Here is a 53,280-nt window from a genome sequence, read left to right on the forward strand (position 1 = left end):
AAAGCGGATTACAGCTACCAAACTTACACCTACTTCCCCGATGGCAAGCTGAAAACTTCAATAGACAGTAAAGGGAACCCAACCAAAGTTGAATACGACAACTTAGGCTATCGCTCCAAACTGGACGACCCAGGCTTAGGTAAGTGGACATACCAATACAACGCCGCAGGTGAACTGCTTGAAAAGCAAGACGCCAACGGTGTCACCACAACTTATCGCTACGATTCGCTAGGGCGTAAGGTATACCAGAAAGACGGCAGCAGTGCCGCTTCAACATGGGTTTACGACGGGCGAGGCACAGCTTCACTGGGTGCGCTGACGGCTATGTCGGGTCACGGCAGCAACAGCGACTTCTACTACCATGCGAATGGGCTGTTGGCAGAAAAAGCCACGTTTGTGGATGGCGACAAATTCAGCACACTGTATTTCTACGACAATTTTGACCGCCTAACCCGTGAAGTTCGCCCGAACGGTGCAGACAACTCGGCGGCAAGCGCACCCATCAATTTAAGCAGCGCAACGAACGCCAGTAACCGATTGGCGTTAGATTACGTGTACAACCCACAAGGCTATCTGTCGCAAATTCAAAGCCCCTACACCTATGCGGATAACGCCTTTGCGAGTAAAAGCTATCGTGAGGAAATTGGTCAGCTTATAGAGCAAACTCTGGACGTGGCTAGGGAATACCTGAGTAAGGCACAGCGTTACGCACAGCAGAAAGATTTCTTCCAAGGCAAGGCGAATGAATACAACGCTCGAACCATTGGGCTGCACCATTTAGACTCTGCTTCCCTGCAAATTTTAGGCTCGGAGAATATCTTCAGGCTTAAGCGTTGGTGCGATGCCAATGGCAAATGCTACCTTCGCCCAGGTACTTGGGTGATCTTGCATGATGACATCTCTATCCCGCTAGACATCACCCTAGATGGTGCCATCTACGAGCTACAACAACGCGTTACCAGCACGCAAAATGGGGTGCGCCATTACCAATCCAGTGTGATTAACACAGGGTTAAGTGACAGCACCTTTAAACAGATGGGGCTGACACCCGCGGGCGATTTCCGTGTGGTCGACTACGACAAAAACGGCACGCTAAACTTGATTGCCGCGAACGATGCATACGGAGCCAGTGCCGATTCGGCCACCCAGCAAGAACTGGTGTTCAGCGCAGAAGATTTGCAACAAGCGGCGGACATTTCCAGCAGGCACTATCGCTATTACACCGACTTAGCCAGAGATTTGTTGACCTTAGTGGATAAGGTGCAAAAACTGAGCCGCGTGTATTGTAAAGCCACCAACCACCTTGTAGGAGACAGCTCAGAGGTCACAAGACCAACCACGTGCCAAGGCGAAGTAAAGGACGAGGAAAACCAGCTTGATCACCTCAAATCCATCAAAACCAATGCTGATTTAGCCGCGGCGAACAACTCCGGTGCATACCAAATTTACTGGCAACGCCGCGAAACTGATGCCTACGGCCATACGCTGTCGGAAACCTTAGGTAATGGGTTGGTCAACACCTACTACCACAGTGCATCAACGGGCAAGCCGATGATGATTACCACCCACAAAACGGGGCAGTTGCTCAGCCATCGTTACAAGGACATTACCGGTAAGCAAAATGCCTTTGTGGGTTCATCCGATTCGACTCGTTGGTTGGAATATAAGTACGACGATCACAACAACGTGACCCAACGTTACGACCAATCGTTAGGTATTCGCGACTACTACACCTACGATGGGCTAGATCGCGTTAAAACTAACAACATCGTTTTCGATAACGGCAGCAGCCATGCGAACGTTACCAAAAATAGCGCGTTCAGCTACGATTCTATTGGTAATATCCTAAGCAAAACAGGGGTATCGGGCACCTATGAATACAGCAACATTGGGGCAGGGCCACACGCCGTAACCCAAGCTAATGACCTAACGTACCAATACGATGCAGTCGGCAACATGGTGAGCGCCAAACGTAGCGACAACAGCACCGAGCGCACACTAAGCTGGACGGCATTCAACAAGCCAAGCGAAATCACTCGTAACGGCAAAACTGTCTCGTTCAGTTACGATGCCAACCACAACCGCTACAAGAAGGTATCGGGTACTCAAACCACGGTTTATATCGACAAAACCTACGAGCGGGTAACTGATGTCGCCACAGGTGAGGTTCAGCACCAGCACTTTGTGTACGCCGAAGGCAAGCTGATCGCCTTAAACAGCCAATCTGAAAACGCGGATGGCTCCATTACCAACAAGCAAGTGCGCTTCTTACACTACGACGCGCTGAACTCCGTGGATATGATCACCGACTTGTACGGTTACGTGGTCGAGCGCCGCAGTTACGATGCCTTTGGTAAGCAGCGTGATATCGCACCGCAGGGTGAAATAAATAAAAAGTATAATTACGTAGAGCAAATGGTGCTCACCAACCGAGGCTACACCGGACACGAGGAAATCGAAGAAGTCGGGCTGATCCACATGAACGGGCGGGTGTACGACCAAACCCTAGGGCGGTTTGTGAGTGCGGATCCGGTGATTCAAGCGCCGTTTGTGACGAACAGCTTTAATAGATATGCGTATGTGTGGAACAACCCGCTTAAGTATATAGATCCGACTGGGTTTGAGATTAATGAAGAATGGCAAGATGTCATCAACAATAAGCCTCACAAAGAAGATGGATACGGAAGTGATCGATATGATCATGGTAATGGAGGTACTACAGATAACGGCACTAAACATGATTATACGTCTGACGAATTGTATGGGCGTGAGAACAAAAACGAAACTTGGAGAGATGGTACCGCAGATTTGATCCGTGACAGAACTTACCTCGTTAACTCACCAAATGGAACGATGTTAGAGTTTTATCCAGATATCTACTATGATCCGTCGAGGGTAAACGGGGTACTCAATGAGGTACTCTCGGATTACAGTTCTGCAACTGCAGCGGGATATGTTGCTTATGGTACTGTAGTTTCTTCGTTAATACCTTTGCCCACTCCTTCTAAAGCAAGTATATTTGGTCGCTTTTTTAACTGGGTTGGTAATAAGCTTGGTGTTACAAATAGTGTCGCTAGGTTATCTGATGACCTTGCAGGTACCTTTGCAGGTGGAAGGTATACTTCTAGGGTGCTAGACAAAGACATGATTCTTTACCGCGCCGGTACAGCAGATAGACCACTGGGGCAATTCTTCTCAAAAGATATGCCTATTAGCGAGATTCAAACAAGAATTGATAAAGCTGTATTACCTGTTTGGCCTGGTGGTGCAAAATCTCCGATTGATACTGTTTTTAAAGTTCGAATACCCGCTGGGACGACAATTCACACTGGTCGTGTTGGCTCTCAAGGAGGGCATTTTGTTGGTGGCACTCAGCAGATTGTAGTCGAGAAACCTTGGTTGCTTGAAGGTGTAAAGGTTCTAGGTAGCTCGTCTTTAAAATAGGAATAAATATGAAGAATACAATTTTGCTAATTTCTGTAATTGAAAAAATTATTGAGCTGCTTGTTTCAGTTGACGAAAATAACTGGGCTGGCTCATTTACTAACTTTAGACAAAAGTGTGATAACGCTAATGCGGATAATTTAGAAATTCTTCGTGGCGAAATTCTAAGAGTATATGGTGGAATGGGCTCTTTTAATGATCTTGTTTTATATAAGCAAGGTCAACCTATGATAAAGGAAAATCAAAAGTTGGATGAGTTGAGAACAAAGCTATTTTTCATATTAAACGATTGAAGTAAATAAGTAGAACGGGAAAATTAGTGGGACAGATTTTTTTAGAAAAGTCTTGAAGTGTCTTCTTACCGCTTATGCCAAGCGCTACTCGTATCGTTGAAATTGAGTTCAATATTTGGGGTATTTGTCTTAAAAGTGGCAAACATCCCCTAAATCTTTGACTTTTGGGCACGCGAAATCGCCAAAGTGGATATTGGCTTAAGCGTTTATGGTATGTAAATAAGTGGGACAGGCACTTTTAGATAATCATAATCACGGAGGTAGCGGGTCTGAGAATCGGCAAACTGTAGCACCCACCAACTACATGGCACTACAAACTGGTCAGTTACCGCCAGAGGTGGAGTGCGATGCAAGCTGTAATGAATGGGCAAAAGAGCTTGGTAGTTGGACCGGATTAGGGACGGTTATTATTGGCGCGGTAGATGCTAAACCAGCAATCGAAGCCGTAATGCAGCTTCATGCCAATGGTGAACTATCAGCAGCGTCGGCGGGTGTAGAGATCGCCACATTAATTGCTGGGCGGATCGTTGACAGGAAGTTAAATAAGGCTAAGGTTGCTGGTGATATAGCTGAAAATCTTGTTACAAAGGGGGTAAGTAACGGTGCCGGAAATGTAAACGCTCAATCTGCTCTTAGAGCAAAGCTTTCTGGATTAGAGAAAGCCCAGCAAAATGCGGCTACGACGCGACAATTACCAGATGGGCGTGTACGTTATTACACCAAGGAAGTTAAAGCTAGAAGCGAAGGGCCTACACGAGGAGCTTCATTTGTAACTGAACATAATCCTAAAAATGGTAACGTAAGGCAGTGGATGGAAAGTTATGACCACTCAGGCCAGGTAAATAGGGTTCATCCGAAATCAATTAATGGCCAAACGGTCAATTCTCAACACTATCCACCAACTGCGAAGGAGTTAGGGTTATGACGCTAACAGCGAATGAGCTTAGTAGTGTATTGCAAGCAGAGCTTGATAAAGGCTACGACGTTGTCAGAATAGCTCGCGTAGCTTTCCAGCTATATCAAGATTATGGAGTTGAGTTGACTCCTGATATTGATGAGAAACTTCTTCAGTTGATGGCGATGGAGGAAGGTCCTGAATTCGAGTTTTTGGAAGAGGAGTTAAGGGGGCTTGTTCGCGAGTTGGCCGGATAGTTTTGCAGTCTGGAAATTAAGTGGGACAGACACTTTTAGAAAAGTCTTGAGGTGTCGTCTTGCCGCTTATAGCAAGTGAATTAAAAGGGACAGACACTTTTGAATTAAAAGGGACAGACACTTTTAGAAAAGTCTTGAAGTGTCGTCTTGCCGCTTGTACCAAGCACTACTCGTATCGTTGAAATTAAGTTCAATATTTTGGGTGTTTGCCTAAAAAGTGGTAAATATCCTCTATATCTTTGACTTTTGGGTACGCGAAATCGCTAAAGTGGATATTGGCTTAAGCGTTTATGGTGTGTAGTTAAAAAGAATAAGTGGGACAGACACTTTTAGATAAATCTTGAAGTATCTTCTTGCCGCTTGTACCAAGCACTACTCGTATCGTCGAAATTGAGTTCAATATTTGGGGTATTTGCCTAAAAAGTGGCAAATACCCCCTATATCTTTGACTTTTGGGCACGCGAAATCGCCAAAGTGGATATTGGCTTAAGCGTTTATGGTATGTGGTTTAGCTTGAAGGGAGCTTTAGCTATCAGGTAACCGAAAACCGGATATTCGCTTTCTGTTTAATTTCGGCATAGCGTGTTTGATGGTAGCTTCGCAACCAACGACCGTACCTTTTTCGAGTTGAGTACAAGCGCTCATCCAAGTGGCTTGGTCAATGCCCAATCGATTTAAAATGGAAGGAAGAGCTGAGCTGATGTAGCCACGTTGTCTTCACAAATTTTCCTGCCTGTTCGCTATATCTCACTACCCCAAATATCGCAATAATTTTATCATCCACTTCTATAAGTACTCTTGTTCGGTATAGCAAGATTCTATGTATAGAATAAATAATTCTAACACTTCCGGAAAGGACAGAGTATTTTATCTTTATTCAGAAAAATATATTTATTAATCGTCAATAGTAAAAAAATCAATGAAATTATATTAATTAAAGGTGAGGAATGAAAAAGATCTTAGTAATTTTATTAATGCTTTTCAGTACTTTTGCATATTCAAAGCAGTGTAGTGTATCAGGGAAGATAACTCAAATGCATCAATATACAGACGGGACAATCTTTATTAATGTAGATACTGCATCTAACTGTGATTGTGCGCATAAGAGTCGTATGGCATTTCATAGAAATGATAGCCAGAGTTTTTATGTCTCTGCTGCTCTAACCGCTTTAACTGCCAAAAAGACAGTGACTTTAACTGGAGAAGATCGTAACTCGTCAGGGAGATGTCCAATACATGGTAATACTGCATTACTGAAAGCGTTCTACATTAATGCAGATTAAGTAGAACTTTATGTTGGGGTTAAATTGAGCAGACAGTTGACGTTATATCCACTTACACTTCTAGTGATTGGTTGGGAAAGAATACTACTTCAAAAATCAAGCTAAATAGAGATGTGCATAGGAAAAATAGTTAAAAGTACTGATGATATATTTATATTGGGGAAAAATTTGATAGCTTAATCGAATTCTTCCAATAAATTGAAATTGTAAAAAGGAAAACCGGTGAAGAAGTTATTTGTTTTACTCGCTGTCATGTCGTCATTCAGCGCGTCAGCCTCCGACAATTTAGTTGGCAATGTTTTATATGCTGGAACCTACGGTAACGGGCGACTATTCGTTGCTTTAGATGTGACAATCAATGAACCCGGATGCCATAAAAGCCGATTTGATGTAGCGCCAGATCACCCCCAAATTGATCGCTGGCTGAGTATCGCATTGTCGGCAAACGCTTCAGGTAAGTCTGTTCAAGTAAAGACAAACGGCTGTTATAAAGGCTTTCCTACTTTAGATAGAACAGAAGCATCTTGGTTTCATAGTAAGTTCTAACATCTTCGTGATTAAATTATTCAGTTTTGAAGTTGGTTGAAGTTTTTATCTATTTTTTAGCTTTTGTGAAATAACTATATTCATTCTGTTGTATATTATTGAAAGGTAATGTTTAATACGAATAAATGGATTTTTAATTTTATTTCAAAGGGTTAATAAAGTGAAAAAGATTTTATTCCTAGTAACTTCGATATCATTGAGTGCTAACGCAGAGCTTAAAAACATAGACCCAAATATAGCAATTGAAGGGTCTTACATAGTGGTTTTGAAAGACAGTATACAGCAACGAGAATCCCGTCAGTTGTTCGAATACTCACCTGAATCTGTCGAGGATATAGCAAATAGCTTAATTTCTGGTGCTCAAAGTTCGACATCGCGAGCCTATTCAGTAAAAACACAGAATCAAAGTTCATTAAAAGAAACCTATGATGTGGTGCTTAGAGGCTTTCATGCTGATTTGAGTACTGCTGAGGCTAAATATATTTCAGAACAACCAAATGTAAAATATGTCGTTCCTGATATTTGGATGGAAGCAACAAACCGAACATATGGATTGGACAGAATCAATCAACGTAGCCTGCCTTTAGATGGCTATGCTGGAGAGAATACCTCGGGTAAAGGTGTATCTATTTACGTAATAGATTCAGGAGTTGATATTTCACACCCGGAGATTGCTGGTAGGGCTAATTACGGTTATGACTTTGTCGATAGGGATACCAATGCAGGCGACTGCAATGGTCATGGTACACACGTCGCTGGAACTGCAGCTGGCAGGACTGTAGGTGTAGCCCCTTCCGCAAACATAGTTTCTGTCCGTGTATTGAATTGTTCTGGATCGGGGAGAGGCTCAGACTCTATATCTGCCTTTGAGTGGGTTGCAAAAAATGCCAAAAAACCAGCGGTTATTAACTTTAGTGTTGGCTGGAAAAGCGGAAGATGGGCACCTATTGAAAATACAATAAATAAAGTCGTTAATTTTCATGGTATTCAAGCTTCAGTATCAGCGGGCAACAGCAATGCTAACGCGTGTGGCTTTTCTCCAGCAGCAGCGAGTTCACCAATCCGAGTGGGCTCGTCGGATAGGTACGATTACCGTAGTAACTTTTCCAATTTTGGGTCATGTGTTGACATCTTCGCTCCGGGTAGCAGTATTTACTCAGCTCAAAATGGTGGTGGTTATATTTACATGAGCGGTACTTCCATGGCAGCTCCTCATGTCGCTGGTACTGCTGCACTTTACCTAGGAAAATTCCCTCATGCTTCTTCAGAGCAAGTTAAAAATACACTCATTAAGTCAGCATCGGCAAATAAACTTAAAAACATAGGTAGTGGTTCACCTAATCGACTGCTTTACTCTGGGGTTGTTCCACCAGAGCCTTTCAAAGAGGTTTGGCTTATTCCTATTATCAATTATTTGATTTTATAAGTTTTTTAAGGACATTTAAGAGTTTTAAATGGCGAGTAGAACATTAGGGGGTATTTTTATCCCCAGTTCATTAATTAGCAATGTTTTGAAAAAAGTAAATCACTAAAATTCAGTTGTTTATGATTTTAAGTTTGTATTGTGGCTCCCGTTTTTAGCTTGAAAATAAATGCAGAAATTGATGAGTAAGACTTCCTTAGTTAGCATGCCTAAGAGCAATGGTTTTTATGGAAAACCCATGTAGATCACCCTAAGTAGGTGATGTGCACAAACAACGTTATGGAATTTGGTAATGAAAAAAATAGTAGCACTTGCGGCAATCTTTCTTGCATCTAATGCCTATTCGGCGGTAGGTCAGAGAGACAATTTGGTCATCAAAACTTGGCACCCCTCTGCTGGCAGCCGACCACATGTGGTTCAATATAATGGGCTAACCCGTGTCTATTTTTCTACAAAAGGCGCTTGGGGTAATGCTAATTGCAGAGACGATTCCGCAGATATTGTGAAAGAAGATACCCATTTAATCTCTTCTATGCTGGCGGCTTTTATGGCTGGGAAGCGAGTATCCGTAGAGGTTAACGATACCCTTCCTAGAGTCAATGGCGTCTGTAAAATTACAGCTGCTTTTATTAATAATTAACTTCTCTATACCCAAGTAACCTCAAGATGCTAGGTTCAGCGAGATTTATCTGGCTTTCAGGCAAGACATCGATTAGAAGATCTAGTGGTTCTAAATCAAGAATCGATAACGCAGTGTGAAAGCCAGTTAAACTCGCCCTTGGGAGCCCATATTCAGCTCCATTTCTTCGTCAAAGAACTTGAAAAGGACAAGTCATTCCACTGCGTTCTTTTCCTTGAATTGAAGCAGAATATGAGGCTCTGAATCCTTCGCCTTGAGGTCACTTGGGTATATAACTTAGATTATATAACTATTTTCTTAAGAACTTTAAATCTACATGGGTCAAGTATGAAAAAATTAATATTTCTATTATCTTTCTTAGCATTTATTACAGTAAGTAGCGTTGCCAATGCTGCCTGTAATAGGGATGAGTGTTACGGAAAAGGTGTTGAAGTGGTCACGTCAATGATGGTACATGAAGGTGGTGTTTATATTATCCCTCCAGAAAGTAGCCGCAATAACTTAGATTGTCGTCTTGATGGTACCAGTATGACTTTAAATAAAGACCATCCTTATTTTAAAGAAGTTTATTCTACAATTCTAACGGCTATGGCTTCAGGTAATAATTTAATGGTACGTATAAAGAATGGATCTCAAGGTTGCCAAGTCTCTTATGCTAGGATTTATTATTAAGAAGTTGTAAATTACGTTGTGGAAATAAAATTACCAATTTTATATTTACTTTTTACAACTGATTAAACTTAAATTAATACAGTAAAGCTGGCTAATTGGGCTGGCTTTTATTTTTAATAATATGCTTCTAATTTTATTGGAACCAATTTTTAATTTATTGATACTACATTCAATTACTTTTTACATCCTAAAATCGTCTATTCGCTCTCGTTTTTTAATCAAACCTCCAAACATGAATTGATGGGTAAACGTCAATTTATTAGCATCTCCGCGAACTTATATATCGTATAGCTGTAACTCGTTGAAATAGAGAAACTAAATATGAAAGTAAAAACATTGCTTACTGCAGCACTCACTACCTTCTCTGTGTTTGCACAAGCAGAACAAATACTGGGGTCTAAAACCGTTTTGCGAACCTTCTCGGAAGGTTCTGCTAAAGCGGGTTTTTATACTAAAGAAGGGCTGCAAGAATGTAAGTGGGGCATTATGTATATAGATTTGTCGACTGAAGCTGGAAAGGCGATGTTCTCTCAAGTGCTTACGGCAAAAACAGCGGGTTTTAAAATCGTACGTATCGATTATTCAAAGACAGGTGCACTCTGCACAGCCAATGGGTTGCACATTCAATAACAGGGCATATTTAATTTCAAGGAAGAAAAATGAAAGTAATAAAGTTTATTTTGTTAAGCGTGATCGTATTGATCCCAAGTTTAAGTTTTGCAGCCGGCGTAACTTCTGATAAAGGGCAAGTCAAGCTGATTAACGTTCAGAGAGAGGGCAACTTTGTACGTGTAGATTTCTCACAACCTATTAAAAATCCAGGGAATTGTGAAGGAGCGAGCTTTTACATCGCTGAACTTAGTGATTCATCAGGAAGTAACCGTTTCTATTCAGCGCTTCTCACGGCATATACATCAAAATCGACAGTGAGCTTCTGGGTTTCAGGATGTACCAAGCAAAAATATTGGGGACAGACTCGCCCTGCAATTTTTGACATCTACATGTATTAGTGAACGGTTAGATCTAATGATAAAGAACATCACTCTATTTTCTCTGGCTTCGCTTTTATTGTCGTTTCCATCATACGGTAAATGGTTAAGCACCAGCGGCACAATAACATCGTTAACAACGTATGGTCATACCAATACGGTGCTCGTGAGCTTAACGGATCAAGGGGCAAATATTACAGAATGCTCCAACAAAACCACTTTCGCTATTAGTAGTTCTTTAGATCCAGAGGCGCGTTCAAGGATGTATTCCATGCTTCTAGCTGCAAGAGCGTCGGGGAAGGCGGTTACCATTTCTTATAGCGATGTTGGCGGTTGTGAGCCGTGGGATCGCAATCTCAACGTTTACCGAAGAATCACCCGCCTCATTCACTAATTTTTTAAACTCAGTTGGTAAAACATAAATGAAAAAATACATAATTTTTCTAGTGCTTTTACTGGTATCTGCGTCCTCTTACGCAAGATACACCAGTAATTTCACAGGCGTTATTACAGATGTTCTTACATACCCAGGAAGCACGCTTGTATTGATTAAAGTGACGAATATGCCTAAGAGTCATCCAAAATGCACAACGCTGGATTATATGGCGATTGATCCGGCTATCTCGTCTGAATCTCGTCAGCTGGTTATGTCTCGGATTCTCACGGCATACAGCACTAAAGAAACGGTGAATATCGGGTACGACAAAGAAAGCTATTCAGACTCATGCACTGGTGGCGACCGCATGCGCGTACATAGGGTGGGATAAGAATGAAAACGTTAATTGCAGCTTTATTATTCTCGCTTCTGTCTTTTCAAACATTCGCTGGGTGCAGTGGGCACAGCTGTACAGGTGTTAAAGTTAGCCGTCTTTACGTCAATGTAGATGGTAATGCGGTGGTGAGTACATCTGGAAACGAAGCAAATCTAACCTGTGAAGCGGGAAAAAACGGGTATATCCATCTAGATCCAGCAAGTAAGAACTACGAAGCAGTGTATTCATTATTGCTTACTGCCCATATTCAAGCACACCCCATTTGGATTCGAACAAATTCGGATTCTAGTATGTGTAAAGTGGTTTATGTGGTTTCGGATAAATAGTAATTACAGTAACAATTCACACTAAAGGTTAAACATGTTATCGAACACATTAAAAGTAGTCACACTTATAGCTCTGCTTGTTTGTACGTTCTCTGCTTCAGCTAATACTGAAAAATATGTACCTACTCAAATTAGCGTCGAGTTAGGGAATGTATATATTTGGAATGCGAGTTATATCAATACGAAAGGTTGTGATTTATCTGGAGTTGTTAAGCTTAATAGAGACGCTTTAGGATTTCAGGAAATGTACAGCATGGTACTCACCGCTTACACCGCCAAGAAACCCATTGGATTTTGGATCAGAAGTTGTGAGTCCAGTCCTTGGGGGAAAACCATCCCAACCGCCTATATGAGTTACATGTAGGCGTTCCATAAAAAAACAAGACGAGAGTTAATATGAGAAACTGGATATTCGCGGTACTGCTAAGTGCTGTAAGCTGTATGTCTCATGCAGGAGTTGATATTGCTTCTACTGTTGAAAGGCTAAAAATTAATGGTGATGGCAAACTATGGATTAAAATGACAAGTCCTGCGTTTGATAAGTATTGCAAGAAAGGTTGGTATGAATTCAATATGTATATTCCTGAGTCTGATAAGTCTTACCCCTTTTATTATGCTCTATTAACGACAGCGCTATCGAGTGGGAAGAGTGTGTATATCGCTAATATCAGTAAATACGATGGCAGTACGTACTGTGATTTAACCAAAACAGGATATGGCATCGTTCTGCGTAGGTAGTCGAAAATCCAAAAATTGAAAAAGCCAGCGATTAGGTTTTCTCTATATCGCTGGCTTTTGTCGTTTCTAGGTTATGCCATTTAATCTAACCGAATTTTAGTGGAGTCTTTTTCTCCTTCGTTATCGGTGACTGTTAGCCTAACTGCCTTTTTATTGGCGGGGAGTCGGGTGAAGATAACAGTGCCGAAGCGTACTTTTTTCTTACCCAATTTCCAGCGAGTTTTCACGATATGCCCATCCGGATCGTAGCTTGTGGAATACAGCAAAGCGTAACGCCCGAATAGAGGGAAATAGCCACCCTGAGCGACAGGCGGTTCGTTAACTGCTGCGACAATCTCTATCGTTTCTGAATGACGAGCCGTTGCACCTTGGTCGTCAGTCACCGTAAGTACGACCGTATATTCACCTGCTTTGTCGTAGTTCCAACTTGGGTTGAACTCTGTACTGGTTTGACCATTTCCAAAGTCCCACAAATACCCAATAATATCGCCGTCGGGGTCACTACTCACGTTAGAGGAGGTGACGCTCATGCCTTCGACTTTTAAAGTGAAGTCGGCGGTTGGCGCTTCATTGGGTTTATCGTAAGAAACTTGAATGACGCCATAGCTGTTATCAGGCGCTTGATGGATCAGTTTTACCGATAACCCATACTCCATCACTTTGCGACCAGCGTGTGGAGCACCGGGGGAAGAGTAATCCTCTTTATCATCAAACACACCGTTTGGCGTTAGGCTGGTATCTTGCAGCAAGTTACCTTCTTTATCGACCAAAACGAGTGGCGAATTGTTTTCTAAAGAAAAGGCAGCATCGCGAACTTGGTAACGGGATCTCGCGACTTCGCCGCTAGACCAAACAAACGGAGTTTGGTCGGCATCAACCACACCTAGCCAACCTTCCCCAGGGTGCAATCCTACCCAATTATCGGTAAAGGAATTATCGACATACCACACAACCAAACCTGGATCATAAGAAATCAGCTGTCCAATTCTGCGAATACTCTCAAGCCCTTTATCGACGCCATCGTAACTGCGCCATTGGAGCAAGTAATAGTGATCCGCTAAGTGGAAGCCTGCATTCTTACTGAATCCGCTGAATGCAAAGGTGCTTGTTCTTTCAGCATCATCAATGCCACGAGTCGCTCCGTCGACTTCAAACGCAATGTCATCTACGTACAACCCTTCCATGGCTAAACCGCCATCAGTGACATAATCAAAAGTGAGGGTGATTTCGCTGCCTGCCCATTCCGACAGATCAAAACGAGCGTCTACCCATCCTTTAGAGTCTCCTGTTATCGCAGGTACCAGACCCGTGTTGTAAGGATCTTGAGTGGTCGTAATGTTCCCCGCGATTTGAGTGCCATTGACCAATACTCGAGCATAATCGTAGTCCACTTCTATCTCATACCACGCCTTAAAGGTGAGGTGTACTGAACCACCCGAAGGGACAGTGAGTTTACGGCTCATACTGTTATTGAGGTCGTCCCCTTTCTGGGAGTAAAACGAGTATTCGCCGCCAAACGGTTTAACACCGTCGACTTTTTTCGCAGGTAATTCGATTTTCACCATATTGGGGCGAAGGTTATCCGTGGTTTCAAATAACGTTAGGTTACGAGGCTTCTCGGCTAAATCGTCAAGCGAGAGTTGTGTGCTGTTCAACCAGCGTCCCCCTAACGATTCTTGCAAGAACTCTTTGGCATAAGAACTGAATGCTGTGGGTCTAATCCCCCCTAGTTCGCCTGCCCAGCTGCCAGAAGACATAATGGACCAATACGCGACAGGCTCACCTTTACCCGTTCCTCGAGTGTCGTATTCGTCTGGTAAGCCTAAGTCGTGCGCGTATTCATGCGCCGCGACTCCAACGGCAGCATCAAGAGGCTGAATGGTGTAATCAAACGCAGCGTATTGCCCATTGAAGCGATCAGGTAGCGTGCTGGACGTTCCCGGAAGTTGGTGAACAGAACCTAAGTTCCAGCGGTGAGACCAAATGGCGTCTTCACCCAAAACACCACCACCGGCTTCTTCGCCCACCGAGGAATGGAAGATCATAAGGTGGTCGATTAGCCCATCAGGTTCACGGTAATCGCCATCGCCATCATAGTCGTATCGGTCTTCAATGTCGTAGTCGTCTAAGTTGACACTGGGATCATTCGCCAGCTGGTTGAGAGCTTCTCGCACCAATTCACGAACATTACTGTCGTTGCCAGAACTGGCGTCGTTCCCTCCGTAGTACTTGGCGTTTTTAGCCGCTCTATACCACCCGAATCCTTCACCCGTAACCGAATAGGTTCCACCGGATTCTTGTTCGTAATATTGCTTCATAGAAACAATGTTTTCGCCATTGGGACCTTCATAGCCTGAGGGGGAAAACAACAAGTCAGCGTAATGCGAAATAGGGTAAGAGTCATACAACATATCGGTATGCTCATCGGTGATTCTGTTGTCATCCCACGGTAAGTCAGGGAAGTCGATCATCAACGCGATGACTCTGTCCGTTCTTTTTATGGTGACAGAACGGGACGAAAAAGAAATGGCATTGAGCTTCTGCCCTTTCTTATTTGCTAACGATTTAAATATCTTATTTCTCTGCTCAATGGCTTTTTTTCCAAATTGAGCATCGCCATGTGTATGAGGGTTCAGTTTTGTATTTAAGAATGTCTTTACGGCTTCTTCTTTTTCTATTTGTGTTGCATCTTTACTGAGTTTTCCAGAGCGAATTAGCATTTCCGCTATTCTCTCTTCATTAACAACACCCATATCGGCCGGAGTATTGGCGTAAGATATTCCACTGAATACTGCCAGCGATGTTGCCAGCAGCATGGTGTTTTTAAAAATTGCCATTTTTTATTCCTTAGTGGTTGTTTTTATTTATCATTCCTTCTGTTTCTTTATTGATACCTCCGTTGGTGAGATTGTGATTTCAAACCTGTTGGATTAAATTTTTATATTAGCGATCTGTGAAAAATATAATGTGACTATTTATTCCAAATAGACGAATATATTATCAATCTAATTTCTGGAATTAATGGCGATAGATTAGTTGAAATTATTTTTAAAAATTTTGGTAATGGTTCTAATTCTTAAATATGAATAAGGAAAGGAAGGCGGTTTATTACATGGGTGTGTTGGAAATGGGATTGTTTACATAATATTTAAAATTTGCTGAACGAATTCCTATTGATCAAAAAAGCCAGTGATTAGTTTTCGCTATATCGCTGGCTTTTGTCATTTCTAGACTCTGTTCTTAGTCTAATTGAATTTTAGTGGAACCATACAATCCTTGGTTATCTTTTACTGTTAGCCAAACCGTTTTGGTATTGATTGGCAGACGTGTGAGGATAACAGTACCAAAATATACGTGTGGTTTACCCAGTTTCCAGCGAGTTGTCACGATATGCCCGTTCGGATCGTAGCTTGTGGAGTAAAGTAAAGTGTAACCACCGAATATGGATAAATAGCCGCCTTGAGCGACAGGAGGTTCATAAGTCACAGCGATGATCTCTATCGTTTCCGAGTAGCTATCGGTTGCACCTTTGTTGTCGGTCACGGTTAAGACCACAGTGTATTCGCCAGCTTCCACGTATTGCCAGCTTGGGTTGGCTTCCGTGCTGGTTTGACCGTCGCCAAAATCCCATAAGTAGCCAACGATATTGCCGTCGGGATCGCTACTCTCGTTGAATGAAATAACGTTCTTACCTTCGACTTTTAAAGTGAAATTGGCAATGGGCGATTCATTGGGAAGTTCATGAGAGATTTGTAATACGCCGTAACTGTTATCGGGCGCTTGAAGGAGCAGTTCTACAGATAACCCATATTTCAGCAATTTAAGTCCAGTGCGCTGAGCGCTACGCGAAGAGTAGTCCGCTCCGTCATCAAATACCCCATTTGATGTTAAGTGGATGTCTTGCAGTGTATTGCCTTCTTTGTCGACGATAACGAGCGGTGAATTGTCTTCCAGAGAAAAAGCAGCATCACGAACTTGGTAGTGTGATCTCGCCACTTCGCCATTAGACCAAACAAGCGGAGTTTGGTCGGCATCGACCACACTCAACCAGCCTTCCTCTGGGAGTAACCCTATCCAGCGGTCGTTCGCCCAGTTGTCAGTAAAAGAATTATCGACATACCAAATGACCAAGCCAGGTTCATAAGAAATCAGTTGTCCAAATTGACGAATACTCTTGAGCCCTTTATCAATGCCATCATGATTGCGCCATTGGAGCAGATAATAGTGATCCGCCAAGCGGAATCCTTGATCTTTGCTGAACCCGTTTAAATTAAAGGTGCTCTCACCTTCAGCATCATCAATAATATGGGTTGTCCCATCGACCTCAAAGGCGATGTCATCGATGTACAACCCTTCCTGAACCAATTCACTATCGCTGACGAATTCGAAGGTGAGGTCTATCTCGTTACCAGCCCATTTCGATAAATCAAAACGGGCGTCCACCCACCCATTAGAATTTCCTGTTATATAAGGAACCACCCCTAAATCGTTAGGATCAAAAAGAGTGGTAATGTTGCCTGCAGCTGGGGTTCCGTTAATCATTACTCTAGCGTAATCGATACCCCATTCCATCATCTGATATCGCGCTTTAAAGGTCAGACTTACTGAAACACCTGAGGGGACAGTAATCTTGCGATTCATAGTGTTACGGGAATAATAATAGTCTGCATGAGTTGCGGAATGATAGGCATATTCACCACTAAAAGGTGCTACGTCGACGACTTTTTTCTCTGGTAACTCAATTTTCACTATATTTGGGCGAAGGTTGTCTGTGGTTTCATATAAGGTCAAGTAACGAGGTTTTCCTGTTAGCACGTCAAGCGAAAGTTGCGTGGGATTCAACCAGCGTCCCCCTAATGATTCTTGTAGAAATAGCTTTGCGAAAGGGCTAAATGCGGTTGGTCGAATCCCTTCCAATTCGCCAGCCCGACTACCAGAAGACATGACTGACCAGTACGCGGCAGGTTCACCCGCCCCTGTTCCTTGCATGTTATGCTCGTCTGGTAAACCTAAGTCGTGCGCGTATAGGTGTGCAGCAACCCCGACGGAAACATCGAGAGGCTGAATTGTGTAATCAAACGCAACATACTGCCCATTGAAACGATCAGGAAGCTTGCTAGACGTTCTCGGAATTTGGTGAACTCTGCCTAGATTCCAACTGTGAGACCAAATTGCATCCTCGCCTAAAACGCCGCCACCGGCTTCCTCCCCCACAGAGGAGTGGAAGATCATAAGATGGTCAATAATCCCATCCGGCTCGTAGTAATTGCCATCGTTATCGTAGTCGTATCGATCTTCTTTGTCGTAGTCGCTCAAATCTATATTCGAATCATTCGCGAGCTGGTTAAGTGCTTCACGCACTAGCTCGCGAACATTACTGTCGTTACCAGTACGGGGATCATTTACGCCATAATGGGCGGCATCTTTGGTGGCTCTATACCACCCAAATCCTTTCCCAAACACCGAATAAGTCCCACCGGATTCTTGTTCGTAGTATTGCCTCATTGAAATAATACTTTCCCCATTGGGCCCTTCGTAGCCTGAAGGAGAAAACAGCAATTCCGTATAATGTGAAATAGGGTAAGAGTCATACAGCATATCGGTATACTCGCTGGTGATTCTGTTGTTATCCCAAGGTAAGTCGGGAAAGTCGATCATTAACGCGATGACTCTGTCCACTCTTTTGGCTGCGAAGGAATGGGAGGAAACGTCATTAAGCTTCTGCACATTCTTACTTGTTAACGACTTAAGTACTTTATTTCTATGTTTAGCAACCTTTTCTAGAAATGTTGTGTCGGCATATTCTATGTGGGGTTGTTTTGTATCTAAGAAATTTTTTACTGCCTCTTCTCTTTCTATTTGTGTCGTATCTATTTTGAGTTTTCCAGAGCGAATCAGCATTTCCGCTATTCTCTCTTCATTTACAATACTCATATCGGCTGGAGTATTGGCAATGGATACCGAGCTGAATACTGCCAGTGACGTTGCCAGCAGTATGGTGCTTTTAAAAATAGCCATCTTATATTCCTTAATGATTGTTTTTATTACTATTCCCTTTGATTTTTATCGATACTCCGTCAATGAGACTGGTTACATTTAGTTTATTTAATTGATTTCTATATTAATGATCTGAAAATATTGGATGATAAGTAGTAAATATCTTTTGAAAAAATAATGGCGTTAGAATAATCGAAGTGGTTTTAAAAACTTTGGTGATGGCTCTAGTTCTTAAATATGTATAAGGTCAGAAGAGATATTTATAATGAAGGTGTATTGGAAGTAGGAATATTTGCATAATTTTTAAAATTTACTGAACGAATTCCAATTGATCAAAAAAGCCAGCAATATATACCCAAGTAACCTCGCCCTTGGAAGCCCATATTCTGTCCCATTTCATCGTCAAAGAACTTGGAAAACTGCGTCCTTCTCCTTGAACTGGAACAGACTATGAGGCTCTGAATCCTGCATCTTGAGGTCACTTGGGTGTAATGCTGGCTTAGGTTTTTATAGGGTTGAAACTAAAGAATACTGCGTAGTGCGCTAAAGAATCGGTCAATTTCAGCTTTGGTATTGTAGTGCATTAGCCCAACTCTCAAAATGCCGCCTTTGTCTGTCACACCCAGTGCATCTGTTAATCTATCGGCGTACAAATGACCGCTCCACGTATAGATTTGCTGCGTTCCAAGATGCGAGGCGATTTCTGTCGGGTCAAGATCACCAAACCTAAGAGCGAACGTAGCGGTTCTATTGTTTGCAGTAGGCTCCCCGAATAATTCAATCGAGGGAAACTCTGTTAGGCGGGCGAGAAAATACGTCGCTAGTGATTCTTCATACTGTCGAATATTTCCGTAGGCTGATTCCAGTTGAGCTCTTAGGCTTTCCCCTTGTCCTAATGTCGCCAAATAATCGACAGCGTATGAGAATGCAGAGAGCGCTTCAAAGTTCAATGTACCCGTTTCCCAGCAGTTTGGGGCATAGGTCGGAGCGGGCTCCACTTTAAAAGGTGTGTATTGTTCTAAACAGTCTTTACGACCATAAATCACCCCAAGGTGCGGGCCGAAAAATTTGTAGGCAGAACCCGCAACAAAGTCTGCACCTAGCGTTTTTACATCGAGAATTTTGTGAGGCAAAAGGTGCACGGCATCAATAAAAACAACACTACCGTTCGCTTTTGAGAGCTGGGTGATTTTTTCTATATCGACCATTGTGCCAGACAGATTACTGGCCGCTGTAACGGCAACCAAACGTGTTTTTTCACTCAGTAAGGACTGAAACACCTCTAAGTCCAGATTACAGCTATTGTCTATAAAGGGAATGTAGTGGACTTTAACGCCTTTCAGTTGTGCTGCCATTGCCCAAGACGAACGGTTGGCACCGTGATCGGCATCGCTTAGGATGATCTCATCTCCTGCTTGCCAGTCTTGACTAATTGCGCGGCTAAAATGAAATGTCATGGTCGTCATGTTGGCACCAAAGACGATTTCATCTTTGGATGCAGCACCAAAAAGCGACGCCGCTTTTTCTCTACACGTATCGACCAAATTCACCGTGTTGTGGCTCACCGAGAAACGACCACCTAAGTTAGAATTACCTTGCGCTAAATAAGCGCCATAGCCTTCAATAACAGAGAGTGGAAGCTGGGTACCACCGGGACCGTCAAAATAGATGGGCGCTATTCCATTCTGGTGCACATTAAGCGCTGGGAATTGCTCTCTAAGACCCTCAACATTTTCTTGATTAAGCGGTAAATACGAAGACATCGCGAACTCCTTTTTCGCCCGCTACGCTAGAAAGCGTTTCAGAAATGTGGTGAAAAAAGCGTGAGTCATTGAGCACCACAAACTGGTTTTCTTCTAGCACCGTGTTTAAGTGGGGGTGTTGATCAACCGGAGAAGCAAAAATTTGTGTAAACCCACCGGTGATGTTTTTCCGTTGCACACAGAAAATGCCAACATATCGGTAGCCATCTTGGTGAATTCCTTCTGGTGCAGGGGCACTGGTTGTATTGGAACCGCAAGTCACACGAATTTGGTGTACATCTACAACCGAATTATCTTTGTCTGTCCCTGTTCTTTCCATAAACGATTTGATGAGGTGCTGAAAGTACGGTGTTTTCACCATTTCCTCATCCATTTTGGCAAAATCCCGTTCAACATCGCCTACCACTCTATTGAATTCTGAGGATTGCGTAAAAGTAGAGTGGGGCAAACGGGTTAACTCATTATTTGTAGATTGGAATCTTGCATAGGTACGATAACGGTGATCACTGTCGACGTATTGGTCTGCGGGGAGCTGCTCAAAGTAGGATGAAAGTTGCTCTGCTATGCTTTTGGGGGTTTGAAAAGCTTCAATCAGAAACTTGTTTTCCATTTCCATGATATATCCTTATTGTTCGATTTTGTGTTTAACAAATGATTAACAATAAGTCTATTATCCCGCCATTTAAATTGCTTTCAATACATAAAGCTTAATACGAATATATATTCTAGAATTAAAAGCTGTTAAGTTGGATTTTTGGTGTTTTGTGTTGGTTTTGTTTCTCATACTAGTTTAAATGTCTTTATATTTCATGCGTAACAAAATTAACAATAGGTTTTTCGTGAACAGCATCCCCCATTTAGCCCCTCGCTTTGCTTTATCACGCTACCCTATTTAAGGGACGTTTTACGTGGGATCAAGACGCTAACAAAAGGTGCTTTAAGCTCATTGAATAAATGAGCGCATTTTTGTTATAGAAATTGTTAAAGAAAAATGATGTTCAGCCGATGCTTATTATTGAGACAAGAATCATTTGATAGACCTTGAGCCGATAAAGAAGGCAGCAACTGTGATAAGTTAAGGTCTATCGCGACAGCAACGAGCTATGTCTCTAATGAACGGTCTTTAATGAACGATAGCATCCAGTTGCTGAGTGAAAAACGGAGTATTCACCATCATGAGCCAGACATCTGTTGAACAAAAGCGTCGATACTATCGCCTGCGATACCCAAAGCAGGAAAGACCTGTATTAAGAATCAAGGATCAGTATTACCACATTTGTGAAGTGTCGGAGAAAGGCATACGTGTCCTTATGGCAAATGTCGCGTCACTTTATCGAGGTCTGAGCATCGCTGGTACTCTGCGTTTGCATGGTAATACTCATATCTCTGTCGAAGGGGCAGTGTTAAGGTTCGATAACGATGAGGTTATCTTCCAATTGTCCAAAGGACCGAGCTTAAAGAATATGGTGGAAGAGCAGCGTCATATTCGGAAGAAATACCCTACGTTTTTCTCTAAACATGGACCTGTCGCAGCCTAGTAAAAGCCACTTTAGGCTATACTTACATTCAAATTCTATAACCCTGATTGACGCTGTCAATTAGGGTTTTTGCTTTCCCGAAAGGTCAACAAACCTAGGTACAAGAGGCATTGCAATGAAGTTTTCTTATGTAAACCCAACTCAAATCCATTTCGGTCAAGGTCAAATAGAAGCGCTATCAAAAGCGATTCCAACCTCCTCAAGTGTATTGGTGGTCTACGGCGGTGGATCGATTAAGAAAAATGGCGTCTATGATCAAGTCGTTGACGCTTTGAAAGCACACTGCTGGCAGGAGTTTTCAGGCGTCGAGCCCAATCCAACCAAAGAAACACTGGATAAAGCGGTTGAGATTGTTAAGCAAGATGACATTGAGTTTGTGCTTGGGGTCGGCGGCGGCTCTGTGATTGATGGCGTGAAATACATTGCAGCGGCCGCAAAATATGACGGAGATGGATGGGACATCTTAGAAGGCAAACATCAGGTGAAAGAAGCCGTAGCGCTTGGTGCGGTGTTAACGTTGCCTGCTACTGGGTCGGAATCTAACCCAGCAGCGGTGATAACCAAAAGTGAAACGCAGGACAAATTGTCGTTTTACCACCCAGCGGTGCAGCCAAAGTTCGCTATTTTGGATCCTGATGTAATGAAAACCCTCCCTAAACGTCAGTTGATTAACGGCATTGTCGACGCATGGATACACGTTTGTGAGCAGTACCTTACCAAGCCAAATGGTGCGATGGTTCAAGATGCGTATGCGGAATCGTTGCTTCGAACATTGAAGAACTTAGGTGAGCGTTTTGAGCAACGCGATAGCGACGAATGGCGTGCCAATCTTATGTGGACAGCCAATCAAGCGCTCAATGGTTTGATTGGTTCTGGCGTACCGCAAGATTGGTCAACTCATGTGATTGGTCATGAGCTTACGGCTTTGTACGGGGTCGATCACGCTCATTCGTTGGCGATCATTCAACCTTCATTGCTTCGAAATCAGCTTGAGTATAAAAAAGCGAAGCTGGAGCAACTAGGGCGAAATGTCTTTGGGTTAAAAGACTCGGATGAATTGGCAGAGCAAACTATTGATGCCCTAGAAGCTTTTTATCAAAGCGTGGGTATGGACACAAAGCTTACCGAGCACACCACAGACAAAGAAACAGCCGTACAAGCAGTATTGGCTAAACTTGAAGAACATGGGTTGGTTAAGCTGAGCGAGAACGGCAGTATCACTCTGGTGGAATCTAAAGCGATTTTGGAAAATGCGATAGCCTAGCTAAAGTGATGTAAGTAAACGGAATCAGAGTCAGACAAACGTGACCGTGCTCCTTTATTTTTTTGTCACTTAAGGAAATAATTGCTTCAATTATTGCCAAATTTAACAGAATGCGATGCGTAGTGATGACCTAATATTGTTCTATCAAGTAGTGGCTTTAGGCACATTCAGTAAAGCTGCGGAACAAAATGACTTAACGAATTCTGTCGTGAGTAAAAGGATCGCGCGACTTGAAGAAGAGTTGGGCGTGCAACTGCTGTATCGCACCACCAGAAAGCTTACTTTAACCGAAGCGGGAAAAGCCCTGTACCAAGGAGCCAAAAACGTTAACCAAGCGGTAAATGAAGCGATGGATGTGATTTCCGGTTTTGGAGAGAAGATAAGTGGCCATGTAAAAATGTCGGTGCCCAGTATTTCTGGCGATCTTATCTTGGCGGACGCGGTCGCAGAATTCTGTAACATGCACCCTGGGCTAACGGTTGATATGTCTTTGGACAATCGCTTTGTCGATTTGGTAGAAGGGGGCTTTGACTTAGTTATTCGAACCGGATATTTGGAAGACTCCAGTTTGATTGCTCGTCATATTCTCGACTCGCAATGGCTAGTATGCGCTTCGCCATCTTACATCGCTAAAAATGGCAAACCGCTAAAGCCAGAAGACTTAAGCAGCCACAACTGCTTGCAATACGCTTACCAAACCACGGGTGCGTCAGACTGGGAATTTAAGTCTTCTAAAGGGAATTACATTGTGAAGGTATCAGGTTCGTTCTCGACGGATAATGCCACCGCCCTACGCAAGGCGGCACTGGGTGGGCATGGTATTGCTTATGTCCCTCGTTGTTTGGTGTATCACGATATTAGAAGCGGTGAACTTGTCGATATCTTCCCAGAACTTGTAGGTAAAAAGCTCGGAATCTACGCCGTTTACCCATTTACACGTCAACCGCCTAAAAAAGTGAGTTTGCTCATCGAGCACATTCGCACTCGCTACCTAGCAATCTCACATTACTTTTAGTTGTGAGATTATCGCCGCCAACCTCGAGCTAATAGTTTCGATTAATCACCTCAAGGCTTTTCATGAAGCCTTTGAAGTGCTCTTCCTTTTGATACTCGAATTGGTACTTGTTGTGGAAAAATATATACAAGGTGACTTGCGGTGTGGCTAGGTACACAGTGTATTCATCGTAACCTGTTCCTGCCTCTATGCCTTCGAGCACATAGCCTTTTTCTGATTTAATCCCACTTTTTCTAATTTTGTCCATTACCGTTAGAACAAAGAGGATATCCAGTTGATTTTTCATAGTCTTTACTCTTGTTGTAGCGCACCTAATATATACCCAAGTCACCTCAAGATGCAGGATTCAGAGCCTCATATTCTGTTTCAGTTCAAGCCTCTTTATTTCAAAAAATCAGGAACGCAGCGGAATGATGAATCCTTTCCAAGTTCTTTGACGAAGAAATGGAACAGAATATGGGCTCCCAAGGGCGAGTTTAACTGGCTTTCATACTGCGTTACCGATTTTTGATTTAGAACCACTAAATCATCAAATCGGTGCCTTGTCTTAAAGACAGTTAAATCTCGCTGAACCAAGCATCTTGAGGTCACTTGGGTATATATACGGATCCATTCGTTGATTAGGTTACAAAGTAAAGAAACGATAAGGGAAATAGTGTGATTCGATGTGCCAAGATGCGTCTAACTATGCGATAGAAGCGACATGACGATAGAAACGACATGCCTGATTCATCGGAGTCACATGTCTTAGAGCAAGCTGCTTATCTTAAAGCAAACTGGTTATCTTGAAGTGAAATGAGCAACTTACAGTTCTTTCAACGCCGAGCCATGTCTATTGAAGGGTTTCACATTACTGGCTTTTTTATTCCCGGATTGAATGTTGTGATAAAACTCATAGTTGTTTTTGCCATCGCATTTAGCGGCATACATGGCTTTATCGGCACAGCGAAGCAATTCTGGCAGCTCAAAAGCATCTTGCCCATACACGGATACTCCAACGCTCAACGTCACATAATTGACCTGATTGTTGACTTGGTAGCCGTCGTTAAACAAAGACGTGATACGTCCTATGATGCTTTCTAGTACATGTGCACTGGGAATATCGTAGAGCAACACAACGAATTCATCCCCAGCATATCGGGCGATGGAAAACTCATCCTTTTGGTCCTTTCGGCTTTTTGTACGCAGGTTATTTGCAAGCCTTTGTCCAAAGCTTTGTAATACTCTGTCGCCAACGGAATGACCAAAATTGTCATTAATTTCTTTGAAGTTATCAATATCGATAAAAACCAATGCCGCTATTTTGGAGCTGTGTCTGAGCTCTTTGAGCTTAGGTTCTGCCCATTTTTCAAAACTCCATCGGTTTGCCAATCCAGTGAGTGCATCTCTATAGGCTAAGTCTTCAATGCCTTCTTGATACAGTGATAATACATAGTGATTGGTTTTGCAGTATTGATAGGCAAAGTAATGGCAAATTGCCAAGAAGGCCAACATGCTTGTTAAGAAGCGTCCAACGGAAAACTCTGAATAGTCGGCTGATAAATAAGGGAAATTGGGAGAGGTAAACGCCACAATACAAAATACAAAGAAACTCGTCGTGGCTAACACTGCGCCTCTTACCGAATTTACAAAAATGATGGTAGCAAGAATAGGGTAAATCCAATAAACGGAAGACTTGGACAAACCGCCAGTTAGGATCAGTACAATCGCATGGGTAACAAGAACAAGCGTAAGGACATGAGCAGCTTTCGTGTAGTGACCACGGCTAAGAAATAAAGCGAGATTGGAAAAGACAACCAGCGCACTGATGTAGTTGATGGAGCCCTGGAAGTGGTCTCCATTACTTATACTTAGAAATCCAAATACCGAAAGTAGAATGAAGACGATTACAGATAAAACGATGAGGGTACGTTTTCTGCGCAGTAGCCGAACGTCTGCCATTTCTTCTAGCTTTCGACCTGCCATGTTGTACATGTGTCTAGCCTAGCCTTTTTTATTATGTAGCTAAAAGCATAGTACATACACACATATTTGCTTCATGATTGTAGGGTTTTTTTGCAATAAAAAATGCCTCTTATTATCAAGAAGCATTTTAAATATTTAAGCTCTTGATTTTCTTGTTTTATGCAACAAGATCCTCATCAAGATCAAATGACGCATCAATCAGTTTTTGCGTGTATTCGTGCTGAGGATTACTAAAGATCTCTTCCGCTGATCCTTCTTCCATCACGACACCTTTCTGCATCACCATAACGCGGTCAGAAAGCGCTTTAACAACACTCAAATCGTGGCTAATGAACAGGAAGCCGATGTTGTGCTTCTTCTGAATATCCTTTAGCAGGTCGATAACCGTTAGCTGTACAGAACGGTCAAGAGCGGACGTTGGCTCATCCAGAAGAATGAACGAAGGCTCAAGAATCAAGGCACGAGCGATAGCAATACGCTGACGTTGACCACCTGAAAATTCGTGCGGATAGCGGTTAATTGAGTTCGAATCTAAACGGACTTCCTCCAATGCTTGGCGTGCTCTTGCCATGCGTTCAGAGCGGTTAAGACCAGGTTGATGCACCGTTAGGGATTCCGTAATGATATCGCCAACCGTCATACGAGGAGAAAGCGAACCATACGGGTCTTGGAATACCATTTGAACGTCTTTTTTCAGTTCAAATTTTTCTTTCTCAGTTAGCGTACTTATATCACGACCGCGATAAGCAATCTTACCTTCAGACGGCAGTAAGCCAATTAAAGCACGCCCTAGCGTGGATTTACCTGAACCCGACTCACCTACAATCCCCAACGTTTCACCTTGCTTCAGTTCAAGGGAAATGCCTTTAACAGCTTCAAAGTATTGGTTCTTGCTTGGTAGAAAATGCGATTTGATAAGGAACTTAACGCGAATATCGTCCGCTTTAAGAAGATCAACGGCATCTTCGGCGACTGGATCTTTACTGCCATGCGGAATAGAGTTGATCAGCATTTTTGTGTAGTCTTCAGTCGGATTCTTGAACAATTCTGCTGTTTGACCTTCCTCTACAACATCACCTTTACACATCACGATCACACGATCAGCAAAGTGTTTAACGACACCTAAATCGTGCGTGATGAACAGGATAGCCATGCCCATCTTTTCCTGAATTTCTTTAATCAGGTTAAGTACTTCCGCTTGCACAGTTACGTCGAGTGCAGTGGTTGGCTCGTCTGCAATCAAAAGATCAGGTTCGTTCATTAGTGCCATTGCAATCATGATACGTTGCAGCTGGCCGCCAGAGAATTCATGTGGGTACTTGGTGTACGCTGTCTCTGGGTTTGGGAGATGAACAAGGTTGAACAGTTCAAGTACTCTTTCTTTCGCTTTTGACTGGCTTACCTTACGGTGGCACATCAGTGCTTCAGCAACCTGAATACCGACGCGCATGTACGGGTTCAAAGAGGTCATTGGTTCCTGAAAAATCATACCGATTCGGTCGCCGCGAATGGATTGCATTTCTTTTTCAGAAAGATCCAGAATGGAGTTACCTTCAAACTGAATGTCGGCTTCAGCTGGAATAATAGAGTTATGTGGAAGAAGGCGCATAATGGCGTTTGTCGAAACCGACTTTCCTGAGCCCGACTCTCCAACGATTGCCAATGTTTCGCCCTTTTTCAGGTCGAAATGAACATTCTTTACTGCGTGTACAGGACCATCGTTGGTCGTAAAGGTTACTGACAGATCGCGAACTGTAAGAATTGGGGACTGTGACATTGAACTTCCTTATTAGGGTCTGTTGACCTTTCGAGATTATTTTTGCAGCCATTTATGGGTTCTTTTTACAAGGCAGACCCTATTAATTCAGAGTGTATACCGCGCTGGTTCTCTCTGAATACAGCTTTAGTTGGTTGAAGTGGTGGTGTGCTTTTTGAAGGGCATCCAGCTCCAACTGCCAACTGGCATTACGTTGAGCCGCACAAAATGCCGCAATATGGCGGAATATTGTTTCACTATGCTGGATAAGTGTTGGCTCGACGGCACGAACAATATCATACTGTTCGAGCGCAAGAAACTGCATGTGCGCATAAGTCTGGTTTAGCAGGTCGAATGCTTCGCGTTGTTGCCCCATTTTGTTCAGGATTTCAGACTGGCTAATGGCCGCGTCTTTCAACCCGGCTAGCAAACAACTCATTTGACATGGCTTGATGTCTTCACTTTCTGCTGCTTGCGTAACATAAATCGGGAGATGTTCTAATACATCGTTATATAGGTATTGTGCTTCGGGCCAGTGTCCTTGTTCTAACAACTCTTCGGCTTTAATAAAGCGCGCCCAACACTGTTCTAAATCCATATCCCGATCCTGTTTACACAAAAGTGGGTGATAATTTAAATGAAAACCATTATCAAATGCAAATAATTCTAACTCCACTGTGAATAACAGCGATTTATCCCAAACACGCGGTTAATTTCGAAGCCGAGGGAATTTTTGGGTGTCATTTGAATCTATTTATTAAGAGGCTCATTGATTATTGAAATAAGGTCTCATTTCTTAAAAGTAAGAATGTTGTTAATAGTTTAAATAGTTGTTTAATTTGTGTGATCGAAATAACGTGGTGTGAACGGAAAAGCCGATAATATGGGGCTTAACAGCAGATTTTATGGAGGCTGGATAACCATGACACACCAAGCTCAAGGATCCCAATTAGAGAAATTAAACCAGTTTCAAGATGAGCTACTTGGTTTGTTTTCTGGCGTGTTTAATTTTTCCAAAATGGCGAGTTATCTGGTCGACGAACAAGCGAAACCGATTTGCTATAAATCGGTTAAGATCCAACCATCGATGCATCGGGAATATCTCGATCACTTCTACAAAACGGATCCTCTCCATCCAACCAACTTTCGATTTTCTGCCGCGAAAGTCGTAAAAATGAGCGATTTAGTGCCCGCACAACAGCGTGCCTCGCACACATATTTCAAAGACTTTATTCGCCCATGGAAAATCAACGACATCATCGAGCTCTTTTTCCATGTAGATGGCAAGCTGGTGGCGGGTGCCGCTATGTTTGTCGGTAACAACCAAAATACCATGGGTACGGACGATGTGATGAAGTTACACCACATGCATCGGTACATTGAATTCTCGTTAAATCAAAGCTTATCGACGCCGGAATCCATGAGTTACCAAGCATTTTGCGACCAATATTCTCTAACCGAGAAAGAACGATTGGTGGCTCAATTTGCTTTGCAAGGCATGCCAAATAAAGCGATTGCTAACGAGTTATGTTGCAGTTTGCCGACAGTGAAAACGCACCTTCAGCACATTTTCGCCAAAATGGAAATCAACAGCAAAGTTGAACTGACCAGCTTAGTGTATCGCAACAATTGTACGGTTTAATGTTTATACTCAAACCACCTCAAGGTGCAGGATTCAGAGCTCTATCTTCTGTGTCAGTTCAAGGAAAAGAACGAAGTGGAATGACGAGTCCTTTCCAAGTTCTTTGACGATGAAATGGGACAGAAGATGAGCTCCCAAGGGCGAGTTTGCTTGGTTTTCATGCTGCGTAACCAATTCTTGATTTAGAGCCACTAGATCTGCAAATTGGTACCTTGCCTGAAAACCAAGCAATTCTCGCTGAACCTAGCATCTTGAGGTGATTTGAGTATACGCCTTTATGTATCTATCTATTTTGAAATAAACAAAACCACTTTGAAATAAAGAAAAAACCTGCAATGGTCCTCATTGCAGGTAATTGAACCTTATCTCTATTTCCTTATCTCTTTTTCAAAGAGAGGGCATACACCACGATCGAAAGTATTGTGAGCCCTAATAATGTTGCCGCGATTGGGCGCGTAACCAGTATCGACAAATCACCATCTGCGACTCCGAGTGCTTGTCGCATTCGCACCATAAACACTGGCCCTAAAACCAACCCAAGTACAATAGGCACTGCAGGTATGTTCTTTTTGCGTAACACATAGCCTAAGCCTGCAAATCCAAGCGCGATAATGGCATCGGAAAACTGGTAGTTTTGGCTATAGCTACCAATAAAACCCAGAACTAAGATAAAGGCGCCAATAAACCGACCACGAATTCGGGTGAGGTTAACAATCCATTTGGTCGCGAAGGTTAAATACAAAAAGACCACCACATTGATCAGCAAAAGCGACAAATACAGCCCAGAGATAAACTCCGGTCTTTCAACAAAAAGGGTTGGACCGGGAATGTAGTTGTGCACCATAAATACGGCTAATAGCATCGCCATTAACGCATCAGCAGGAATGCCAAATGCCAGAAGAGGGATCATGACCGATGCTGTCACGGCATTGTTGGAGGTTTCTGAGGCAATCAGCCCTTCTTCTGCGCCATCGCCGAATTTTTCCGGAGTTTTCGAAAACTTTTGGGCCAATGTGTAAGAGAAAAACTGAGAGCCGAACTCGCCAACCCCAGGTAATAGCCCCATCACCACGCCCAGAGCAGCAGAGCGAGCGACGGTAATTTTATGTTTTGCCAGTGTGATTAAGCCAGAGAAGTACCCTTTACCTTCAAGTTTGGTGGTCTTGGCATCGCCGCCTTTTTGGGAAAGCAGCACGAAAGCTTGAGACATCGCGAACAGCCCGATTACCGCTGGAACCAGCGGAATCCCACCAAGTAGCCATTCCTGACCAAAGGTATAAGTTAACGTGTTGTATGAGCGATCCACGCCAACGGAACCAAAGAAGATACCGAGCCCGAGCATCATGGCGGCATCAAGCACTTGGTTGCGATGCGCTAAAACCACAAACACCATACCCAACAACGCGAGCATGGCAAATTCAGCCGAACCAAAATGCGTAGCGACCTGCGATAAAATGGGCGCAAGGAAAACCAAAGAAAGAATACTCACCAAGCCACCCACAAAGGAAGCAGAATAAGCTATTGAGAGTGCTTTTTTCCCTTCGCCCCGCTGGGTCATGGGGTAGCCATCGTAAGTGGTTAATACCGCTACAGGAGTGCCGGGTGTGTTCATCAAAATAGCAGGAATGGCACCCCCATACCAAGCGCCGCCATACACGCCAACCAGTAAGCTAACGCCAGCTAATGGCTCCATTGAAAAGCTGATTGGCAATAAAATAGCCATTACACCGGCAGGTTCTAAACCTGGGATAGATCCAATGGTCACCCCAATAAGCGCCCCAAGTAAGATGGCACTCAGTACACTAACCGTTCCGACTTCTGCAAGCCCTAACATTAATGATTCCATGTTATCTCCTTACAGATATTGATTGGCAAACAGCGACCAAGATTCTGGCAGCAACCCATATAGCCAAACATCCGGTAGCCACAGGTTCAACATAACCCTGAATATGATCACAACGGCTGCCACACCAAGAACGCTTATCATCAACCAAAAGCCATCCAGTAATCGGCTTACCCACAGCAAAGTGCAAACAAAAAGCAATGTAGCTGGCGCAAACCCCATAATGGACAGCGAGTGAATGTAAAGTGCAAACAAAGCACCAGCAATAATAGCGACACGATAGCTGGCAATGGCCTCGGCACCAGAATCCAAAGCTCGGATGGGATGAAGAGAAAAACGTCGAATGTGGTACAGCACTTTGAGTAGGGCAAAAACCACAAAAACGCCCAAACCTAACGCGGGACCCATCATCGGCTGGGTGTACCAACCACGTTTGGTTTTTACCCACGATGCTTGCTCGGGTAAGAACCACAGCAGAAGTAATCCGCACACAGCAAAGAAGACGAAAATTCCGCCTGTCCCTTTGTTCTCCAACCTTTTATTTGTTTCCGAATGGGGGCTGTCAGGTACAGGCTTTGTGTCGAGAGAATGGGTTTCAGAGATCATACTGCACTCCTTGGAAGGGGGGGGTATCACCCCCCTTTCGATTACTGATTCATGAAATTGAGCAGTGATCTCGCTTGTTCAAAGTCTTTCGCTAACAGGGCTTCTGCATCTTTACCACCTAGCCAATAGACACCGGCACCCGTATTCATGCTGATGTCCTTAACACGGTCAGCTTGAAGCGCTTTCTGAGCGATACCCGCGATTTTGTCCTTGATCGCTTGAGGCGTACCTTTCTTCACAAACAGACCGTTCCACGTTGTTTGCGTAATGCCTGTTTGTTCCGCTAATGTCGCGACATCAGGCGAAATAGAAAGGCGATCGCGGCTGATCGAAGTGAGCAGCTTTACATCACCAGAGTTCAAGCACGCCAGAATGAGCTGAGTTGTGGTGTTGATGACATCCGCATCACCATTTGCCAAGGTTGAACAATCCAACACATCAAATGGTGCATCCGAAGAAAACTTGATTCCGATTTGGTCAGCGGCTTTAAAGGTAATTGCGGTAGGTAAGGCTTGATAGCCAAAATGCCCTAATGTGACTTTGTTGCTTTTAGAGTAAGCCGCCAACTCCTCCAGATTGTTATAAGGCGCGTCTGACTTCACCGCAATGGCGAATGGGTAATCGAGGAAAATCCCAACGGGTTCAAACGTGGATTGGTCGAATGGTGCAGTGCCATACAGCACTTGCGTTGTGAGTATATCAGCAACGAAAGAGCCAATCACCAGCCCATCAGGACGAGAGCGAGAGACATCCGTCGCACCTACCACACCGCCACCACCGGGCTTATTAACGACAGACGCAGGTTTACCCGTTTCTTTCGACATTTCTTCCGCAATCACACGAGTAAGAATGTCTTCCAAATCGCCCGGAGGCCATGGCACAACAAACTTAACTGGGCGATTGGGATAATTAGCGGACAGTGCTGCAAAACTGGTCATCAGACCGGCAGCAATAAGAGCAGCCTTCATGGCTTTAGTTACACGTTTCATAAACTTCCCTTTCTGTGTTGGGTCGATAAGTCTGAGTCGTCAATCGCTTGGCAGGCAAATGTTCAGCAGGCTTATCATGGAGGTGTTTCACTTTTAGCTGACTTTTATTCCGTTAGCTTATTCTTGGCTAACTTATTCTTTACTAAATTTTTATTTACCAATTTATTCTTTGCTAGCCGACGCTTGGCTGAGTGGAACAATGAGTACAGGAATATCACTCTGACTGATGACTTTAAGGGCGGTTGACCCTAAAAACAGACGCGATATCGCGTTTGCTTCCCTGTCTCCCATTACAATAAGTTGTGCGCTATGTTTTCGAGCGCAGGATAAGATCACCTCATGCGGTTCACCTATCTGAGTTTGAATTTGTGGAGGCTGTGGTAAGGCAGTCACGTTATCCAGCTCGCTTTCTAAAAAAGATTGAATGCGCTGCTGAATGCGTGCTTGAGCATCTGCCATTATTTGATCGGTATGCTTTTGATTCACCTTTTTAGGGAGATAACTCACCATTACCTGCTGAGTCAGCTCTCCAATGGGTGGAATCGCATGAAGAAATACAATTTTGGCATCATGTGCAATGGCCTGTTTAACGGCAGCTCGAAACGCTGGGCGACTGCCTTTTTGCAAATCCGATGCGTAAATAATCGTATTAATATCAGTAAGCATATCCATTGCCTCTACATTTTCTGTATTGAACCATTCAAGTTCATCCCGCTAGTATCAGGTATCAACCATTGGGATGAGCTGAACGTTAACCTCTGTTTTTTAGCGATTTATATTGATTAACTGAGGTTGAGTATTTTCCAATAACCCTTCTTCACCGAATTCCACGCCGAACCCCGACATTTTGTTGCCGCCAAAGGGTGCATGAGGCAGTACTTCGGCGTGACCATTAATCCACACTGTGCCGCACTCCATTCTTTGAGCAACCTGTTGAGCTTGTTCGGTATCGCTTCCCCACACTGAGCCACCGAGCCCCATATCGCTGTCGTTAGCGAGCTGAATGGCTTGTTCGACGGTTTGATAGGGGATCACGGGTAACACAGGGCCAAATTGTTCTTCATCGACCAATCGAATACCGTTAGATACATTCGCTACAATGGTTGGCGGGAATAGGTAGCCTTCGTCACTGACTGGTTTGCCTCCCGTCAGTACTTTGGCTCCTTGGGCAACGGCATCGTCGATGAGCTCTTGCACTTTGTTGAATTGATTCAGGTTTTGTACAGGGCCAAAGGTCACGCCTTCTTCCAAACCTGCTCCGACGCGTTGTGATTGTGCGATTTCAGTGAGCGCTTGACAGACTTCTTCATATTGGCTTTCGTGCACGTATAAGCGTTTCAGTGCTGCGCAGGTTTGCCCCATATTGATGAAAGAGGTTTGGAATAGCCCCTGAGCGAAAGCCTGTACATCGCTATTTGGCAGGACAATGGCAGCGTCGTTACCACCGAGTTCTAGAGTTAGGCGTTTCAGATTGCCCGACGCTGCGCTCATGATGCGTTGCCCTGTTGGGGTAGAACCCGTGAATACGATTTTATTGATGCCTTTATGCTCACTGATGGCTTGACCGAGTTCGCCGCCCCCTGAAATCACGTTAATCACCCCATCTGGCAGTACATCTGCCATGATTTCGACCATACGAATCGTGCTGAATGGCGTAAGCTCTGAAGGTTTGATAATCACACAGTTTCCAGTACGCAACGCGGGCATTACATGCCAAACCGCAATCATCAGCGGCCAGTTCCAAGGCGTAATAGATGCAACAACGCCAATGGGTTTATGGTGCAATTCGATGCGTTTAGTATCGTCATCTTGAATCATTTTAACGGGCACGTCGGCACCAGCGGAGTAACGAGTCCATGCCACAGCACCACCCACTTCCATTCTTGCTAAATCGAGCGGCTTACCTTGTTCTTCCACAATCAGAGTGGCGAGCTCTTCCATTGCGGCTTCAAGATTGTCGGCAATTTCCGTCAGCATTGCCTTGCGCGTCATGTGGCTGACGTTTTTCCAGCTTTCAAATGCTTGTTTCGCTGATTCCACAGCAAGGTTTAGCAGCTTCGAAGATGCTTCTGGCGCGTCTCTAAGTACTTGCCCTGTGGCTGGGTTAATAACAGGGCGCGGAGGCAGATCACCAGCACGTTTTTGGCCGTTGATGATCAATCCAAAGCGGTTATCCATAACAAAATCTCCTGATGTTGATTGAAAGCGCAGCAATCGCTGGGGGTTACCCTGCTGATGGTTTCTGCTGGCTTTCCCGGTAGTTGCTTGCGGTTACGCCAGACATCCGGCGAAAAAAGCGAGCGAAATAAGCAGGGTCGTGAAACCCGAGTTCGTAGCCAATTTGGGTAATGGGTTTTTGGGTAAGCCCAATCAAACGTTTGGATTCTTGTAAAACCCGTTCGTTAACCAAGCGTTTCGCCGATTTTTCGCTTACGCGTTGGCAAATGCTATTAAGCCGAGATTCGGTCACACACAGCTCGCTGGCGTATTGGGATAATGTCCAATGGTGGACAAACTGTGCTTCGATCAGCTTGTGAAATTGGTGAAATATTTGAGCATCAATATCGCGAACAGAAGACGCCGAATTGGTTTCGTCTGACATACGAATGATTTCAATCAAAACCAAGCGCACCAACGAATACAACGCCTTAGCTTTTTCCGTGCGGTCGTTGCTGTATTCATCGTTTAGCAAGGCAAGCAACGTAAGAATTCGATTAAGCGACGCTTTATGATTACCAAGCGGAATGCAAACCCCTTTAGTGGCAAACAATCCCTTGTCGTTTAAAGCGGACGTTTGGCTGAGTATTTGCCATACGAATTGCTGTCGAATGGTCAGCACGTAGCCTTCTGTTTCCGTTGAAATAGTGAACCCATGCGGCACCGTGGGCGGGGTAAAAAACAGCACCGGACCTTCACAGTGATAGGTACGGTTATCCAGTTGCAAACGAATGTTACCCGACATCACTACATGCACTTGATAGAAGCGATCGTGATAGTGCACTGGCATATCGTGACCGAAGAAATCCGCCAGATTCTGTATCTGTTCGAAGTGAACTTCGCTATCGATATAGCGTCGGTCGTACGCTTGTCCGATATCGATATTCGGAATACGTGATGTCGCTATATTCTTTTGCGTAACATTGGCTTGCGCGCCATTGTCTTTTGCGACATTGTCTTGCACCGCATTGGTTTGAGCTAAATTAGCTTGCGTGATGCTTTTGGTGTTTGTCGGACTCATAAATCCCCCGAAAAATGCTTCTCTGCTGATGCTTATGTCTGCGAATGGCTAAGGGAGAACCAGCAGAGAAGTGTCAAACTTTACTGAGCAACTGCTAAGTAGTGTTTTACAAACTTGGGCGTGCGGATGTGCCAACGCACTTTTGTGCCTTGCTCCACAAACCAAGAATCGCCTTGCTTGTAAGTGTGGGATTCGCCTGTCTCTTCATTGGTAAGTTCGACTTCACCTTCCAAAACCGTAGCGTGCTCTGTGAAGGGGTATTGCATACTGAATTCGCCTTCTGTACAGCCAAACAAACCGCAGCTCAATGCGTCTTCGGGGGTGCCTGAAATCATCGCTACCTCGGCCTGAGGTGAACCAGAGATCACGGTTGAACCAAGGTTTTCGACACTGCCGAGAGACATCATTTTAGGCAGGGGTTGATTCAATAGAATAGGTTTCATTGGTATTTCCTTTTTCGTTGACTTTTATAAGCGTATTTATTGGTGAAGCACTTGTTTTAATTGTGTATTGGTTAATAACGTGTACCAGTGAGAAGAGCGATTTAGCGCCTGCCCATCCAGTAGCCCGAGATTTGGTGGAAAAGCTTGCCGCTGGTCACGAGCAATGGCCGGGCAACATCCTTTCCGATGACACGTGTCAGTGGTATTGAACTCATTAAGCTGTAGCGATCGGTGCTTTCGCTCATCCCTTCTGCCAACACTTTGCAAACAATATGGCTTGGGGTTACGCCAAAGCCAGAATAGCCCTGTACGTAAAACACATTGTCGTGTCCCTCAAGTGTTCCGACTTGTGGAAACAGATTAGCGGAACAACAAAGCGGTCCACCCCACGCCATGTCGATTTTCACGCCTTTCAGGTATGGGAAAATCGTCAACATATGTTTGCGGTTCCATGCCTTTAAATCGCTCGGCATGTATTCGACCCAGCGCGTTGCGCTACCAAATAGCAGGCGATTCTCTTTGGTGACTCGGTAGTAATCGATAACCGGGCGAATGTCGCTGTAGGCACCGCGAATCGGGCTGATGCGTTCAATCATCTCGTCGCTGAGTGGCTCGGTTGCCATTTGGAAGGCATAAGTATTGATGGTGTGTTGATGTAAGTGAGGTTCCATGCCCTGCAAAAAACCATTACATGCCCACAGGAGTTTCTTCGCGGTGACTGTGCCTTTAGCAGTACGCACTTTGATTTGTTCACCGTATTCCACATCCAGCGCTTGGGTGTTTTCGTAAATAGAGATACCCAATTCAGAGGCAGCTTTTGCTTCGCCAAGTAGCAAGTTCAACGAATGAATATGACCTGCGCCCATGTGTTTCAGCGCGCACGAGTATGCTGGTGAGCCAATAACGTCTTGCACTTCCGATCCGGTATGCAGTGTGATTTCTTCGTCTGGCGTGGCTTTTTTAAACTCGTCCATCCAAGTACGCAGCGTTTTTTCCTGACGACCGTTAAAGCCCAGATACGCGTAACCCTGACAAAAATCCGCATCGATATTGTACTTTTCCACGCGCTCACGAATGATGCTTGCGCCGATGTTGCCCAGCTTAAAAAGTTCTTCGAGCCCATCTTTGCCAACGTGCTTCTTTACCGTGTCCAAATCGTGACCTAATCCCGCCATAATCTGGCCACCGTTGCGACCTGTACCACCATAACCAAGGTGTTTGGCTTCCAATACAGCAACATTGGTGATGCCTTTTTCTGCCAGTTCCAAAGCGGTGTTGATGCCTGTGAAACCACCACCAATGATCACGACGTCCACATCAAGATCATTGTCCAATGTCGGAAACGACAAGTCGTATTTCTTGGTAGCAGCGTAGTAAGTAAGAGAATTTAAATGTTCCATAATATTGTTCTTCTAATTTCCATTCTGTCTTTGGTTCCAGACCCAAACTCAATAGTCGTTGGGAGGGCTAATTACCATTTAGCCAAGTTTTGAGATTGGTCTATATCAACCATCGGGATGAGGTCTGGCAAGGCGATGAATTTCATTGAAAAATTCTACAATCCGCCCATGAGCATGTATTTGGTTTCGAGATAATCCTCAATACCTTGCCTTGCCCCCTCACGCCCTAGGCCTGATGCTTTAATGCCACCAAATGGTGCGACTTCGGTAGAAATCAGCCCTTCATTGATGCCGACCATGCCCGCTTCCAATGCTTCACCAACGCGCCACGCACGGGCGAGCGATTGGGTATAGAAATACGCGGCGAGCCCTACATCAGAGCGGTTCGCACGCTCAAGGACTTCTTCTTCAGTATCAAACGGGTAAATCGCCGCCAGAGGGCCAAAGGTTTCTTCATTGGCGGCGCGCATGTCGTCGGTCATGTCGGTCACAATCATAGGGTGGAGGAATAAGTCATTGGGTGGGGTGGCAGAGCCCGATACCAATGTCGCACCTTGCTCTAATGCGTTGCTTACGTGTTCGCAGACTTTAGTAACCGCGCTTTTGTTAATCATGGCGCCTATTTGAACGTGACCATTCATCCCATCGCCGACTTCTAACTTAACCACCGCAGCTTTGAAACGTTCCACAAACGCATCATGAACGCCTCGTTGTACGTAAATCCGATTCGCACACACACAGGTCTGCCCCGCATTTCGGTATTTGGCTACCATGAGCCCGCTGACCGCGGCGTCTAAATCCGCATCGTCAAACACGATGAAAGGAGCATTGCCACCCAATTCCAGCGACAGCTTTTTCACGGTGTCGGCAGATTGGTTCATGAGCAGCTTTCCAACGTTTGTGGAGCCAGTGAAGCTGATTTTTCGAACTACAGGGCTTTGTGTTAACGCGCCGCCAATTTGTACAGCGTCGCCAGTCACGATATTGAGTACACCGGCAGGTAAGCCCGCTCGAATGGCAAGCTCGCCCAATGCCAAAGCGGTGAGTGGGGTTTCTGGTGCTGGCTTAAGCACAACCGCACAGCCAGCCGCCAATGCAGGGCCGCATTTTCGGGTGATCATGGCCGCTGGGAAATTCCAAGGTGTAATCGCCCCGACCACGCCAATGGGCTCTCTTGTTACGACGATTCGAGCATCGGGTTTGTGGCTTGGAATGGTTTCGCCGTAGGTGCGTTTGGCTTCTTCTGCAAACCACTCGATGAAGCTTGCCGCATAAGCGATTTCACCTTTGGCTTCTGCAAGCGGCTTTCCTTGTTCCGAGGTGAGAATCGTGGCGAGATCGTCTTGATGCTCCAGCATCAATTCGAACCAGCGGCGAAGAATTAAAGAACGGGATTTGGCGGTTAGCGCTTTCCAGCTTTTTTGTGCTCGCTCTGCCGCCTCGATGCTTTGGTGGGTTTCATCAGCTCCAAAGCAAGGAACGAACCCAACAGCTTCTTGGTTGGCTGGGTTACAAATAGGTTGGTATTGATCACCTTCACCTACCCATTCCCCGTTGATTAGGCATTTTTGTTTTAACAGAGTTGGATCGTTCAATTTCATGTGGCGCTCCTTAGAAAAAGGTAAATTCGCCCTTCGCCTTGCTATTTTCAAAGCAGGAGATGGGCGTAATGAAGCTGTAATTCAGCAATCGCTTGCTGGATCAAAGAAAGGTCATTGGATCAGAGAGTGACTTCTGGCTAAGAGAAGGCGCTCAATTTGAACGACGGCTGCTTTATAACGAGAACAGCACGTTAGCTTGCCCTGTCCCCGAGCTTGGGAAGTACTCGCCAATGAGCGTGCCTTTACCTTCATAGTTATCCCAACCTAACGCACCAAACAGCATCGCGGTATCGTGCATGCCGCCTTCGCCAGAGCACAATTCGGCATAGTCAGGCAGCATTTTTAGGAAGGTTTTGATTTCGCCTTGTGCCCATAAATCCAACACGCGTAGATCGACTTGGCGGTTAAATTCTTTGGAAATGGTGAAGGTGCCGTTGTTGGCTTCGTAGTCTTCGTTATCCCAAATCCGGTGGGAAAGGGAGCCCGATGCCAGCAGCATGACTCGGCTGTCACTTTCTTCAATCGCTTCACGAATGGCTTCGCCGACAAGACGTGATGATTCGATGCTATGCACCGCACACCAACCACCAATAGAGACGACTTTGAAATGGCTGTCCTCATTCATGTACCGCATCGGAACAAGGGTGCCATATTCCAAATCTAAGGTTTCCACTTGGTGGGATAGGGTATGAACGCCTTTCGCCATCGCTTTTTCTGCAATGGCGTCCCCTAATTCTGGGTTGCCATCGTAGTGATAAGCGAGGTTTTGGATAAAGTGAGGGAACTCGTGGCTGGTGTAGATCCCTTCAAATTTCTTATTTGAATTGATGTGATAGCCCGCATTGACCAACCAGTGGGTATCGAGCACGACCAACGTATCGACATTGTGTTCTTTTGCCATGGCTGCCAGCTTTTTGTGTCCGTCGATGGCTTGTTGTCGGCAACCAAATAGACGCCCAGGTTGCTCCGACATCAACATGGTTGGGACGTGTGTAATTTTGGCTGCTATAACCAATTCACCCATAATCATTCTCCTTGTGTTTCATTCACTTTTGGTACGCCAGCGATGCTAGCGTTGTGCTCACTTGGCCAGTTTTTGATGGATATTATTTTTCTTGTAATTCAAAGTTGGGTGAAGCTCGGTTAGCTCCAGCCCAAAGCTCAGGTATCGGGTATCGAAAAGGGAAGAAAGATACTCAGTAAAGAAGGCGTGTAGGGTGTCGCCCACTTCTTTGAGTGTTTCTTCACTTCTGCCTGTACCCACCTTGATGGTCAATTGAATAAACCGATTTTCAGGGTCGCCTTCTGCCACTCGAAAGTGTTCGCAGCGGTGTGCTCGAATGCGGATGCCCCCTAATGGGAACACCCCCGTTTCTTGAGCAACATTGGCGAGCTGTTCAAATAGATCAGGAAAATCCACATCGCCATCCAAATTGGCGGAATACTCGACAATAAAGTGAGGCATTTAGCCCTCCTTACCCAATTTAGGCACCGTGTGCTGGTCGTGTGCGATACAGATGTTCTTGGTTTCCATGTAGAAGTCGAAACTCCAGTCGCCACCGTCACGACCGACACCCGACATTTTCACGCCACCAAAAGGAGAAGGGAGGTTTCGGTTGTTTTCAGAATTGACCCACACCATGCCCGCTTCAATTTTGTGGGCACATCGCATCGAGCGACCGGTATCACCTGTCCAGATGTACGCCGCCAAGCCATATTGGGTATCGTTGGCAATGCGCAGGGCTTCTTCTTCTGAATCGAAGGTGATCACCGATAAAACAGGTCCGAAGATTTCTTCACATGCGACTTTCATTTCGTTATTCACGTTAGTGATCAGCGCCGGAGCAAAGTAATACCCCTCTTCTGGTGCCAATTCCGACACGTTGCCACGAGCGACATCGGCTCCTTCCTGCTTGGCAGATTCCAGATAACTGGTGACTTTTTCTAAATGCGTTGGGTGAATAAGCGGACCGACTTCGGTATCGAGATCGAGTGGATGCCCGACTTTTAGCAAGCTCACTCGGTGTTTCAACTTCGCGATAAATTCATCTTTGATAGACGACTGAAGGATCAAGCGGCTGGAGCTGGTGCAGCGCTGGCCGTTCAAGCTGTAAATCATGAAAACTACCGCATCAAGGGCACGTTCCATGTCGGCATCGTCGAACACCAAAACTGGGTTTTTACCGCCCAATTCAAAGTGGACGCGTTTTAATGTGGCTGCACCTTGTGCCTGAATCATGGAGCCAGTGGTGGTTTCCCCAACAAAAGCCACAGCTTTGATTGCAGGGTGCTCGGTAAGTGCTTTACCAGCCACTTCACCAAACCCATTGACCATGTTCCAAACGCCTGCCGGTAGCCCAGCAGCTTCGGCACACTCCGCTAAAATAGCGGCACTGAGTGGGCTGAACTCGGCAGGTTTGTGTACGACGGTACAGCCAGCGGCCAGTGCCGGAGCGATTTTCCATGTCGATAACATGAAAGGGGTATTCCATGGGGTGATCACACCTACGGGGCCAATAGGGGTGCGCACAGTAAAGTTGGTGTGCGCATCTTGAAACAAAGAGTCGCCGTTTTTCGCTTCTGGGGCTTTGTCTGCAAAGAAGCGAAAGTTCGCTGCGCCGCGCACAGCTGCTTGCTTCATAAAGCGAAATGCTTGCCCACAATCCACCGATTCAACGAGTGCAATTTCTTCTGCTCTGCGTTCTATTTCATCCGCGAGTTTATGTAAGATTTGGCGACGTTTTGCACCAGAAAGCCCCGACCATTCTTCAAAGGCACTTTGCGCCGCAGTGCACGCGAGGTTCACGTCTTGTTCTGTTCCTTTTACTACCGTACCAAGACGTTTATTGTTGATTGGGCTCTGGTTTTCAAAGGTGTCGGAACCTGTTCCTAGCGTCCATTCTCCATTAATGAAGTGACCCAGTGTGTCGGTCTTAAAACGCGCCAAATATTGTCTGGCCTTGGTAATTTGCGTATCGAGAGTTGTCATGCTTAATCCTTGCTTTCAAAGTATTCCGTTTCACTGACCATGTGCGTGGTTAACGTGCCTAGCCCTTCAATGGAGCACTCAACCACATCGCCGGGTTGGGTGTCTTTCAGCCCTTTTGGCGTGCCGGTTGCAATCATGTCGCCTGGTTGTAATGTGATGGTTTGGCTAAGGTATTCAATCAGCTCTGGGATGCTGAAAATCATGCCATTGGTGTTGCCGGTTTGAACCACTTCGCCATTCACTTTGGTTTCCAGTGACAGGTTACTGACGTCTGGCAGTTCATCTTTGCTCACCAGCCAAGGGCCGATAGGGCAAAGGGAATCACGGCTCTTCACTTTTAGGTTGGGGCGGTAGTAATTCTCAAGGTAGTCGCGGATCGCGAAGTCATTACAAATGGTGTAACCCGCGACATAGTCCATCGCGTCTTCACGAGAGATGTGCTTACCTTTCTTGCCAATCACCGCCACCAGTTCACATTCGTGATGCATAAAATCCACATTATCTGGGCGGTACGTTGGGCATTCGTGTCCTGTGAGCGTGTTGGCACCTTTAATAAAAACCAGCGGTACTTCTGGGGCAGAAAAGGCCAATTCTGATGCGTGATCAGCGTAGTTAAGACCGAGCGCGAAAATCGTCCCTGGGTTTTCTACTGGGCAAAGCCATGAGATGTTGTCTTTTGACACGACGTTGCCATCTGGCGCGATAAATTGACCATTCATATCGATGGTAATGTTCAGGGTTTTGCCATCTTTAATGATTCGTGCAGTTCTCATTGGACGTACTCTCCTAAGCGGCTAGTGAGGTGGTGCTGGCCATTAATGCTGGATTCGATTTTGTCGCCAGCCCGTATGGCAATGCGCTCGCCATGAAAACACGGGGCAATGATGTCGCCCGGTTCCAGCGTCATGATGAAAGAGATACGTTCAATCAGTTCGAGAATGTCGGTTTCAAAATGGTCGGTGGAAATATCACCACGCCATTTGCCATTAATTTTGGTGGAGACAATCGTCGATGTTGGAGTAGGAGACGATGAAATCGCACTCGCTGATGAGGCAAGTATGCTCGCCGGTTGCCAGTTGCCATTCATCGCCGCGGATTTATCGATGCCTTTTCCAAGAATGTCTGGACGGTAGTAACTTTCTTCCGGTGAGGAAATATCGTGCACTACGCTGACGCCGGAAATGTAGCTCAGAGCATTGTCACGGCTTACGCGCTGGCAGCGTTTGCCTATCAGTAGCGCAAGGCTGGTTCCGACTACGAGTGAAGCGTTCGCTTTTTCTACCGGTATTAACGAATTGTCTTTGTTCCATGTATTTCTGGGCTTGAAATACAGAACTGGCTCGGTTGGCAGCGCTTTGTAGGGGGGCTGCTGAAATTTGTCGTTCCATTCTTGGCGATGGCGCTTGTCGTTCAGTGCCACACAAACCAGTTTGGACTGGCTGTTGGGTAAAATCGTCATGTTGAATCCTTAAGTCTGCAAGCCTTTAATAACCGCTTCCGCTTGGGGCGGTGTCTTGTTGTCCTTTAAATTGAGAAACCAGTGCTTTCGCGCCATTCGATAGCAGCAAAGTATCCACACCAATGCCGATAAAACTCGCGCCACAATCGGCGTAGTGCTGCGCTTTCGCTGGGTTGAGGCACAAAATTCCAGCGGCTTTCCCTGCTTTTCGAATAGTGGAAATCGCACTTTCGATAGCGGCAACCACCTCGGGGTGATCGGGGTTTCCAACGTGCCCCATGGAAGCGGACAAATCGGTAGGGCCGATGAATACGCCATCGATGCCCTCGATTGCTACGATCTCTTCTAAGTTGTTCAGTGCGGTTTGCGTTTCCGCTTGAACCAGTAAACACACTTCTTCGTTGGCGCTGTGTACGTACCCCGGAATTTGATTCCAGCGTGCCGCTCGCGCTAGCGAACTTCCCATGCCGCGACGTCCTTGAGGTGGGTAGCGACAATCCAACACTAACGACTGTGCTTGCTCGGCAGTATCAACCATCGGTATTAGAAGCGTTTGTGCGCCAATATCGAGGAGGCGCTTAATCACCGTGGTGTTTCCCTCTGCTGGTCGAACAATGGCGGACGTGTTGTAAGGTTCAATCGCTCGCAGCTGGGTAAGTACATCTCCAAGTTCAAACGGGGCATGTTCCCCATCGATGAGCAGCCAATCGAAGCCCGCACCCGCGCAGATTTCGGCGGCAGTTGGGTCGGGCAAGCCCTGCCATAGCCCCCATTGCAGCTGGTGGTTGGAGAGTTTGTGTTTAAATTGATTTTTCATAGTTGTTCCTGCCTATACCTGTGCCACTATTTTCATTAGCGCCACTACACAAACGACACCGATATGCCACCTAACGGACCGTAATCGGCATGCACCGTATCGCCCGCTTTTACTGCAACGGGACGGGTAAATGAGCCAGAAAGGATGACTTGTCCTGCTTCCAACCCAATGCCATGTGGCGCAAAGCGTTTGCATACCCAGCAGATGCCGTTTGCAGGGTGACCAAGCACACCAGAAGCCAGCCCCGTTTCTTCAATTTGACCGTTGAGATAAAGCGCGGCACCAGCCCAGCGAATGTCCATTTCGTCCGGACGAATAGGGCGTCCACCTATGATGATTCCGCCATTGGCGGCGTTGTCGGCAATGGTGTCGTAAACCTTGCGGGTGTAGCCTGTTTCTGGATCGGTTCTGTGGCAACGAGCCGCAATGAGCTCAATGGCGGGCACAACGTAATCGGTGGCATTAAGCACATCAAAAATCGTGACGTTCTCGCCTTTTAACGGGGCTTTTAGAACAAACGCCAGTTCCACTTCAATGCGAGGATCGAGAAAATCGCCAGCTGGGATCTGCGCGCCATCTGGGAAGAACATGTCATCCAGTAATACCCCGAAATCAGGTTGGTCGATGTTCACCGCCATTTGCATGGCTCTCGATGTCAACCCGATTTTGTAGCCTTTCACCTGTGCTCCACCTTCGATTTTCTTATCCACCCAAGTTTTTTGAATGGCATAGGCATCGTCCATGGTCATCTCTGGGTGAGAGAGTGTCAGGGCTGGAATTTGCTGGCGGTTTATTTCAGCTTGATAAAGCTTCTGCGCTGCACTTTCTATTTCTTCCTTTTTGAGCATGCTACTTCCTTATTTATTTTCTATTTTGCTTGTTCTTTATTTATCTATAACAAATAGAATCTAGAAGTGAAAATGTCGAAAATGGTTAGGTGGTACTACTCATAAGTTATATTTTTATTAAATTCATTAAGTTAATTTATTTCGGTATGAATCTCTTATTGAAAAGTGCAATCCATTAAAAGAAAAAGCCATATCTATATATTTCCCTTTATCTAATATGGAAATGCAATCCTACACTCGAAGGGAATACGGAAATGGAACAGGATAACCAAAAGAAATTTAGAGATGCTATGTCAAACCTTGCTGCAGCTGTGAACATTGTGACGACAGGTGGTCAAGCTGGGCTAGGGGGCATTACTGCAACAGCGGTGTGCTCGGTGAGTGACTCTCCAGCTACTATGTTAGTGTGCGTTAACCAGCAAAGCGGTAGCCATGATAAGTTTTGTGAAAACCAAAATATCTGTATAAACATATGCAGTGAAGAACAAGAGACTATGTCTTATCACTTTGCGGGTATGACCAAGCTACCGATGGAAGAAAGATTTGCACTGCCTGAATGGAAATTAACAGAAAAAGGTGTGCCTAAACTTGAAGGTGCAATAGCGAATTTAGAAGGGAAAATTAAAAACGTAAGTGAAGTTGGAACCCATTCTGTATTTTTTGTGGAAATAGAAAATATTGATATTAATTCAAGTAAAGACGCGCTTATTTATTTTAATAGAGAATTTAGAACCGTAAAAAACGGTGAAGCAAAGGCTGCTTAAATTGGAAAGTACCAACACTTCTTTGAAAAATCCAATAATGTGAGACAACTATGAATACAAATAACCCTTTACTCGACGAGCTGAATAAAATTCTTCCAACCATTGCCGAAAATGCTGCAATGGCAGAGCGAGACCGAACGCCACCTGAAGTGAACATACGCTTATTAAAAAGCATTAATTTTCACCGAGCTTTACAGCCTAAAGCATACGGTGGGCTGGAAGTGTCTTTGCCTGAATTCACCAATTGCGTTGCCGCTTTGGCGGGTGCGTGTGGCGGTACTGCGTGGGCGGCAAGTTTGCTTTCTACTCACAGCCACCAAATGGCGATGTTTTCCAAGCAAGCGCAAGAAGAATTTTGGGGCGAGAATCCAGATGCGACAGCGAGCAGCAGCATTGCTCCTTTTGGCAAAGTGGTAGAAGTAGAAGGCGGCGTTCTATTCAATGGGCACATGCGTTGGAGCAGTGGCTGCGATCATGCTGAATGGGCAATCGTCGGTTTCTGGCGTGAAGGTATTCAAGGTGAGCGAATCTATTCATTTGGCGTAGTACCACGCAGCGAATACAGAATACAAGACGATTGGTTTGCAGCTGGCATGAAATCAAGTGGCACTAAAACACTGATCATCGAAGATGTGTTCATTCCAGAGCATCGTATTGAAGCCGCGAAAGACATGATGGAAGGGAAGTCGGCAGGGTTTGATTTATACCCAGACAGCAAAATCTTTTACGCGCCTTATCGCCCATATTTTGCTTGCGGCTTTTCAGCGATTAGCCTAGGCATTGCAGAGCGTATGCTGCAAGTGTTTAAAGAGAAAACCAAAAACCGTGTGCGCGCTTATACTGGGGTGAACGTTGGAGGTGCTACGCCTGCATTGATGCGTCTTGCTGAATCCACACACCAAGTAAATGCCGCGCGAGCTTTCTTAGAAAAGACGTGGGAAGAGCACAAAGAACACGGCGAACAAAAACGCTATCCAGATCGCGAAACACTAGCGCATTGGCGCACCAACCAAGCCTACGCGGTAAAAATGTGTATTGAAGCTGTAGACCGTTTGTTTGAAGCAATGGGTGGTAATTCATGGTTTGAAGATAACGAAGCACAGCGTCTATTCAGAGACTCACATATGACAGGCGCGCACGCGTATACCGATTACGATGTATGTGCTCAGATCTTTGGTCGCGAACTAATGGGTCTAGACCCAGACCCTTCTATGGTTTAAGCCACCTTACAGCGCTGAAAACTCAATTCATCTTTGGATAAGGCTTCGCCTTTTCCACCGCGGCTCGCTTTTTCATTCGAAGCGAGCCGCGTTTTTTATTACCAAAGAATGGGGACTCAATAGTTCTTAAAATAATTAATGAGAATAATTATCAACAAATTGTTTGACAACCTAAATGAGAATGATTATTGTTTGTCTTGTCGAAAGGGAAAAAGAAACGGTTTGTCATAGAGTTGAGTCATTTAGCTCTGAACTATTTCAAGTAATGGTGAATCGAATCTGGATTTCTTTGACACGACATTGCTCACATTGCTTCCAGTGTAATTTATAGCTTATGGCAAGGTTGGCTTAGTTTCAGCCTTACTAAATTTTGCTAAGCGACACATCTTTATGTGTCGCTTTTTTCTTTTTTGCGTTCCTGCTTTTTTACTGTCTTTGTAATTTACCCAGTGCTCTTTGTTTCTATTTCGTTGTGGTTATATACTTTTCGTTCGAATCGCACGATTTAATCGTATTGACCATTTCATGTGATTAGTTATACTTTTTTTTGTCATTCCATATTTGGAGCTTAACCATGTACACATTAACGGCCAACGATGCAAAACGTAACTTCGGTGAGCTACTTCTTAATGCTCAACGCGAGCCAATAAAGATCAGCAAAAACAGTAAAGACGCTGTAGTGGTTATGTCCATCAAAGACTACGAAGAACTTGAAGCGATGAAGGCTGATTATCTTAAACATTGCTTTGAGTCCGCTAGAACCGATCTAGCCCAAAATGATGTCGCTGATGGCGAAAGCTTTCTAAACAATCTGTAAGCCCAAGGATGCCAAAGATAAAATACAAGCTGAGTAAATTAGCTCAGAGTCACTTGCGCAAAATCAAGGACTATACTATTGCCAATTATTCAGAATTACAGTGGGTAAAATACAAAGATACACTCCTTACTGGTTTTAGAATGATTGCCGACAATCCCGATCTTGGTAGGCATTGTGATGAAATATACCCGAACGGATTCTACTTTTCTTTGGGGCGACACACGGCATACTTCACTAAAGAGGGCGACTTCATATTAGTTGTAGCCGTTCTTGGACAATCTCAGTTACCCCAGAACCATTTGAAATAGCAGTTAACTTAACCACTAACTTCGCCACCCAAAACCCCCATCTAACAAAAATGCAATTCTAGTGGCAGTTGGTTATATTTTGTGCAAACGATCGCTGGAATTGCCTTTTATGATAGTTGCCCCACACCCGATGCGTTTTCTCTATGCTAACTTATTGAATATAGGTGGCTAAAATTTGTCACCCTTTTGTCGCCACATAGCCTAGTTGGGCTCTGTCATTTGATCGAAAAAACAAGAATTAAAATCTAGTGAAAGGAGTCGTTATGGGAATCAAAGAACTTTGCGCAGACGATCTGTATGTACATGCTTTAAACGAAGACTTCGAACACACTTCAACTAAGAATATCGAACCGATTGATGAAATTGTTGGGCAAGAACGCGCTCAAAAAGCCGTTGAATTCGCTATGTCCATCAAAGAAAAGGGCTATAACATTTACGCCATTGGTCGAAATGGTTTAGGTAAGCGAACCATGGTGTTGCGTTATTTAAACCGCCACCCAGTGGATAATGAGTCCACCTTCGACTGGTGCTATGTCGCGAACTTCGATGATATTCGCACACCCAAAGTGCTTAAGTTACCAGCAGGAGTGGGCACAAAATTAAGTAAAGACATCGAAAAGCTGATGACCAAGTTGGTCAAAGCGATGCCATTAGCTTTCGATAACGAGATTTACTATTCCCGTGCCGACAAGCTGAAAAACCAACTTGCGGCGAAGCAACAAGAAAAGCTGGAAGACATCAGTAAAGATGCCAAAGAGCGTGGTATTAGTTTAACCATAACCAATCAGGGCGATTACCAATTTGTTGCTATGAACGGTGAAGATTTACACACTGAAGAATCCTTTGATGAGTTAACACCAAAAGAGCAAGACTATTTCGACAAAACCATCGATTCTTTAGAAATATCGTTGCGCACCATGGTTCGCCAGCTAACCGAGTGGGAAGAAACGTACACCGAGAAAATCCAGAAACTGAACAGCGATGTCACGCTCGATGTGATCAGTCATTTCATCAAGCAGCTTAAGAAAGATTACTCAGAATTCACAGAAGTGAAAAAATATCTGGGTGAACTGCAAAAAGACATCATTGAAAACGTCGATATCTTTCTAGAAGAAGCAAACGAGCAAGGCGAAGTTGCTACCGCCTCTCTAGATAAGAAGCTGCCACGCCGCTACAAGATTAATGTGTTGGTGAGCCAAAAAGACGAAAACTTCCCCATCATTGTGGAAGACAACCCCAACTACCATAGTTTGTTTGGTTACACGGAAACGGCCACGTTCAAAGGCACGGTTTTTACCGATTTCTCGCTTATCCGAGCGGGTAGCCTTCATAAAGCCAATGGTGGTGTACTGCTGATGGATGCGGTTAAAGTACTGGAGCAGCCTTATGTGTGGGATGGTTTAAAACGTGCACTCCGTGCTCGCCAGTTAAGCTTAACCTCGTTAGAAAAGGAGCTGACCCTGACTGGGGCAGTCTCGCTGGATCCGGAACCTATTCCACTGGATGTGAAAATCATCTTGTTTGGGGATTACCGTACCTACCAGCTTTTACAACACTACGATGCCGAGTTTGGAGAGTTGTTCCGCGTAACGGCAGACTTTGAAGATGAGATGACGCGAACCCCAGAAGCCGAGCTTCATTATGCGCGCTTTATCTCTAGTATTGTGCACGACAACGGCATGCTGCATTGCGATAAAAAAGCCATTGCTAGAATCATTGAACACAGCTCCCGCCGTGCGGGCGATTGCACCAAGCTTTCTTTGCATTCTGCTCATATTGCCAACTTGCTGCGAGAGTCTAACTATGTTGCTCGTGCTGCTAAATCCAACTTGATTCGTGCGAGCCATGTAGAGCAAGCGTTATCGAGCCAAGAGATGCGTGTCGGCAGGTTAAAAGACAGCGTTATGGAAAGTTTTACCAACGGCACCACGCTCATTCACACCGAAGGGCTAGCGATTGGGCAGGTGAATGCGCTTTCTGTACTCAGCACGAGCGATCACATGTTTGGTGCACCAAACCGGATTTCGGCGACAACGGCATACGGTGACGGTGAGGTGATTGATATTGAGCGCAATGTCGATTTGGGTGGCAGTATTCACTCAAAAGGCGTGTTGATTCTTTCGGCTTACCTAGCCTCGGTATTTGGCAAAACCGCTCGAGTCCCGTTAACTACGCATATTACGTTTGAACAATCTTATGGTGGCGTAGATGGCGATAGCGCAAGTATGGCGGAGTTTTGCGCCATTGTATCGGCATTTTCTAAACTGCCCGTTCGACAAGATATCGCCATTACAGGTTCCATGAACCAGTTTGGCGAGTCTCAGCCTATTGGTGGCGTGAACGAGAAAATTGAAGGCTTCTTTGATGTCTGTGTGATCAAAGGACGTTCACCAAACCAAGGAGTTATCATTCCGAAATCGAACGTCCATAACTTGATGCTGCGTACCGATGTGGTAGAAGCGGTTGAAAAAGGCGAGTTCCACATTTGGGCGATTGACCATGTGACCGAGGCTGTAGAACTCTTTACGGGCAAACAACCAGGCGAATTGGGCGACGAAGGCGCTTACCCAATCGATTCTGTATTTGGTGTAGCACAAGCGAAGCTGAATGCACTGCGTAAGTAGCCGAATAACATAATTTGAAAGGGGCGAAAGCCCCTTTTCTGTCTTAAAAGTTACTCAGGAAACTTTGATTTAAGATCCTTTATTTCTTGCTCTGTAAAACCTGTATTAAATAACTCTATGTTATAACCCGTCAAAGAGGTGTGGTTTTCTGGTTTAATGCTTGTATTATTTGGTGTTAAATTTTTATTATTATCTAATGTTAACCTTGTTAAAGATGGCAGGTCTTTAGAATCAAATGATTGAAGCTCATTCTCCGTAAGATCTAGATAACCTAGGTATGGTAACGTTATTCCTTCGAAAGATTTAATTTTATTATCTCTTAGGTAAACTCGCATCAAAGATTCCATTCCACTTGTATTAAAGTATGTTAGTTTATTAAAGGAAATTCGTAATGTATGCAGATTAGATAGGTCTCTACCATCAAAAGTAGTGAGTGAATTATTGTCTATCCAAGCACTCTTTAAATTAATTGAATTAGATAGTTCGATGTCTAAAAGTTTATTATTATTCAATTGAAGATATTCTAAATTTTGTGAGTTACTTGAACTAAAATTAGAAATTCTATTATTGTTAGCATGAATGGTTATTAATGAGGTTGTTCTTGAAGTATCAAGCTCGGTTAATTTGTTGTTGTTTATAAATAACCGTTCAAATGAATTTGAAATTGGTATGTTAATTTCTTCTATATTATTGTTGGACAAATAAACAACTTTTAGTTTACTAGATTTCTAAAAGTCAACAGTCTGTATTTTATTGTCATTTGCTCTTAGATAGCGCAAGTTTGGTGTATTTGATAAGTCAAATTGAGTTAATTTGTTTTTACTTAAGTAAGCTGATTCTAGTAAAATCTTGTTCGATATATTCAGTTCATCAATTTGGTTGTTTGTTATGGATATGTATTTGATTGGTGCATCATTGTTTAAGTCTAATTTAGTAAGGAAATTATCTGAGAGACTCAAATAACTCAGTTCTTTTAAAGGTGAAAGATCGATGCTACGTATATTTGATTCATTCCAGTGGAGGGTTTGTAAATGAGGAACTAACGAAAAGTTGGTATTATCAGGATGACCTGTTCTATTTAGATATAAATGTTTAAGGGATGATAATGATAGGATTTTATCTTGAATTGTATTACTACTGAGTGGATTATATGAAAGGCTTAATGTTTCAAGGCTTAACTTATCTATTCCATTTAAATCATTATCATTCAAACTATTGGAGTCTAGATAAAGATCTTTTAAATTATCCATGGAGTAAATTTTTTGAAGTAACTCCAGTTTTCTACTCTCATCACTAAATAGTTTATTATTTCTGTCTAATGATAGTACCTCCAAGTTAATTAAATCTGAAGGGTTAAATCTACTCAGACCTGTGTTATTTAAAGCAACTCTCTTTAAATTTGTAGAGGACTCCAACTTATCTAGTAATTTATAGTCTTCAATAAAAATCAAATCATTGTCAAAAATATATATTCCATCTAAGTTTTTGACAATTTCAGTGCTTATTTCTAGGTTGGTTATATTGTTTCTACTGAACTCGATATCTTTTAGATTATTTAGGCTGTTAATATCTTGAAGTGGTTTTGGTAAAACCCCATTATTTGTTTGTAGTGCATCACGGTTTTTATAAATTAATATAGACTCTAATTTTACGAATTTACTTATTATATTTGAATCGCGACTTAAACTATTATCTAAAAGCTCTAATCCTAAGATGTTGTCATTACTATCTGGTATTGAGTTTATCAGTTCTGTTGTTAGCGTTACGTTAGATAGTGTTAAATAATTAATATCGCGGTTTGATGATAACCAATCGAAGCTCTTAACATCTGAATCACAAATGGCTTTTTTTTCTTCTATTTTACACCCTGATTGTGTTTTCGTAATGGTCGTCTCTTTTTGTTTTTCTGCCTGCGTACTTTCTCCACCACCACACGCTATCAGTCCTACTGATAGTGCGATTAACAATATTTTCTTCATTCCTAGCCTACATAGATTTAAAAACTCTGACGCATTCTAACGGCGTTGTTGATCAAATCGGCTTAAAGACCAACGACGCCATATGTGGACTCACCGTTAGTTTCGAACAGGCATAC

The 53,280-nt window shown here is 44.2% G+C and carries 50 protein-coding genes (1 of these 50 cut by a window edge); 24 read left to right on the forward strand and 26 right to left on the reverse strand.

The window, feature by feature from the left end:
* The 15 genes from Q8W40_RS10925 to Q8W40_RS10995 all read left to right on the forward strand — a co-directional run.
* Positions 1-3,444, forward strand: the 3' end of a protein-coding gene (locus tag Q8W40_RS10925; RefSeq protein WP_305397173.1) for an RHS repeat-associated core domain-containing protein. The gene continues 3,912 nt to the left of window position 1, outside the view; only the last 3,444 of its 7,356 coding nucleotides appear in the window; the start codon falls outside the window, past its left edge; the stop codon is at positions 3,442-3,444.
* An 8-nt stretch (positions 3,445-3,452) separates the two neighbouring features.
* Complete coding sequence (locus tag Q8W40_RS10930; protein ID WP_305397174.1) at positions 3,453-3,737, forward strand: DUF6966 domain-containing protein; 285 nt, start codon at positions 3,453-3,455, stop codon at positions 3,735-3,737.
* A 304-nt stretch (positions 3,738-4,041) separates the two neighbouring features.
* Positions 4,042-4,662 (forward strand): hypothetical protein, encoded by a 621-nt coding sequence (locus Q8W40_RS10935; protein WP_305397175.1) that lies wholly within the window; start codon positions 4,042-4,044, stop codon positions 4,660-4,662.
* A complete protein-coding gene (locus tag Q8W40_RS10940) occupies positions 4,659-4,889 on the forward strand; it encodes a hypothetical protein (RefSeq protein WP_305397176.1) in 231 nt (76 codons plus the stop codon). Before Q8W40_RS10935 ends, Q8W40_RS10940 begins: the two co-directional genes overlap by 4 nt.
* Before the next feature lie 947 nt (positions 4,890-5,836).
* Positions 5,837-6,172 carry a hypothetical protein gene (locus tag Q8W40_RS10945; RefSeq protein WP_305397177.1) on the forward strand — a complete coding sequence of 112 codons (336 nt, stop codon included), beginning with the start codon at positions 5,837-5,839 and terminating at the stop codon, positions 6,170-6,172.
* Between the two features lie 222 nt (positions 6,173-6,394).
* The gene (locus Q8W40_RS10950) at positions 6,395-6,718 is read left to right on the forward strand and encodes a hypothetical protein (protein ID WP_305397178.1); all 324 of its coding nucleotides are present in this window, start codon (positions 6,395-6,397) and stop codon (positions 6,716-6,718) included.
* A 160-nt stretch (positions 6,719-6,878) separates the two neighbouring features.
* Complete coding sequence (locus tag Q8W40_RS10955) at positions 6,879-8,144, forward strand: S8 family peptidase (RefSeq protein WP_305397179.1); 1,266 nt, start codon at positions 6,879-6,881, stop codon at positions 8,142-8,144.
* A 289-nt stretch (positions 8,145-8,433) separates the two neighbouring features.
* Positions 8,434-8,781, forward strand: coding sequence for a hypothetical protein (locus Q8W40_RS10960; RefSeq protein WP_305397180.1), 348 nt, complete (start codon positions 8,434-8,436; stop codon positions 8,779-8,781).
* Between the two features lie 327 nt (positions 8,782-9,108).
* Positions 9,109-9,453 (forward strand): hypothetical protein, encoded by a 345-nt coding sequence (locus tag Q8W40_RS10965; protein ID WP_305397181.1) that lies wholly within the window; start codon positions 9,109-9,111, stop codon positions 9,451-9,453.
* Between the two features lie 321 nt (positions 9,454-9,774).
* Positions 9,775-10,083 carry a hypothetical protein gene (locus tag Q8W40_RS10970; protein WP_305397182.1) on the forward strand — a complete coding sequence of 103 codons (309 nt, stop codon included), beginning with the start codon at positions 9,775-9,777 and terminating at the stop codon, positions 10,081-10,083.
* Positions 10,084-10,112: 29 nt separating this feature from the next.
* A complete protein-coding gene (locus Q8W40_RS10975; RefSeq protein ID WP_126606560.1) occupies positions 10,113-10,463 on the forward strand; it encodes a hypothetical protein in 351 nt (116 codons plus the stop codon).
* A gap of 16 nt (positions 10,464-10,479) precedes the next feature.
* Entirely contained in the window at positions 10,480-10,836 is a 357-nt protein-coding gene (locus tag Q8W40_RS10980) for a hypothetical protein (protein WP_305397183.1), read from the forward strand.
* 28 nt (positions 10,837-10,864) lie between these two features.
* Positions 10,865-11,209 carry a hypothetical protein gene (locus tag Q8W40_RS10985; protein ID WP_305397184.1) on the forward strand — a complete coding sequence of 115 codons (345 nt, stop codon included), beginning with the start codon at positions 10,865-10,867 and terminating at the stop codon, positions 11,207-11,209.
* Between the two features lie 2 nt (positions 11,210-11,211).
* Complete coding sequence (locus Q8W40_RS10990; protein WP_126606557.1) at positions 11,212-11,541, forward strand: hypothetical protein; 330 nt, start codon at positions 11,212-11,214, stop codon at positions 11,539-11,541.
* 396 nt (positions 11,542-11,937) lie between these two features.
* Positions 11,938-12,279, forward strand: coding sequence for a hypothetical protein (locus Q8W40_RS10995; protein ID WP_126606555.1), 342 nt, complete (start codon positions 11,938-11,940; stop codon positions 12,277-12,279).
* Positions 12,280-12,359: 80 nt separating this feature from the next.
* On the opposite strand, the gene Q8W40_RS11000 is transcribed toward Q8W40_RS10995, so the two are convergent.
* The 4 genes from Q8W40_RS11000 to Q8W40_RS11015 form a co-directional block, all read right to left on the reverse strand.
* Positions 12,360-15,116 (reverse strand): immune inhibitor A domain-containing protein, encoded by a 2,757-nt coding sequence (locus Q8W40_RS11000; protein WP_305397185.1) that lies wholly within the window; start codon positions 15,114-15,116, stop codon positions 12,360-12,362.
* 403 nt (positions 15,117-15,519) lie between these two features.
* A complete protein-coding gene (locus Q8W40_RS11005; protein WP_305397186.1) occupies positions 15,520-18,297 on the reverse strand; it encodes an immune inhibitor A domain-containing protein in 2,778 nt (925 codons plus the stop codon).
* Between the two features lie 500 nt (positions 18,298-18,797).
* Complete coding sequence (locus Q8W40_RS11010) at positions 18,798-20,039, reverse strand: cysteine desulfurase-like protein (RefSeq protein WP_305397187.1); 1,242 nt, start codon at positions 20,037-20,039, stop codon at positions 18,798-18,800.
* Complete coding sequence (locus tag Q8W40_RS11015; RefSeq protein ID WP_305397188.1) at positions 20,017-20,655, reverse strand: 2OG-Fe dioxygenase family protein; 639 nt, start codon at positions 20,653-20,655, stop codon at positions 20,017-20,019. Before Q8W40_RS11015 ends, Q8W40_RS11010 begins: the two co-directional genes overlap by 23 nt.
* Before the next feature lie 559 nt (positions 20,656-21,214).
* Here Q8W40_RS11015 and Q8W40_RS11020 point away from each other — a divergent pair.
* The 3 genes from Q8W40_RS11020 (at position 21,215) to Q8W40_RS11030 (ending at position 23,856) form a co-directional block, all read left to right on the forward strand.
* Positions 21,215-21,577 (forward strand): PilZ domain-containing protein, encoded by a 363-nt coding sequence (locus Q8W40_RS11020; protein WP_305397189.1) that lies wholly within the window; start codon positions 21,215-21,217, stop codon positions 21,575-21,577.
* Between the two features lie 115 nt (positions 21,578-21,692).
* The gene (locus Q8W40_RS11025) at positions 21,693-22,841 is read left to right on the forward strand and encodes an iron-containing alcohol dehydrogenase (RefSeq protein ID WP_305397190.1); all 1,149 of its coding nucleotides are present in this window, start codon (positions 21,693-21,695) and stop codon (positions 22,839-22,841) included.
* 115 nt (positions 22,842-22,956) lie between these two features.
* A complete protein-coding gene (locus tag Q8W40_RS11030) occupies positions 22,957-23,856 on the forward strand; it encodes a LysR family transcriptional regulator (RefSeq protein ID WP_305397191.1) in 900 nt (299 codons plus the stop codon).
* A gap of 28 nt (positions 23,857-23,884) precedes the next feature.
* Here Q8W40_RS11030 and Q8W40_RS11035 read toward each other — a convergent pair whose 3' ends face one another.
* The 4 genes from Q8W40_RS11035 to Q8W40_RS11050 form a co-directional block, all read right to left on the reverse strand.
* Positions 23,885-24,142 carry a DUF3081 family protein gene (locus Q8W40_RS11035; RefSeq protein WP_305397192.1) on the reverse strand — a complete coding sequence of 86 codons (258 nt, stop codon included), beginning with the start codon at positions 24,140-24,142 and terminating at the stop codon, positions 23,885-23,887.
* Between the two features lie 518 nt (positions 24,143-24,660).
* Positions 24,661-25,830, reverse strand: a complete 1,170-nt coding sequence (locus Q8W40_RS11040; protein WP_305397193.1) for a GGDEF domain-containing protein — start codon at positions 25,828-25,830, stop codon at positions 24,661-24,663.
* Between the two features lie 148 nt (positions 25,831-25,978).
* The gene (locus tag Q8W40_RS11045) at positions 25,979-27,598 is read right to left on the reverse strand and encodes an ABC transporter ATP-binding protein (RefSeq protein ID WP_305397194.1); all 1,620 of its coding nucleotides are present in this window, start codon (positions 27,596-27,598) and stop codon (positions 25,979-25,981) included.
* Between the two features lie 82 nt (positions 27,599-27,680).
* Positions 27,681-28,175 (reverse strand): hypothetical protein, encoded by a 495-nt coding sequence (locus tag Q8W40_RS11050; protein WP_305397195.1) that lies wholly within the window; start codon positions 28,173-28,175, stop codon positions 27,681-27,683.
* A gap of 324 nt (positions 28,176-28,499) precedes the next feature.
* Between Q8W40_RS11050 and Q8W40_RS11055 the strand changes: the two genes are divergently transcribed.
* Positions 28,500-29,219, forward strand: coding sequence for a helix-turn-helix transcriptional regulator (locus tag Q8W40_RS11055; RefSeq protein WP_167404686.1), 720 nt, complete (start codon positions 28,500-28,502; stop codon positions 29,217-29,219).
* Between the two features lie 376 nt (positions 29,220-29,595).
* Here the strand turns inward: Q8W40_RS11055 and Q8W40_RS11060 are convergent, their stop codons facing one another.
* The 16 genes from Q8W40_RS11060 to hpaH form a co-directional block, all read right to left on the reverse strand.
* Positions 29,596-31,065 (reverse strand): tripartite tricarboxylate transporter permease, encoded by a 1,470-nt coding sequence (locus Q8W40_RS11060; protein WP_104398465.1) that lies wholly within the window; start codon positions 31,063-31,065, stop codon positions 29,596-29,598.
* Positions 31,066-31,074: 9 nt separating this feature from the next.
* Positions 31,075-31,668, reverse strand: a complete 594-nt coding sequence (locus tag Q8W40_RS11065) for a hypothetical protein (RefSeq protein WP_305397196.1) — start codon at positions 31,666-31,668, stop codon at positions 31,075-31,077.
* A 41-nt stretch (positions 31,669-31,709) separates the two neighbouring features.
* Positions 31,710-32,657 carry a tripartite tricarboxylate transporter substrate binding protein gene (locus Q8W40_RS11070; RefSeq protein WP_104398466.1) on the reverse strand — a complete coding sequence of 316 codons (948 nt, stop codon included), beginning with the start codon at positions 32,655-32,657 and terminating at the stop codon, positions 31,710-31,712.
* Between the two features lie 162 nt (positions 32,658-32,819).
* A complete protein-coding gene (locus Q8W40_RS11075; protein WP_305397197.1) occupies positions 32,820-33,323 on the reverse strand; it encodes a universal stress protein in 504 nt (167 codons plus the stop codon).
* A 99-nt stretch (positions 33,324-33,422) separates the two neighbouring features.
* Positions 33,423-34,835: an aldehyde dehydrogenase family protein gene (locus Q8W40_RS11080; protein WP_305397198.1), complete on the reverse strand. Its 1,413-nt coding sequence runs from the start codon at positions 34,833-34,835 to the stop codon at positions 33,423-33,425.
* A 46-nt stretch (positions 34,836-34,881) separates the two neighbouring features.
* The gene (gene hpaA / locus Q8W40_RS11085) at positions 34,882-35,895 is read right to left on the reverse strand and encodes a 4-hydroxyphenylacetate catabolism regulatory protein HpaA (RefSeq protein WP_305397199.1); all 1,014 of its coding nucleotides are present in this window, start codon (positions 35,893-35,895) and stop codon (positions 34,882-34,884) included.
* 80 nt (positions 35,896-35,975) lie between these two features.
* Positions 35,976-36,338, reverse strand: a complete 363-nt coding sequence (locus Q8W40_RS11090; protein WP_305397200.1) for a cupin domain-containing protein — start codon at positions 36,336-36,338, stop codon at positions 35,976-35,978.
* 101 nt (positions 36,339-36,439) lie between these two features.
* Positions 36,440-37,738: an NAD(P)/FAD-dependent oxidoreductase gene (locus Q8W40_RS11095; RefSeq protein ID WP_305397201.1), complete on the reverse strand. Its 1,299-nt coding sequence runs from the start codon at positions 37,736-37,738 to the stop codon at positions 36,440-36,442.
* Positions 37,739-37,893: 155 nt separating this feature from the next.
* A complete protein-coding gene (locus Q8W40_RS11100; protein ID WP_305397202.1) occupies positions 37,894-39,339 on the reverse strand; it encodes an NAD-dependent succinate-semialdehyde dehydrogenase in 1,446 nt (481 codons plus the stop codon).
* Positions 39,340-39,511: 172 nt separating this feature from the next.
* Positions 39,512-40,363: a 3,4-dihydroxyphenylacetate 2,3-dioxygenase gene (hpaD, locus tag Q8W40_RS11105; RefSeq protein WP_305397203.1), complete on the reverse strand. Its 852-nt coding sequence runs from the start codon at positions 40,361-40,363 to the stop codon at positions 39,512-39,514.
* Positions 40,364-40,420: 57 nt separating this feature from the next.
* Positions 40,421-40,804, reverse strand: coding sequence for a 5-carboxymethyl-2-hydroxymuconate Delta-isomerase (locus Q8W40_RS11110; RefSeq protein ID WP_126607938.1), 384 nt, complete (start codon positions 40,802-40,804; stop codon positions 40,421-40,423).
* Positions 40,805-42,328 carry a 5-carboxymethyl-2-hydroxymuconate semialdehyde dehydrogenase gene (gene hpaE / locus Q8W40_RS11115; RefSeq protein ID WP_126607937.1) on the reverse strand — a complete coding sequence of 508 codons (1,524 nt, stop codon included), beginning with the start codon at positions 42,326-42,328 and terminating at the stop codon, positions 40,805-40,807.
* Positions 42,329-42,330: 2 nt separating this feature from the next.
* Positions 42,331-43,101, reverse strand: coding sequence for a fumarylacetoacetate hydrolase family protein (locus Q8W40_RS11120; protein ID WP_101110496.1), 771 nt, complete (start codon positions 43,099-43,101; stop codon positions 42,331-42,333).
* Positions 43,098-43,787, reverse strand: coding sequence for a fumarylacetoacetate hydrolase family protein (locus tag Q8W40_RS11125; RefSeq protein ID WP_305397204.1), 690 nt, complete (start codon positions 43,785-43,787; stop codon positions 43,098-43,100). The genes Q8W40_RS11120 and Q8W40_RS11125 overlap by 4 nt, the downstream gene beginning before the upstream one ends.
* Positions 43,788-43,812: 25 nt before the next feature.
* Positions 43,813-44,604: a 4-hydroxy-2-oxoheptanedioate aldolase gene (gene hpaI, locus Q8W40_RS11130; RefSeq protein ID WP_305397205.1), complete on the reverse strand. Its 792-nt coding sequence runs from the start codon at positions 44,602-44,604 to the stop codon at positions 43,813-43,815.
* Positions 44,605-44,648: 44 nt separating this feature from the next.
* Complete coding sequence (gene hpaH / locus Q8W40_RS11135; RefSeq protein ID WP_305397206.1) at positions 44,649-45,452, reverse strand: 2-oxo-hept-4-ene-1,7-dioate hydratase; 804 nt, start codon at positions 45,450-45,452, stop codon at positions 44,649-44,651.
* A gap of 254 nt (positions 45,453-45,706) precedes the next feature.
* Between hpaH and hpaC the strand changes: the two genes are divergently transcribed.
* The 5 genes from hpaC to Q8W40_RS11160 all read left to right on the forward strand — a co-directional run bounded on the left by hpaC (position 45,707) and on the right by Q8W40_RS11160 (position 51,185).
* Entirely contained in the window at positions 45,707-46,216 is a 510-nt protein-coding gene (gene hpaC, locus Q8W40_RS11140; protein WP_305397207.1) for a 4-hydroxyphenylacetate 3-monooxygenase, reductase component, read from the forward strand.
* A 50-nt stretch (positions 46,217-46,266) separates the two neighbouring features.
* A complete protein-coding gene (locus tag Q8W40_RS11145; RefSeq protein WP_305397208.1) occupies positions 46,267-47,436 on the forward strand; it encodes a p-hydroxyphenylacetate 3-hydroxylase oxygenase component in 1,170 nt (389 codons plus the stop codon).
* 574 nt (positions 47,437-48,010) lie between these two features.
* Positions 48,011-48,253, forward strand: a complete 243-nt coding sequence (locus Q8W40_RS11150) for a type II toxin-antitoxin system Phd/YefM family antitoxin (protein ID WP_305397209.1) — start codon at positions 48,011-48,013, stop codon at positions 48,251-48,253.
* Between the two features lie 8 nt (positions 48,254-48,261).
* Positions 48,262-48,561, forward strand: a complete 300-nt coding sequence (locus Q8W40_RS11155) for a type II toxin-antitoxin system RelE/ParE family toxin (RefSeq protein ID WP_305397210.1) — start codon at positions 48,262-48,264, stop codon at positions 48,559-48,561.
* 263 nt (positions 48,562-48,824) lie between these two features.
* Complete coding sequence (locus tag Q8W40_RS11160; protein ID WP_305397211.1) at positions 48,825-51,185, forward strand: Lon protease family protein; 2,361 nt, start codon at positions 48,825-48,827, stop codon at positions 51,183-51,185.
* 50 nt (positions 51,186-51,235) lie between these two features.
* On the opposite strand, the gene Q8W40_RS11165 is transcribed toward Q8W40_RS11160, so the two are convergent.
* The gene (locus Q8W40_RS11165) at positions 51,236-51,886 is read right to left on the reverse strand and encodes a hypothetical protein (protein WP_305397212.1); all 651 of its coding nucleotides are present in this window, start codon (positions 51,884-51,886) and stop codon (positions 51,236-51,238) included.
* Positions 51,887-51,913: 27 nt separating this feature from the next.
* On the reverse strand, positions 51,914-53,164 hold the full coding sequence (locus Q8W40_RS11170) for a hypothetical protein (RefSeq protein WP_305397213.1): 1,251 nt from the start codon (positions 53,162-53,164) through the stop codon (positions 51,914-51,916).
* Positions 53,165-53,280: the final 116 nt, after the last annotated feature.

The sequence above is a fragment of the Vibrio penaeicida genome (genome assembly GCF_030689305.1).
GTDB classification, from domain to species: Bacteria; Pseudomonadota; Gammaproteobacteria; order Enterobacterales; family Vibrionaceae; genus Vibrio; species Vibrio penaeicida_B.

Excerpts from the sequence above, each read along its gene's own strand:
- Q8W40_RS10930 (WP_305397174.1), top strand. The coding sequence starts at position 3,453 with ATGAAGAATACAATTTTGCTAATTTCTGTAATTGAAAAAATTATTGAG.
- Q8W40_RS10935 (WP_305397175.1), top strand. The coding sequence starts at position 4,042 with ATGGCACTACAAACTGGTCAGTTACCGCCAGAGGTGGAGTGCGATGCA.
- Q8W40_RS10940 (WP_305397176.1), top strand. The coding sequence starts at position 4,659 with ATGACGCTAACAGCGAATGAGCTTAGTAGTGTATTGCAAGCAGAGCTT.
- Q8W40_RS10945 (WP_305397177.1), top strand. The coding sequence starts at position 5,837 with ATGAAAAAGATCTTAGTAATTTTATTAATGCTTTTCAGTACTTTTGCA.
- Q8W40_RS10960 (WP_305397180.1), top strand. The coding sequence starts at position 8,434 with ATGAAAAAAATAGTAGCACTTGCGGCAATCTTTCTTGCATCTAATGCC.
- Q8W40_RS10965 (WP_305397181.1), top strand. The coding sequence starts at position 9,109 with ATGAAAAAATTAATATTTCTATTATCTTTCTTAGCATTTATTACAGTA.
- Q8W40_RS10970 (WP_305397182.1), top strand. The coding sequence starts at position 9,775 with ATGAAAGTAAAAACATTGCTTACTGCAGCACTCACTACCTTCTCTGTG.
- Q8W40_RS10975 (WP_126606560.1), top strand. The coding sequence starts at position 10,113 with ATGAAAGTAATAAAGTTTATTTTGTTAAGCGTGATCGTATTGATCCCA.
- Q8W40_RS10980 (WP_305397183.1), top strand. The coding sequence starts at position 10,480 with ATGATAAAGAACATCACTCTATTTTCTCTGGCTTCGCTTTTATTGTCG.
- Q8W40_RS10985 (WP_305397184.1), top strand. The coding sequence starts at position 10,865 with ATGAAAAAATACATAATTTTTCTAGTGCTTTTACTGGTATCTGCGTCC.
- Q8W40_RS10990 (WP_126606557.1), top strand. The coding sequence starts at position 11,212 with ATGAAAACGTTAATTGCAGCTTTATTATTCTCGCTTCTGTCTTTTCAA.
- Q8W40_RS10995 (WP_126606555.1), top strand. The coding sequence starts at position 11,938 with ATGAGAAACTGGATATTCGCGGTACTGCTAAGTGCTGTAAGCTGTATG.
- Q8W40_RS11000 (WP_305397185.1), bottom strand. The coding sequence starts at position 15,116 with ATGGCAATTTTTAAAAACACCATGCTGCTGGCAACATCGCTGGCAGTA.
- Q8W40_RS11005 (WP_305397186.1), bottom strand. The coding sequence starts at position 18,297 with ATGGCTATTTTTAAAAGCACCATACTGCTGGCAACGTCACTGGCAGTA.
- Q8W40_RS11010 (WP_305397187.1), bottom strand. The coding sequence starts at position 20,039 with ATGTCTTCGTATTTACCGCTTAATCAAGAAAATGTTGAGGGTCTTAGA.
- Q8W40_RS11015 (WP_305397188.1), bottom strand. The coding sequence starts at position 20,655 with ATGGAAATGGAAAACAAGTTTCTGATTGAAGCTTTTCAAACCCCCAAA.
- Q8W40_RS11020 (WP_305397189.1), top strand. The coding sequence starts at position 21,215 with ATGAGCCAGACATCTGTTGAACAAAAGCGTCGATACTATCGCCTGCGA.
- Q8W40_RS11025 (WP_305397190.1), top strand. The coding sequence starts at position 21,693 with ATGAAGTTTTCTTATGTAAACCCAACTCAAATCCATTTCGGTCAAGGT.
- Q8W40_RS11030 (WP_305397191.1), top strand. The coding sequence starts at position 22,957 with ATGCGTAGTGATGACCTAATATTGTTCTATCAAGTAGTGGCTTTAGGC.
- Q8W40_RS11035 (WP_305397192.1), bottom strand. The coding sequence starts at position 24,142 with ATGAAAAATCAACTGGATATCCTCTTTGTTCTAACGGTAATGGACAAA.
- Q8W40_RS11040 (WP_305397193.1), bottom strand. The coding sequence starts at position 25,830 with ATGTACAACATGGCAGGTCGAAAGCTAGAAGAAATGGCAGACGTTCGG.
- Q8W40_RS11045 (WP_305397194.1), bottom strand. The coding sequence starts at position 27,598 with ATGTCACAGTCCCCAATTCTTACAGTTCGCGATCTGTCAGTAACCTTT.
- Q8W40_RS11050 (WP_305397195.1), bottom strand. The coding sequence starts at position 28,175 with ATGGATTTAGAACAGTGTTGGGCGCGCTTTATTAAAGCCGAAGAGTTG.
- Q8W40_RS11055 (WP_167404686.1), top strand. The coding sequence starts at position 28,500 with ATGACACACCAAGCTCAAGGATCCCAATTAGAGAAATTAAACCAGTTT.
- Q8W40_RS11060 (WP_104398465.1), bottom strand. The coding sequence starts at position 31,065 with ATGGAATCATTAATGTTAGGGCTTGCAGAAGTCGGAACGGTTAGTGTA.
- Q8W40_RS11065 (WP_305397196.1), bottom strand. The coding sequence starts at position 31,668 with ATGATCTCTGAAACCCATTCTCTCGACACAAAGCCTGTACCTGACAGC.
- Q8W40_RS11070 (WP_104398466.1), bottom strand. The coding sequence starts at position 32,657 with ATGAAACGTGTAACTAAAGCCATGAAGGCTGCTCTTATTGCTGCCGGT.
- Q8W40_RS11075 (WP_305397197.1), bottom strand. The coding sequence starts at position 33,323 with ATGCTTACTGATATTAATACGATTATTTACGCATCGGATTTGCAAAAA.
- Q8W40_RS11080 (WP_305397198.1), bottom strand. The coding sequence starts at position 34,835 with ATGGATAACCGCTTTGGATTGATCATCAACGGCCAAAAACGTGCTGGT.
- hpaA (WP_305397199.1), bottom strand. The coding sequence starts at position 35,895 with ATGAGTCCGACAAACACCAAAAGCATCACGCAAGCTAATTTAGCTCAA.
- Q8W40_RS11090 (WP_305397200.1), bottom strand. The coding sequence starts at position 36,338 with ATGAAACCTATTCTATTGAATCAACCCCTGCCTAAAATGATGTCTCTC.
- Q8W40_RS11095 (WP_305397201.1), bottom strand. The coding sequence starts at position 37,738 with ATGGAACATTTAAATTCTCTTACTTACTACGCTGCTACCAAGAAATAC.
- Q8W40_RS11100 (WP_305397202.1), bottom strand. The coding sequence starts at position 39,339 with ATGAAATTGAACGATCCAACTCTGTTAAAACAAAAATGCCTAATCAAC.
- hpaD (WP_305397203.1), bottom strand. The coding sequence starts at position 40,363 with ATGGGTGAATTGGTTATAGCAGCCAAAATTACACACGTCCCAACCATG.
- Q8W40_RS11110 (WP_126607938.1), bottom strand. The coding sequence starts at position 40,804 with ATGCCTCACTTTATTGTCGAGTATTCCGCCAATTTGGATGGCGATGTG.
- hpaE (WP_126607937.1), bottom strand. The coding sequence starts at position 42,328 with ATGACAACTCTCGATACGCAAATTACCAAGGCCAGACAATATTTGGCG.
- Q8W40_RS11120 (WP_101110496.1), bottom strand. The coding sequence starts at position 43,101 with ATGAGAACTGCACGAATCATTAAAGATGGCAAAACCCTGAACATTACC.
- Q8W40_RS11125 (WP_305397204.1), bottom strand. The coding sequence starts at position 43,787 with ATGACGATTTTACCCAACAGCCAGTCCAAACTGGTTTGTGTGGCACTG.
- hpaI (WP_305397205.1), bottom strand. The coding sequence starts at position 44,604 with ATGAAAAATCAATTTAAACACAAACTCTCCAACCACCAGCTGCAATGG.
- hpaH (WP_305397206.1), bottom strand. The coding sequence starts at position 45,452 with ATGCTCAAAAAGGAAGAAATAGAAAGTGCAGCGCAGAAGCTTTATCAA.
- hpaC (WP_305397207.1), top strand. The coding sequence starts at position 45,707 with ATGGAACAGGATAACCAAAAGAAATTTAGAGATGCTATGTCAAACCTT.
- Q8W40_RS11145 (WP_305397208.1), top strand. The coding sequence starts at position 46,267 with ATGAATACAAATAACCCTTTACTCGACGAGCTGAATAAAATTCTTCCA.
- Q8W40_RS11150 (WP_305397209.1), top strand. The coding sequence starts at position 48,011 with ATGTACACATTAACGGCCAACGATGCAAAACGTAACTTCGGTGAGCTA.
- Q8W40_RS11155 (WP_305397210.1), top strand. The coding sequence starts at position 48,262 with ATGCCAAAGATAAAATACAAGCTGAGTAAATTAGCTCAGAGTCACTTG.
- Q8W40_RS11160 (WP_305397211.1), top strand. The coding sequence starts at position 48,825 with ATGGGAATCAAAGAACTTTGCGCAGACGATCTGTATGTACATGCTTTA.
- Q8W40_RS11170 (WP_305397213.1), bottom strand. The coding sequence starts at position 53,164 with ATGAAGAAAATATTGTTAATCGCACTATCAGTAGGACTGATAGCGTGT.